The sequence below is a fragment of the Polaromonas sp. genome (genome assembly GCF_012927485.1).
In the GTDB taxonomy this organism is placed as follows: Bacteria; Pseudomonadota; Gammaproteobacteria; order Burkholderiales; family Burkholderiaceae_C; genus Polaromonas.
This window is the reverse complement of sequence record NZ_JABBPC010000028.1, coordinates 1-56133: the sequence shown is the minus strand read 5'-3', so window position 1 is coordinate 56133 and position 56133 is coordinate 1. Positions and strand designations below refer to the sequence as shown.

General features: G+C 57.2%; 61 protein-coding genes (1 of these 61 only partly in view). 28 read left to right on the top strand and 33 right to left on the bottom strand.

Features of this window, described 5'->3' with window-relative positions:
- Positions 1–186: the end of a molybdopterin-synthase adenylyltransferase MoeB gene (moeB, locus tag HHJ16_RS10590; protein ID WP_293642726.1), read on the top strand. The gene continues 564 nt to the left of window position 1, outside the view; only the last 186 of its 750 coding nucleotides appear in the window; its start codon lies beyond the left edge, outside the window; its stop codon occupies positions 184–186.
- A gap of 101 nt (positions 187–287) precedes the next feature.
- Here the strand turns inward: moeB and HHJ16_RS10585 are convergent, their stop codons facing one another.
- On the bottom strand, positions 288–2318 hold the full coding sequence (locus HHJ16_RS10585) for an AsmA family protein (RefSeq protein ID WP_293642724.1): 2031 nt from the start codon (positions 2316–2318) through the stop codon (positions 288–290).
- Between the two features lie 373 nt (positions 2319–2691).
- Between HHJ16_RS10585 and HHJ16_RS10580 the strand changes: the two genes are divergently transcribed.
- Positions 2692–3072, top strand: coding sequence for a response regulator (locus tag HHJ16_RS10580; protein ID WP_293642700.1), 381 nt, complete (start codon positions 2692–2694; stop codon positions 3070–3072).
- A gap of 2 nt (positions 3073–3074) precedes the next feature.
- Here the strand turns inward: HHJ16_RS10580 and HHJ16_RS10575 are convergent, their stop codons facing one another.
- Positions 3075–3707, bottom strand: coding sequence for a response regulator transcription factor (locus HHJ16_RS10575; RefSeq protein ID WP_293642698.1), 633 nt, complete (start codon positions 3705–3707; stop codon positions 3075–3077).
- 134 nt (positions 3708–3841) lie between these two features.
- On the opposite strand from HHJ16_RS10575, the gene HHJ16_RS10570 reads away from it, so the two are divergent.
- The 6 genes from HHJ16_RS10570 to HHJ16_RS10545 all read left to right on the top strand — a co-directional run bounded on the left by HHJ16_RS10570 (position 3842) and on the right by HHJ16_RS10545 (position 7814).
- Positions 3842–5182 carry a CHASE3 domain-containing protein gene (locus HHJ16_RS10570; protein ID WP_293642696.1) on the top strand — a complete coding sequence of 447 codons (1341 nt, stop codon included), beginning with the start codon at positions 3842–3844 and terminating at the stop codon, positions 5180–5182.
- A gap of 197 nt (positions 5183–5379) precedes the next feature.
- Positions 5380–5544: a DUF1328 domain-containing protein gene (locus HHJ16_RS10565; RefSeq protein WP_293642695.1), complete on the top strand. Its 165-nt coding sequence runs from the start codon at positions 5380–5382 to the stop codon at positions 5542–5544.
- Positions 5545–5626: 82 nt separating this feature from the next.
- Positions 5627–6025, top strand: a complete 399-nt coding sequence (locus HHJ16_RS10560) for a hypothetical protein (protein ID WP_293642694.1) — start codon at positions 5627–5629, stop codon at positions 6023–6025.
- An 86-nt stretch (positions 6026–6111) separates the two neighbouring features.
- Entirely contained in the window at positions 6112–6429 is a 318-nt protein-coding gene (locus HHJ16_RS10555; RefSeq protein WP_293642692.1) for a hypothetical protein, read from the top strand.
- 431 nt (positions 6430–6860) lie between these two features.
- Positions 6861–7406: a ferritin-like domain-containing protein gene (locus tag HHJ16_RS10550; RefSeq protein ID WP_293642690.1), complete on the top strand. Its 546-nt coding sequence runs from the start codon at positions 6861–6863 to the stop codon at positions 7404–7406.
- Positions 7407–7499: 93 nt separating this feature from the next.
- On the top strand, positions 7500–7814 hold the full coding sequence (locus tag HHJ16_RS10545; protein WP_293642688.1) for a BON domain-containing protein: 315 nt from the start codon (positions 7500–7502) through the stop codon (positions 7812–7814).
- 198 nt (positions 7815–8012) lie between these two features.
- Here HHJ16_RS10545 and HHJ16_RS10540 read toward each other — a convergent pair whose 3' ends face one another.
- From HHJ16_RS10540 to HHJ16_RS10455, 18 genes are all read right to left on the bottom strand, one after another.
- Positions 8013–8519: a BON domain-containing protein gene (locus HHJ16_RS10540; protein ID WP_293642686.1), complete on the bottom strand. Its 507-nt coding sequence runs from the start codon at positions 8517–8519 to the stop codon at positions 8013–8015.
- A 187-nt stretch (positions 8520–8706) separates the two neighbouring features.
- A complete protein-coding gene (locus HHJ16_RS10535) occupies positions 8707–9246 on the bottom strand; it encodes a thermonuclease family protein (protein ID WP_293642685.1) in 540 nt (179 codons plus the stop codon).
- Positions 9247–9327: 81 nt separating this feature from the next.
- Positions 9328–10134 (bottom strand): DUF429 domain-containing protein, encoded by an 807-nt coding sequence (locus HHJ16_RS10530; RefSeq protein ID WP_293642777.1) that lies wholly within the window; start codon positions 10132–10134, stop codon positions 9328–9330.
- 43 nt (positions 10135–10177) lie between these two features.
- The gene (locus tag HHJ16_RS10525) at positions 10178–11059 is read right to left on the bottom strand and encodes an EamA family transporter (protein WP_293642684.1); all 882 of its coding nucleotides are present in this window, start codon (positions 11057–11059) and stop codon (positions 10178–10180) included.
- Positions 11060–11133: 74 nt separating this feature from the next.
- Positions 11134–11556 carry a BLUF domain-containing protein gene (locus HHJ16_RS10520; protein WP_293642682.1) on the bottom strand — a complete coding sequence of 141 codons (423 nt, stop codon included), beginning with the start codon at positions 11554–11556 and terminating at the stop codon, positions 11134–11136.
- Between the two features lie 4 nt (positions 11557–11560).
- Positions 11561–12283: a GTP cyclohydrolase I gene (gene folE, locus HHJ16_RS10515; protein WP_293642680.1), complete on the bottom strand. Its 723-nt coding sequence runs from the start codon at positions 12281–12283 to the stop codon at positions 11561–11563.
- Between the two features lie 154 nt (positions 12284–12437).
- The gene (gene clsB, locus HHJ16_RS10510; RefSeq protein ID WP_293642678.1) at positions 12438–13691 is read right to left on the bottom strand and encodes a cardiolipin synthase ClsB; all 1254 of its coding nucleotides are present in this window, start codon (positions 13689–13691) and stop codon (positions 12438–12440) included.
- Positions 13692–13853: 162 nt separating this feature from the next.
- Positions 13854–14306: a dihydroneopterin triphosphate diphosphatase gene (nudB, locus tag HHJ16_RS10505; protein ID WP_293642676.1), complete on the bottom strand. Its 453-nt coding sequence runs from the start codon at positions 14304–14306 to the stop codon at positions 13854–13856.
- A gap of 36 nt (positions 14307–14342) precedes the next feature.
- Positions 14343–16160: an aspartate--tRNA ligase gene (gene aspS, locus HHJ16_RS10500; protein WP_293642675.1), complete on the bottom strand. Its 1818-nt coding sequence runs from the start codon at positions 16158–16160 to the stop codon at positions 14343–14345.
- A 52-nt stretch (positions 16161–16212) separates the two neighbouring features.
- Positions 16213–16842 carry a DUF502 domain-containing protein gene (locus HHJ16_RS10495; protein WP_293642674.1) on the bottom strand — a complete coding sequence of 210 codons (630 nt, stop codon included), beginning with the start codon at positions 16840–16842 and terminating at the stop codon, positions 16213–16215.
- 2 nt (positions 16843–16844) lie between these two features.
- Positions 16845–17216, bottom strand: a complete 372-nt coding sequence (locus HHJ16_RS10490) for an FmdB family zinc ribbon protein (protein WP_293642672.1) — start codon at positions 17214–17216, stop codon at positions 16845–16847.
- A gap of 138 nt (positions 17217–17354) precedes the next feature.
- Complete coding sequence (gene ubiB, locus HHJ16_RS10485; protein WP_293642671.1) at positions 17355–18908, bottom strand: ubiquinone biosynthesis regulatory protein kinase UbiB; 1554 nt, start codon at positions 18906–18908, stop codon at positions 17355–17357.
- The gene (locus tag HHJ16_RS10480) at positions 18905–19552 is read right to left on the bottom strand and encodes a hypothetical protein (RefSeq protein ID WP_293642670.1); all 648 of its coding nucleotides are present in this window, start codon (positions 19550–19552) and stop codon (positions 18905–18907) included. The genes ubiB and HHJ16_RS10480 overlap by 4 nt, the downstream gene beginning before the upstream one ends.
- Positions 19553–19659: 107 nt before the next feature.
- Positions 19660–20658 carry a TIM44-like domain-containing protein gene (locus tag HHJ16_RS10475; protein WP_293642668.1) on the bottom strand — a complete coding sequence of 333 codons (999 nt, stop codon included), beginning with the start codon at positions 20656–20658 and terminating at the stop codon, positions 19660–19662.
- Positions 20659–20719: 61 nt separating this feature from the next.
- Positions 20720–21451 (bottom strand): bifunctional demethylmenaquinone methyltransferase/2-methoxy-6-polyprenyl-1,4-benzoquinol methylase UbiE, encoded by a 732-nt coding sequence (gene ubiE, locus HHJ16_RS10470; RefSeq protein ID WP_293642666.1) that lies wholly within the window; start codon positions 21449–21451, stop codon positions 20720–20722.
- 151 nt (positions 21452–21602) lie between these two features.
- Positions 21603–22016, bottom strand: a complete 414-nt coding sequence (locus HHJ16_RS10465) for a DUF971 domain-containing protein (protein WP_293642664.1) — start codon at positions 22014–22016, stop codon at positions 21603–21605.
- 41 nt (positions 22017–22057) lie between these two features.
- Positions 22058–22489 (bottom strand): HIT family protein, encoded by a 432-nt coding sequence (locus tag HHJ16_RS10460; RefSeq protein WP_293642662.1) that lies wholly within the window; start codon positions 22487–22489, stop codon positions 22058–22060.
- Between the two features lie 4 nt (positions 22490–22493).
- Positions 22494–26393 (bottom strand): DUF3683 domain-containing protein, encoded by a 3900-nt coding sequence (locus HHJ16_RS10455; RefSeq protein WP_293642660.1) that lies wholly within the window; start codon positions 26391–26393, stop codon positions 22494–22496.
- Positions 26394–26592: 199 nt separating this feature from the next.
- Between HHJ16_RS10455 and ugpB the strand changes: the two genes are divergently transcribed.
- The 5 genes from ugpB (at position 26593) to ugpQ (ending at position 31616) form a co-directional block, all read left to right on the top strand.
- Positions 26593–27906, top strand: a complete 1314-nt coding sequence (ugpB, locus tag HHJ16_RS10450; RefSeq protein ID WP_293642658.1) for a sn-glycerol-3-phosphate ABC transporter substrate-binding protein UgpB — start codon at positions 26593–26595, stop codon at positions 27904–27906.
- A 109-nt stretch (positions 27907–28015) separates the two neighbouring features.
- The gene (gene ugpA, locus HHJ16_RS10445) at positions 28016–28897 is read left to right on the top strand and encodes a sn-glycerol-3-phosphate ABC transporter permease UgpA (protein ID WP_293642656.1); all 882 of its coding nucleotides are present in this window, start codon (positions 28016–28018) and stop codon (positions 28895–28897) included.
- 51 nt (positions 28898–28948) lie between these two features.
- Positions 28949–29800, top strand: coding sequence for a sn-glycerol-3-phosphate ABC transporter permease UgpE (gene ugpE, locus HHJ16_RS10440; RefSeq protein WP_293642655.1), 852 nt, complete (start codon positions 28949–28951; stop codon positions 29798–29800).
- Positions 29801–29813: 13 nt separating this feature from the next.
- Positions 29814–30833 (top strand): sn-glycerol-3-phosphate ABC transporter ATP-binding protein UgpC, encoded by a 1020-nt coding sequence (gene ugpC / locus HHJ16_RS10435; RefSeq protein ID WP_293642653.1) that lies wholly within the window; start codon positions 29814–29816, stop codon positions 30831–30833.
- 12 nt (positions 30834–30845) lie between these two features.
- On the top strand, positions 30846–31616 hold the full coding sequence (ugpQ, locus tag HHJ16_RS10430) for a glycerophosphodiester phosphodiesterase (protein WP_293642651.1): 771 nt from the start codon (positions 30846–30848) through the stop codon (positions 31614–31616).
- Positions 31617–31773: 157 nt separating this feature from the next.
- Here the strand turns inward: ugpQ and HHJ16_RS10425 are convergent, their stop codons facing one another.
- Entirely contained in the window at positions 31774–32064 is a 291-nt protein-coding gene (locus HHJ16_RS10425) for a hypothetical protein (protein WP_293642649.1), read from the bottom strand.
- Positions 32065–32181: 117 nt separating this feature from the next.
- Between HHJ16_RS10425 and hemA the strand changes: the two genes are divergently transcribed.
- From hemA to grxD, 4 genes are all read left to right on the top strand, one after another.
- On the top strand, positions 32182–33462 hold the full coding sequence (hemA, locus tag HHJ16_RS10420) for a glutamyl-tRNA reductase (RefSeq protein ID WP_293642647.1): 1281 nt from the start codon (positions 32182–32184) through the stop codon (positions 33460–33462).
- A 125-nt stretch (positions 33463–33587) separates the two neighbouring features.
- On the top strand, positions 33588–34706 hold the full coding sequence (gene prfA, locus HHJ16_RS10415; protein WP_293642645.1) for a peptide chain release factor 1: 1119 nt from the start codon (positions 33588–33590) through the stop codon (positions 34704–34706).
- A 56-nt stretch (positions 34707–34762) separates the two neighbouring features.
- Entirely contained in the window at positions 34763–35614 is an 852-nt protein-coding gene (gene prmC, locus HHJ16_RS10410; RefSeq protein WP_293642643.1) for a peptide chain release factor N(5)-glutamine methyltransferase, read from the top strand.
- A 182-nt stretch (positions 35615–35796) separates the two neighbouring features.
- Complete coding sequence (grxD, locus tag HHJ16_RS10405; protein WP_293642642.1) at positions 35797–36117, top strand: Grx4 family monothiol glutaredoxin; 321 nt, start codon at positions 35797–35799, stop codon at positions 36115–36117.
- 41 nt (positions 36118–36158) lie between these two features.
- On the opposite strand, the gene HHJ16_RS10400 is transcribed toward grxD, so the two are convergent.
- From HHJ16_RS10400 to HHJ16_RS10365, 8 genes are all read right to left on the bottom strand, one after another.
- Positions 36159–36428, bottom strand: coding sequence for a hypothetical protein (locus tag HHJ16_RS10400; protein WP_293642641.1), 270 nt, complete (start codon positions 36426–36428; stop codon positions 36159–36161).
- Between the two features lie 67 nt (positions 36429–36495).
- Positions 36496–36702, bottom strand: a complete 207-nt coding sequence (locus HHJ16_RS10395; RefSeq protein ID WP_293642640.1) for a DNA gyrase inhibitor YacG — start codon at positions 36700–36702, stop codon at positions 36496–36498.
- A gap of 45 nt (positions 36703–36747) precedes the next feature.
- Complete coding sequence (zapD, locus tag HHJ16_RS10390) at positions 36748–37503, bottom strand: cell division protein ZapD (RefSeq protein ID WP_293642639.1); 756 nt, start codon at positions 37501–37503, stop codon at positions 36748–36750.
- Positions 37504–37546: 43 nt separating this feature from the next.
- A complete protein-coding gene (coaE, locus tag HHJ16_RS10385; protein ID WP_293642637.1) occupies positions 37547–38158 on the bottom strand; it encodes a dephospho-CoA kinase in 612 nt (203 codons plus the stop codon).
- 4 nt (positions 38159–38162) lie between these two features.
- Positions 38163–39008 (bottom strand): A24 family peptidase, encoded by an 846-nt coding sequence (locus tag HHJ16_RS10380; protein ID WP_293642776.1) that lies wholly within the window; start codon positions 39006–39008, stop codon positions 38163–38165.
- A gap of 5 nt (positions 39009–39013) precedes the next feature.
- Positions 39014–40231 carry a type II secretion system F family protein gene (locus HHJ16_RS10375; RefSeq protein ID WP_293642636.1) on the bottom strand — a complete coding sequence of 406 codons (1218 nt, stop codon included), beginning with the start codon at positions 40229–40231 and terminating at the stop codon, positions 39014–39016.
- Positions 40232–40316: 85 nt separating this feature from the next.
- A complete protein-coding gene (gene pilB, locus HHJ16_RS10370; protein WP_293642635.1) occupies positions 40317–42050 on the bottom strand; it encodes a type IV-A pilus assembly ATPase PilB in 1734 nt (577 codons plus the stop codon).
- A 240-nt stretch (positions 42051–42290) separates the two neighbouring features.
- Positions 42291–42746: a type II secretion system protein N gene (locus tag HHJ16_RS10365; protein WP_293642634.1), complete on the bottom strand. Its 456-nt coding sequence runs from the start codon at positions 42744–42746 to the stop codon at positions 42291–42293.
- A 24-nt stretch (positions 42747–42770) separates the two neighbouring features.
- Here HHJ16_RS10365 and gspG point away from each other — a divergent pair, with 24 nt between their 5' ends.
- The 11 genes from gspG to gspF all read left to right on the top strand — a co-directional run bounded on the left by gspG (position 42771) and on the right by gspF (position 53253).
- A complete protein-coding gene (gene gspG / locus HHJ16_RS10360) occupies positions 42771–43232 on the top strand; it encodes a type II secretion system major pseudopilin GspG (protein WP_293642633.1) in 462 nt (153 codons plus the stop codon).
- 60 nt (positions 43233–43292) lie between these two features.
- On the top strand, positions 43293–43778 hold the full coding sequence (locus tag HHJ16_RS10355) for a prepilin-type N-terminal cleavage/methylation domain-containing protein (RefSeq protein WP_293642631.1): 486 nt from the start codon (positions 43293–43295) through the stop codon (positions 43776–43778).
- A 152-nt stretch (positions 43779–43930) separates the two neighbouring features.
- The gene (gene gspI, locus HHJ16_RS10350) at positions 43931–44293 is read left to right on the top strand and encodes a type II secretion system minor pseudopilin GspI (RefSeq protein WP_293642775.1); all 363 of its coding nucleotides are present in this window, start codon (positions 43931–43933) and stop codon (positions 44291–44293) included.
- On the top strand, positions 44293–44967 hold the full coding sequence (locus HHJ16_RS10345; RefSeq protein ID WP_293642629.1) for a prepilin-type N-terminal cleavage/methylation domain-containing protein: 675 nt from the start codon (positions 44293–44295) through the stop codon (positions 44965–44967). The genes gspI and HHJ16_RS10345 overlap by 1 nt, the downstream gene beginning before the upstream one ends.
- Positions 44964–45926: a type II secretion system minor pseudopilin GspK gene (gspK, locus tag HHJ16_RS10340; protein WP_293642627.1), complete on the top strand. Its 963-nt coding sequence runs from the start codon at positions 44964–44966 to the stop codon at positions 45924–45926. Before HHJ16_RS10345 ends, gspK begins: the two co-directional genes overlap by 4 nt.
- Positions 45927–45942: 16 nt before the next feature.
- Positions 45943–47190 carry a type II secretion system protein GspL gene (gspL, locus tag HHJ16_RS10335; protein ID WP_293642625.1) on the top strand — a complete coding sequence of 416 codons (1248 nt, stop codon included), beginning with the start codon at positions 45943–45945 and terminating at the stop codon, positions 47188–47190.
- Entirely contained in the window at positions 47187–47696 is a 510-nt protein-coding gene (gene gspM / locus HHJ16_RS10330; RefSeq protein WP_293642623.1) for a type II secretion system protein GspM, read from the top strand. The genes gspL and gspM overlap by 4 nt, the downstream gene beginning before the upstream one ends.
- Before the next feature lie 4 nt (positions 47697–47700).
- Positions 47701–48495, top strand: coding sequence for a type II secretion system protein N (gene gspN, locus HHJ16_RS10325; RefSeq protein ID WP_293642622.1), 795 nt, complete (start codon positions 47701–47703; stop codon positions 48493–48495).
- A 6-nt stretch (positions 48496–48501) separates the two neighbouring features.
- Positions 48502–50586, top strand: a complete 2085-nt coding sequence (gene gspD, locus HHJ16_RS10320; protein ID WP_293642621.1) for a type II secretion system secretin GspD — start codon at positions 48502–48504, stop codon at positions 50584–50586.
- 2 nt (positions 50587–50588) lie between these two features.
- Positions 50589–51998: an ATPase, T2SS/T4P/T4SS family gene (locus tag HHJ16_RS10315; RefSeq protein WP_293642620.1), complete on the top strand. Its 1410-nt coding sequence runs from the start codon at positions 50589–50591 to the stop codon at positions 51996–51998.
- 25 nt (positions 51999–52023) lie between these two features.
- On the top strand, positions 52024–53253 hold the full coding sequence (gspF, locus tag HHJ16_RS10310) for a type II secretion system inner membrane protein GspF (protein ID WP_293642619.1): 1230 nt from the start codon (positions 52024–52026) through the stop codon (positions 53251–53253).
- On the opposite strand, the gene HHJ16_RS10305 is transcribed toward gspF, so the two are convergent.
- From HHJ16_RS10305 to HHJ16_RS10290, 4 genes are all read right to left on the bottom strand, one after another.
- Positions 53254–53544, bottom strand: coding sequence for a hypothetical protein (locus HHJ16_RS10305; protein WP_293642618.1), 291 nt, complete (start codon positions 53542–53544; stop codon positions 53254–53256).
- A complete protein-coding gene (locus HHJ16_RS10300) occupies positions 53544–54290 on the bottom strand; it encodes a hypothetical protein (protein ID WP_293642617.1) in 747 nt (248 codons plus the stop codon). Before HHJ16_RS10300 ends, HHJ16_RS10305 begins: the two co-directional genes overlap by 1 nt.
- Positions 54262–55644 (bottom strand): N-acetylmuramidase domain-containing protein, encoded by a 1383-nt coding sequence (locus HHJ16_RS10295; RefSeq protein ID WP_293642615.1) that lies wholly within the window; start codon positions 55642–55644, stop codon positions 54262–54264. The genes HHJ16_RS10300 and HHJ16_RS10295 overlap by 29 nt, the downstream gene beginning before the upstream one ends.
- A partial coding sequence (locus HHJ16_RS10290; RefSeq protein WP_293642614.1) for a DUF2345 domain-containing protein occupies positions 55637–56133 on the bottom strand: 497 nt, incomplete at its 5' end. The genes HHJ16_RS10290 and HHJ16_RS10295, both read right to left, overlap by 8 nt.

Here is a 56133-nt window from a genome sequence, read left to right as displayed (position 1 = left end):
ATGGGCGTGTTTGCGCCGTTGGTCGGCATTGTGGGCACGGTGCAGGCTGCCGAGGCCCTGAAGCTCCTTTGTGAAATCGGGCGACCGCTAACCGGGCGACTATTGCTGCTGGATGGCCGAAGTATGGAATGGAACGAAATGAAAGTCTCGCGAAATGCAGCCTGCAAAGTGTGCGGCAGCCACTAGGCGGACGCTTCAATGCCGACTTGAACAAGCCGTCGCGTCCGCTACTTCACAAAAACCCTTGCGCCAGAAATAGGAAACGTGGCAACCGAGGTTGTCCCGAATCAGTTTTTCTTTACCGCCCGCATTTTGGCTCCGACATTTGACAACTCCGTCCTGGGCTTGGCGGCCTGCGCGAGTACCGCCTTGCAATCCGCATCCTTGCCTTGCCCTGTATCCACCGTCGCTGCCAGGGCCAGCAGGGGATTAATGGCCCCTAGCGCCAAGGCGATGCCCACCCGACCTGCAAGCGCCGCCTTATCGAACCCGGCTGACGGGGATCCAAAGGTGCCGCCAATGAGCAGAGGCGACCTTAAGCTCAGAATGCTTTGGTCCTTCGGTGCCGGATACAAAACAATATCCAGCGTCTCGTCGGCAAGGTTCACTGTGCCCCGGCCATTGATGACCGTCACGGTGGTATCCAGCACGATGGTCTTGCTGGTCATCAAGCCCTTGTTCACATCAAAGGCGGCCGCCGCGCAGAGCAGCGGCACGTTGCGGTCACCGCGCAGCCAAAACTTGATGATCTCCGCGCCATCGAGACCGATCAGTTCAAGCAGGAGATTGCTGATCTCGCCCCTGCCCATGAGAACCGCCACCTCCCCCGACGCGGACCCCAGCATTTGCGCAACAGAGTTGCCACGTCCCTTCAGGTCGAACTGCCCGCTCATTTTTCCGAAGCTGGTCTTGGTAGTCTCCACTCCAGGAAATAACTGATTCAACTGCACTCCGCGTACGTCCAGCCTGGTGGTGAATGCTGCCGGGACAACGTTGGAATCGACGTGAATGCTTCCAGCAACAGATCCGCCGGCGACGCCTAGCGAAACGGGTTCCAACTGCAACAGGCCTGAGGTCAACTTGACATGAACACTGCCTTTGTCCAGCGGTAGCACTTGCACATGCCTGATATCCGCCGCCAAATAGGTGACGTCAGCATTCATGGCCCGGAGTCTTGCCACATCCAGCACCGCAACCGGCAATACCTTCCGCGACGCCGCTGCGCTTCGCGGGGCCAGATCACGTTTCAAGGAGGATGCTTTGCCGGAAGAGGAGGAAGCCCGAACAGTTTTCGGCACGGATGACGAAGAAGGCGGTAAACCAATCATCGGCCCCAAATCTACGAAATCCAGCCGCTTTGACTGTATGTTGCCAGTTAACAAGGGAACCGCAGTCGATTGATCAAAACTGAGGGCGCCACTGAGATCGGAGTTACCGAGCACGCCCTGAATCTGGCTTGCATCCCATACCTTGCCGTGCTTGGCTAATTTGCCTCGAAGCTTGTAAGGTGGTGTGGAAGGCAGGACGACCCCGACCAGTTTGTACAATTCTTCCAGATTTCTTCCTTCCAGATCGAATGTCACGTCGATGCCTGCGAAATCTGCGAGATTGGCAACCGAGCCTTTGGCCTTCATGCTGGTTTTACCGGCTACGGCATTGACCTCGACCGGGAAAGCGGCTGCGGTGTTCTTGCCCAGCTGCAGCACGCCTCCCGTGCGTCCACTGGCAGTAAACGGGTCATTTCTCCATTTACCGTTTACCTTGTAGCTCAAAGGCAATTCGCCAGCCGACTCCCGGGCAAGGGAAAATTGGACGGTCATATCGGCACCTTGCGCCGCCGCCAAGTATTTCACAATCCCCTGATCCACCACCATAGACCCAATATCGGGGACCGCACTTTGGTCTGACGTGTTCCGTGATAGCGCCCATGTCCGCCTTCCGTCCGGCTCAATCTGCAGGCCTATTTCCGGTTCGGTCAGCGCAATTCGCGGTAACTCAACTTTCCCAAAAAGAAGAGGCAACACCTTGATGTCGAATTCGGCGGCGGTCGCCTTCAAAAGAAACGGCTCGCTGGCCCACTCGGGATTAGCCAGTTCCACACCGTCCGCCTGAACAGTAGTGGTTGCGCCCAAATGCACGACCAGATGTCGAGTAATTTCAAATCGTCGCCCCAGTTGCGCCGACACGTAGCGATTGATCGGTCTGCGCAAAGCGTCCCAGGGAAAGAAATAGAACACCAGCGCGTAAAGAACACCCAGTAGGGCCAGGCCCGCAAAGAGTTTCCGAAGAAAGGTCGATTGAAACAAGCTGTTTTTCATGCGTTAGAGTGGGCTTTACGCCCGTTTCAAAAAACGTAGGCTGGATTGCCCACGATGCAAAAAAGTATCGAGCGTGACCGGCCGGGCGTTCCGGCATCACCGGTCTTGACTATTAGGTGGAAATCTGTTGCAAACAATCGGCAAGCACCATGAAACGCTGTGGGCAGGTACCTACAGCGCTCCCCAGTCAAAACGTAGGAAACATCCTACATAGACAATCCAAGGTCGCTGTCACAATCAAGCTAACCTAAAAAAATCACGCAGAAAATATGACAGGTTCTCTTTTTTCGCAAAAGCTCAGCGCTCGCAGGTCCCACTTGAAAGCCTGTCGATATCTTTCGCAACCTATGCTGTTGCTACCAGGATCCAAGCAGTGCGACTAAAAACTTACATCGTGGAAGACAATCCCACCATTCGAGAAAATCTGATTGGCACGCTTGAAGAACTGGCCAACATCAATTCAGTAGGGACCGCAGACACCGAAAACGAAGGCAAGGAGTGGCTCACGGAAAATCCTAACGAATGGGATCTTGCAATTGTTGATTTATTCCTGAAGCAGGGCAGCGGGCTGGGTGTACTTGCGGCCTGCCGAGACCGCCCATCCCGGCAAAAGGTGGTGGTTCTCAGCAATTACGCCACAACCGACATTCGCCAGAGATGTGCCCAACTCGGAGTGGACGCCGTTTTCGACAAATCCAATGAAATTGACGATTTGGTGGACTATTGCATCCAGCAGCGCTTCCCCTCCGATTGAAATCAGTCGATCAGCTTATTCTTGAGGGCGTAGTAGGTAAGATCGCTATTGGAAGCGAGACTCATCTTCTCCATTACGCGGGTTCTGTAGGTACTCACCGTTTTCACACTCAGAGACAATGCTTTGGCAATATCGCCAGCCGTTTCCCCTTTTGCCAGTTTAAGAAAAACCTGAAACTCTCGTTCAGACAGCTGCTCATGTGCCGCCACGTCTTTCGGACGGTTCAATTGTTGTGCCAACAACTCCGCCACCGCCGGCGTAATGTAACGCTTGCCGAGCGAGATCACCCGAATGGCATCAACAATTTCCAACGGATCACACTCCTTGTTAAGGTAGCCGCTGGCGCCCTGACGAATCAGGTTGACCGCGTAGTGCTCTTCGGGGTATCCGCTGAGTATGAGGATGCCCACGTCGGGTGCTTTGGCACGGATCATGGCGAGCGCGTCGATCCCGCTCTGGCCAGGCATGGAGAGGTCCATGACGAGAATATCCAGTTCGACATTGCGAACCAGGTCAATCGCCTCGCGGCCACTAGCGGCTTCGCCGACAACACGCAAATCCACATGGTCGGAGAAAAACTGTTTAAGTCCCGATCGCACAATCGCATGGTCGTCCACAATTCCAATTTTAATCATGTCGCTGTCTTTCTATAAAACCGACTTAACGGGCAATGTAACGAACAAGATGGTCAGGTCTAGACATCTGCATTGATTTTCACTGTGCCTCATTATTAACGAGTTATTCACCGAAGTACTGAACGGAGCCTGCCGTGAAACTATTTGCCGTACCGAAAATGGCCATCAGCCTGCCGCTTGCAGTGCTGGCCGCCGCCATCCTCATTTTTATTAACGAGTCAACTTTTCAACAATCTACCGCTGCTGCGGCCAACATTGAAGAGGCACAACAAACCCGCGGAGCTATCAGTAAATTGGTACAAGAGATGCTGGATGCAGAAACCGGCCAACGCGGCTACCTCCTCACGGGTGACCCCCGCTATTTGGAGCCGTACAAAATAGCGACGTCGGATATCAGCCAGAACCTGAACGTCCTGAGCCGGCTCTTTACGCCCTACAAGGATCAGCTCGCCGAGTTCGGCGTCTTGTCACAACATGTCGCGCGCAAGCTGGCCGAGATGGACCTGAGCGTGCGCATGCGAAAACAAGGCAATGAGGACGCCTGGAAATTTGTCTTGACGACCGATGTCGGCAAGGAACAGATGGACGCGATTCGTGAGTATTCCACCAAGCTGGCTGCCAGCAGCATTAGTAAAATGGAACTGGGCCAAGTCCAGATCAAGAAGACATTGCAGCTGTCGCGCATCGGCATTGCAGTCGTGGCACTCGCCGGTCTGCTGGCCTTCTATATGTATTTGCTGCAAGCCGAGGCGCTGCTGGCTTCAGGCCAGCGCGAGCAGGAAACCCTGCAGCGGGAACGTGACTTGCTCGAATCCCAGGTACGGGAGCGGACAGCCGCCCTCGCCAAGCTGGCAACCCATTTACAAAACGTACGAGAAGATGAACGGGGCCATTTGGCACGCGAACTGCACGATGAATTGGGCGCACTTCTAACCGCTGCAAAACTGGATGTGGCGCGGCTGAAGTCCCGCCTGACCGGCAGCCTGCCAGAAGCCATAGAACGCCTGGAACATTTAACCAAGACACTGAACAGCGGCATCGCATTGGCGCGCCGTATTGTTGAAGATTTGCGACCTTCGTCCCTGTCCCACCTGGGCCTCTCGGCCTCGCTTGAAATTCTGGCTAGGGAATTTGAAGAACAATCCGGGCTGAGCATCGCCACCGACCTGGAGCCGGTCGAACTCGGTGGAGCAGCCCAGCTTACCGTCTACCGGCTGATACAGGAGTCGCTGACCAACATTGGGAAATACGCCAAAGCCAGCCAGGCAGAAATCAGCCTTCACGACTTCGAGGGGTATATCACGGTGGAAGTCAAGGACAACGGACAAGGCTTCAACCTGAACACTGTGGGGCCGACCAGCCATGGCCTTGCAGGCATGCGCCACCGTGTGGAGGCTGCAGGTGGCAATCTGACAGTGACGAGTGTGGAGGGAAGCGGCTCGCAGATTTTGGCCGTGCTTCCCAAGACCCTTTGAAAGTTTCGAATCTTTCTGTAATGCAGCAGCCTGTTCGCCGCGTAACAAACTGTCAGCCACCTCCTACAGCGCCGCCCCCTTCGTGCTGACAGGGGTACACGCTGACAGCCGATGAGGAAAAATCAATGCGCCCATTAAGCTCTTAGCAGGGACTTGAAAAGAATTACTACCGACACCGCTTACCCAAGGAAATTGAGATGTTGCACTACTCGGTCGTTTTTCTGGTGATTGCACTCGTTGCCGCTATATTCGGTTTTGGCGGCATCGCTGCCGGCGCTGTGGAAATTGCCAAGATTCTTTTCTTCATATTTGCCATCATGGCCATCGTGAGCTTCGTAATTAGTCTCCTCAGGAAGAACTGATACGTTTTCCAAAATCAAGTCGGATGTCAGTACTTACTTGAAAAATTCACGAAATTCCAAACTAGTTAGATAAGGACTCGAAATGAATACAGATATTGGTTCCCGAACTGCCCAAGAGAGCATGAGCGGCGTGCGCCATGCGTCCGACGAACTGCTTCAGGCTGCTGGCAACGCAGTGAATTCGACCCGCAGCTTCACTAATGGTGCGCTGGACAAGGCAGACGACAAGGTCCGAGGGCTCCGCAACAGTCTCGACCCGGTCGTTGACATTCTGGCAAGCCAAGCTCAAAAGTTAGCTCGTCATAGCCTCGATCTGGCTTCGGAAGCCAAAGAACGCGCCGAGCAATCGTTCCAACGCGCAGCCAGGGTGACCACGCGTTATGTATCGGATCAACCCTTGCGTTCAATACTGATTGCTGCGGCAGTTGGGGCGGCGGTGGCGTTACTAGTGTCCTCTTCCCGCAATCGCAACCGCTACTAATCTTCTGGGCCAACTGATCAAGACAACATCCCGAAATAATGCTTCATCCGCTTTTTTCAACCTTGGTACAAAGGCCGGATCTGGTCATGGACCATCTTTCGGCCTATGCCGCGTTGTTTCAGGAAGAAGCGAGTAATGCCGGTTCCGAGTTATTGGCACGCGCTGTGGCGTGGACCTTAGCCGTGCTGTCGGCGGTCGTGTTTCTGGGCTTGGCGGGAACGGCATTGATGCTTGGTCTACTTCAAAACCGATTTCACTGGGTGCTGGTGGTGGTACCAGGCATTGCGCTAGTGTTGCTCATCATCTCCTTTGTCAGGGCTAAAAAGCCGCTCCAGAGTGAACGCTTTCCCGAGTTGAAAGCACAAATCGACAGCGATGCGCGGGCTTTGCGCATGATTGCATGAAAGCGCTCTGTGATGCCCTCCATCCCAACACCCACACCGCAAGAGCGACTCGAAAGTAGCCGCAGGGCAATCGTGCGGCACATGACTCAAGACTTGCACGAGTTGGACGAAAACGAACGGCCACGTGACGCGCTGATAGGGACCTGGGACATTGTCAAGCACGCAGTAAGTGTTTGGTGGCACCGTCATCCGATACATATGGCCTGTGATCTTGCTCGGCCAGTTCTGGGAAAGTATGCAGACAAACAGCCAGTGAGACTTCTGCTTGTTGCCGCCGGTATCGGCGCCGCGGCTGCAATCCTCCGACCGTGGCGCCTGATATCCCTGGGCGGGGTGCTTTTGGCAACCCTAAAGTCATCTGAACTTTCCAGTGTTTTGCACTCGCTGCTCTCCACTTCCTCACACGATTCAAAAGAACCTTCGAAAACTCTATGAAAAACGCCACTACCAATTCCCCCAACGCGCTGGTCCTCGATGAGAAGGGTTTGGATGCAGCCCGCCAAAGCCTTGACGATGGTGCAATCACCCCCGCGTATGGGCCGCACAGGGACGCCATTATCAAGCTTCTCAATGACTCTTTAGCCACCGAACTGGTTTGCGTACTTCGGTACAAACGTCATCACTTCATGGCCACGGGCATGTCGTCTCCGAAGATTGCCGAGGAGTTTATGGTGCATGCCAACGAGGAGTCTGCGCACGCTGACCGTATTGCAAGGCGAATTGTGCAGTTGGGCGGAGAGCCCGATTTCTCGCCCAATAGCTTGCTGCAACGCAGTCATGCTGACTATGACGAATCGAACGACTTGCAAACCATGATTCGGGTCAATCTGATCGCTGAACGTATTGCCGTTGAAAGCTACCGCCAGATGATTGCTTTGATAGGCGACGAAGACCCGACCACGCGCCGCATGCTGATAGATATTCTTACGGACGAGGAAGAACACGCAGATGAGCTGAAAGATTGGCTGAAAAAATAACGATGGCGCAGGTCAATTGGCGTGGTGCCGCTGATTGACAGGCTTTGTAAACCTTGCACTCGTTCAATTAAACAGACTAAAGAGGAAAACAATATGAAATACGCTCGCGCAATTGCATTCGCTGCTCTGGCAGGCATCACCATCATCGGCAGCGGCTGCGCCGTGGGGCGTGGCCAGGAAACTGCTGGCTCCTATGTTGATGATGCGGCCATCACAACCTCCGTCAAAGCTAAATTCGTCGAGGACAAGACGGTTTCAGCAACCTCCATCAGCGTAGAAACTCTCAACGGTACCGTTCAGCTGTCCGGTTTCGCGAAGTCAAATGCTGAAAGAACCCAAGCTGAAAATATTGCCCGTGGCGTCAAGAACGTCAAGAACGTGCGCAACGACATCGTCGTTCGGCCTTAATCGCCTGTTAAGCCTCTGCATCCGTTGAGGCGACGTGAACCGGGCGGTCGATGTAATTTTCATCGGCTGCCTTTTTTATGCGTTGTTGACATTCAAGACGCTGCCAAAAAAATGGACTCTACGTTTTCAATCCCTGCGCGGACGCGCTATCTGACGGCTGCAAGAATCGGCCGCGTTGTGGAAGCGGCAATGAGGCAATCACCGCCCCACCACAATTAGTTTGTTGTCCACGGAGTTCACCCCCCGGACCGCTTTGCTAATAGTGCTGGCGTTCTCGCGGGCCGCTTCGGTGGGCGCAGAGCCGTTCAAGGTCACGGCACCATTCTTTGCATCCACCTTAATGTTCAGCGCGCGCAGGTCGGGGTCGCTAGCAAGTCCTGCCGACACAGCCGCAGTAACGGCCAGATCATCCAGTGCTCCCGCGCCTTGGCTTGAAATCTCTTTGGCTGAATGCTCGGCGTTCTGCGTGATGTCTTTCAGCGCCGCTTGCGCGTTGGCCAGGGTACTTTCGGATTCAGCTTTGGCTTCTGCAGCCGCCTGCCCGGTTTTAGCAATGGCCGCGTCGAGTTGCTGGCCCGCTGTTTTGTCGGCGTCTGACTTGCCACAGGCGCTCAGTGAAAAAACAAGCGCCAGCGCACTGGCTACGACCCAGTGTGTGTCGAGGCGCGGGCCGGTTGGTAAACGTTTAAACGATTGTTTTCTCATACTGGCTCCTGTTGGTAAGAACATGCGCGCCCTGAGAGAACCTACGGCCGAATAAACGGCGATTGCGCGGGCACGCATATTTACTGTAACCGGTGTGCCAACGGCGTTGGTCAGCATCCGCCGAAATACCGCAGGTAAATGCCAACAAAAACTATTTTCCCGGCGCCTGAAGCGAAAAAAAGAAAGGTTAAAAGTAGCAGCTTCCATGTTGCTTTCGGAAAATCCGTGGATTAACAGGTGGGGCTGCGGGAGACCGTGTGAATAGTCCGATCCCAGCCACTTCTGCATCGCGTTGCTGCAGGGCGTAGCGGCCTGAATGACCACGGTATCGGTAGGACCAAGCCAGTCCTTCCGCAACCATCCATTCGCCTTGATCTTCACCGTTTATAACAATCCTAGCCAGCAGACGACCGTAGATATCGCGACGTGTGCCGTGAACGGTGACGCGCTGGCCCAACGTCCGGCGCTTGAGCGCATCGCGGGCCTCTCTACCTCCGGCCTGGCAAATTTCAGGGGCATCAATGCCATCGATACGAATGCTGAGCGGCTTGCCGCCTCGCAAGGGTCGTACATGAACGGTATCTCCGTCGACCACGTAGGTCACTTCACCCCACCAGGAGGCCTGGGAACGGGCCACTGACCAAGTTGAAGCACAGCAGGCCAGCATTGCAACAAAAGCCAGCATGACCCGTGATTTTGTCGTGAAGATCAACGTCGTATGCTCCATTAACTTCTTAATTAATAGCCGCTTGTTGCGGATTCAATCGGGTGAGTCGCTTTTAAAAAAGGGCGGCTCAATAGGTCAAGGTCAAGCTGAGACAATCCAGCCCTCCAGCGGGTCCACGTGCGACGGCAAACCATACCGGGGCGGGCCCTGCTGTGCCGCCCAAGCTGCCTGCAAGAGACACAGCACGGCATCAAGACTGTCGCCGCTGGCGTCGTCAATAAGGGCATCGCGCTGGGCATGACTGACTTTCAAACGCACACCCAGCCGGGTATTCCCATGCTCCATCGCGGTAATCAGATCCTTGCGCGCAATCAGGCGCTCCGGCGTCTGCTTGGCCTTGTCGTCACTCTTGTAAGAGCGGTGGCCAAGAACCTCGCGCGCGAGCAGGCCAGGGTAGCCCTCCAATGCGATTCGGCGGCTGTCGCCAAGATGAAGGCAAGGGATGTGCACGCCAGCCGCCACCAAACGCGGCACACCGGCATGCAGCATGTACGCCACTGGCGGGTTAACCCACTTCATGGACGGACTGGAACCCGCCAGCCGGTCAGCGGCGCGGTGCGCAAACTTTTTCCCGGCTGGACGTGCATTGCAAAAAGCAGCGAAGGTATTGCGGATCTCGGCGCGGCTCAACCCCCCGTAGTAGCGAATCAGCTCAGGCCAATCCAGGGGCCAATCGAGACTCACCACCAATTCGCGCGGTAGGCCGAATGGAAAATCAAAAACTCCCGTCCACGCGCTCGATTGGAGCAACCACTGCTCAAATCCGTCCAACGATTCAACGCGTTCCAGGCCCGCCAGAAGGACGCGTTCCTTCGAAGATGAGCCTGAGGCGATCACGATGGGCTTGCGACGGCTGGGGCTGCTGGAAAAATCGCAACCAATCAACAGGTCTGAGGCTACAAGCGTCTTAATTTCCTACTCCTTCTTGCGCTCAACCCAAGGCCAACGCCATCACGCCGACCGCGATGCACAGCGCGCCGAGAAGCCGCAATTTCCGATCGCCCTCGCCAAGCAAATGCCCGCCTAACAAGGCCGCAAACAGCATCGATACCTCGCGCGCGGGCGCCACATGCGACAGCGGGGCGGTCTGCATCGCAAAGAGCACCAACACATAGCCGACGGGACTAATGATGCCCACCAATAAGGCATATTTCCATTGCCGGTTCCAAAGCGCGGCTGCGGTGGGCAGGTCGCGTAAAACAGTCGGCATCACAAAAGCCAGGCGTCCAAAATTTCCGATGTAATCGATAAGAATCGGTGACATAAGCAGGAGTTTGACCACGTAGCCATCGACGATCGTGTAGCCCGCAATGAACACACCGGTTAGCAGGCCGTAGCGCAACCCTTTGCGGACGCGCTCGCGCCGCGAAGGGTCATGCGAAGCGCGCCACAGTGCCGGTCCACCGGCGATTAGAAATACACCGCCAACAACGCCAGCGATGCCTGCAAGGCCCAGCACAGAAATGTGCTCGCCCAAAAAAAACACGGCAACCAGTGACGACAAGAGAGGACCGGAACCGCGCGCCAGTGGATAAACCACGGTGAGATCCGCCTTGCGATAGCCGCGCAGGAGGGTCACGTAGTACACGGTATGCAGCAACGCGCTGGCACACAGCATCACCCATTCGGTACGGCCCCAGCGTGGTAACTCGTCAGCCCCTACCCAAATGCCCACCGGCGCCCAGACCACCATCATGACCAGCCCGGTGAATGCCGCGAAGCGCGCATCTCCGCCGGCCTTCTTGGCGGCAATATTCCAGCTCGCGTGAATTAGCCCGGCGAGAAGAACCAGGGCAAGGGATTGAAAGGACACCTAGAAAACACGGCAATGCGAAGCTGACGGAGGCGACAGCGCGGTAGCAAGCGCAGCCGCTTTGTCGTGCAGTGTCAGACGCGGCCGATGATGGACGCCGTGGCCATCAACTCCTCCAGCAAAGCAAGAGACACCTTGCCTGAAGCCGAATATGGATCGAGCTCAGGCTTTTCCGAATACTTCAGAAGAATGGAATGGTTTAACTTGAGCAGGTTGACCTGACCCATGGTCCAGCCGCCGAACCGACGCTCGGAAATTTCTTCGTAGTCGAGCAGTACCACGTCTTTGTGGCGCGAATCTCTTTGAATGTGGCCGTACAGCTCACTGACGGCGATGCGTCCGCCTTCGATAGCCTGCAAGAAAATACCCGCACCATAGCAAAGAATGCCAGTAATCCCACAAGTCGGGTTGTACTGTCGTGACTGCGCCAAGATGGCATCAATGGCCGCAGGACTGGTGTCCATGGCGCGACTCGCATAAAGCAAACGTACCAACATCGGATTAGCCTTTCTGAGGAATTAACGCGAGGAATTCTCGTCGCAATGCTGAATTTTTAAGGAACACGCCGCGCATGACCGAGTTGATCATTTTGCTGTCCATGTCCTTGACGCCGCGCCACGACATGCAGAAATGACTCGCTTCCATCACGATGGCCAAGCCGTCTGGCTGGGTTTTTTCCATAATCAAATCAGCCAACTGCACCACGGCCTCTTCCTGAATCTGCGGCCGCCCCATCACCCACTCGGCCAGGCGCGCATATTTGGACAGGCCAATTACATTGGTGTGCTCGTTGGGCAGCACCCCAATCCATATTTTTCCAATCACCGGACAAAAATGGTGCGAACAGGCGCTGCGCACGGTGATAGGTCCGACGATCATCAGCTCGTTGAGATGCTCGGCATTTGGAAACTCAGTGATGTTGGGCGGCTGTACATAGCGCCCGTTGAACACCTCGTTCAGATACATTTTTGCCACACGGCGCGCGGTATTGTTGGTGTTATGGTCGCCGACGGTATCGATCACCAAGCTGTCGAGCACGCCCTGCATTTTGACTTCAACTTCGTCAAGCAGCTTTTCCAACTCGCCCGGCTCAATAAACTGGGCAATATTGTCGTTCGCATTGAAGCGCTTACGCGCTTTGGCAAGGCGCTCACGAATCTTGACTGAAACAGGGGTTCCTTCGTCTATCGCGTCTTGGGAAAGCGTGGTAATTTTCATAGGCATGGTAGATATTAACAGTCCACCAAAAAATAGTCTTGTCCCGAAGTTTACAAGGTTTTTAGCTCTGAAGCCTCTATAAGCAGTCATAAGTAGCTATTGTTTTAATAGCGCTAAAACTGTCTCACTTTGAAAACCGCTTTCGTGCCGTGTCGCCGGCTCAGTACCGTTGTCCCGTCACGAGCAGCGCCAGCCGCATCAGGACATAAGCAACCCAACCTTGAATACGCTGAACGAGCGGTCGCTGATAGTAAGCAGCGGGATCTATGCGCCGACCGTGACTGGTCATGGCTTCAGATAAACGCCTTCTCAAATCCTCGGCAAACGCCCTGTCCTCGACCACCACATTCGCCTCTCGAGCCAGCAACAAACTCAAAGGATCAAGGTTGGACGAGCCCACAGTCGCCCAATGCCCATCGACCACCGCTACTTTGGCATGGAGAAAACTCGCGGCATATTCGTAAATTTCGACCCCTGCCTCCAACAAGGCGCCGTACACAGGCCTGGCCGCGTGGTACTGCATGAAGTACTCGTACTTTCCTTGCAGCAGAAGGGTCACCCGCACACCGCGCCTCGCAGCCCTGATGAGCGCGCGACGCAGTTTTCCACCCGGCAAAAAATAGGCATTGGCGATGATGATCTCGTGGCGGGCCTTGCCGATCGCCTTGCGGTACGCGCGTTCGATGCTGGTGCGGTTCAGCAGGTTGTCGCGCAGGATCAGCGCTGCTTTGGGGCGGGGCGTTGTCGCGAAATGGCCGGTCTTGGAACTCGTCGGGACCGCGAGTTGCGCGGTGTCTGTGCGCCCACCGTATCCCGCCGCCTTGAAGGTTTCCCATGCGGTGTTCAAATGCCTCTGCCGCGCGCTGTAACCGGCTTGGACGCGCCACCAGAGTAGGACCATGGCATCGGCCGCATCGAGCGCGAGAGGCCCGGTAACGGCGACCGCAAAATCAAAGCGCGGGGACTGAAGCGCGCCATGCGTGGGATCATAGAAGTCGTCCAGCACATTGATGCCACCACAAAAAACCAGGCGTTGATCGACGACACAGAGCTTGCGATGCAGTCTGCGCCAGCGCTCTGGCACAAGCAGGCTGAGCGCACCCCACCCCGCCAAGCCAACACCAAGCGGTGAGTACACGCACCACTCGACACCCGATTCCGCAAATTTCTTCTGCCACTCGGCAGGCAAAAGAGGGGTGCCGATGCCGTCCACCAGCACCTGAACCGTCACCCCGCGCGCTGCAGCCCTGACCAACGCGTCGGCCACTTCCGCGCCGGCCTCATGAAAATCAAAAATATACGTTTCCAGCTGGATCCACTTTGCTGCGGCATCCAACGCTTTGATCAGCGCCGGAAAAAAAGCCTGCCCACCGTTGAGTAATTGCAGTGCCTCTGACGTCGGGGGTGGGAACATGGTGAAGGGGTTTTTAGCAATGTACCGGGTGAGTGGTTCTCAGCGCGTCAGGGAACGGGTGTTTTGTAAATTGAGTGTCTGATGGCTCCCTGGTTCGTGCGGGGAGCCTGCGGTGCATTGTGCATGCATGCCCGGTAAACAGCCGGTTGAAGTATGCCGCCATCACATTTGAGTCAACCACTGCGGCAGCAGCAGGATGGCTTCAGCGTTGGAAGGAGAAAAACAGCGATCCGCAGCTGCCCGGTAGGGCAGCCACTGCCAAGCCGTGTGCTCGCGCGGATTCAGTGTGACAGCGCGCACTTCAGGCAGCCGCAGACCAAACACATGCTCCGTGTTGTGCGTCACCCCCGCTGCATAACGATGGCGCCAGACCGGATAAATTTCATACACGTTGGAAAGGCCCCAATCGAGGCATTGGGACGATGACGCAACGATGCCTGTTTCCTCCATCACCTCCCGAAGCGCGGTCTGCAAGAATGGCTCGTCGGCCATATCTTTGGAGCCTGTGACGCTCTGCCAGAAACCCGGCTGGTCGGCACGCTCAATCAGCAAAACTTCCAACTGAGGCGTATGAATAACGACCAAAACCGACTCGGGAATCTTGAATCTTTTCAAAATCTTCCCCGGCCGTGTGTCCGCTGTATTTAACGACTAGACAGGCAACGGATTGCGCAGTCGGATATGAAGTTCGCGCAGTTGCTTTTCGTCCACCGGGCTAGGCGCATGGGTCAGCAGGCACTGTGCACGTTGTGTTTTCGGGAAAGCGATCACATCACGAATCGACTCGGCACCCGTCATCATCGTCACGATGCGGTCCAGACCGAATGCCAGACCACCGTGCGGCGGCGCACCATACTGCAGAGCGTCCAGCAAGAAGCCGAACTTCTCCTGGGCCTCCTCGGGACCAATCTTCAGGGCATCGAAGACCTTGCTCTGCACCTCGGCACGGTGAATACGGACTGAACCGCCACCCAGTTCCCACCCGTTGAGTACCATGTCGTAGGCTTTGGAAATGCAACGGCCCGGATCAGTATCCATCCAGTCCTCATGCCCATCCTTGGGGGCCGTGAATGGATGGTGCACGGCACTCCAGCGCTGGCCTTCTTCGTCAAACTCGAACATCGGAAAATCGACCACCCACAACGGCTTCCAGCACTTGGTGAACAAACCGGCTTTTTTGCCGAATTCGCTGTGGCCGACCTTGACGCGCAGGGCACCAATGCTGTCGTTGACCACCTTGCCTTTGTCGGCACCAAAGAAAATCAGATCACCGTTCCCGGCGCCGGTACGCTTGAGAATTTCGGCGATGGCCGCGTCGTGAATATTCTTGACGATGGGGCTCTGCAGACCTTCACGGCCTCGGCTCACATCGTTGACCTTGATCCAGGCCAAACCTTTAGCGCCATAGATCTTGACGAATTCGGTGTACCCGTCAATTTCACTGCGGCTCATCTCGGCCCCCCCCGGCACGCGCAGGGCCACCACGCGGCCCCCGAGGGTAGTGGCTGGCGTACTGAACACCTTGAAGTCAACGCCCACCATGACATCGGTCAGTTCGGTGAACTCAAGGTTTACACGCAGGTCGGGCTTGTCAGAGCCGAAACGATGCATGGCATCGGCATAAGTCATCACAGGGAACTCGCCCAAGTCGGTGTCCAGAACGGTCTTGAAGATGTTGACGATCATCCCCTGGAACAGGTCCCGGATTTCCTGCTCACCCATGAAAGACGTCTCGATATCAATCTGCGTAAATTCAGGCTGCCGGTCGGCACGCAGATCTTCGTCGCGGAAACACTTGGTAATCTGGTAATAACGATCAAAGCCGGCCACCATGAGCAGCTGTTTGAACAACTGGGGGCTCTGTGGAAGCGCAAAAAAGTGTCCTTCATTGACGCGGCTGGGCACCAGGTAGTCGCGCGCCCCTTCGGGGGTGCTTTTGGTCAACATGGGGGTCTCAATGTCGATAAACCCGTTGGCATCGAGAAACTTGCGCGTTTCCATCGCCACGCGGTAGCGCAACATCAAGTTGTTTTGCATGTACGGGCGACGCAGATCCAGAACGCGGTGCGTAAGCCGTGTCGTTTCAGACAGGTTGTCGTCATCCAGCTGGAACGGCGGCGTGACGCTGGGGTTGAGCACGATCAGTTCGTGACACAGCACTTCGACCTTACCGCTTTTCAGGTTGTCGTTGGTCGTGCCTTCGGGGCGCGCGCGCACCACGCCTTTGACCTGAACGCAAAACTCGTTGCGCACGCCTTCAGCAGTCGCGAACATGTCGGCGCGATCCGGATCACATACCACCTGCACATAGCCTTCGCGGTCACGCAAGTCGATGAAAATCACGCCGCCGTGATCGCGCCGACGGTTTACCCACCCGCAAAGGCTGACAGTTTGGCCCGTCAGACTCTCGGTCACCAGACCGCAATAATTTGTACGCATTTTAGAAACTTGTGTGTCCGCGATAGCCATAAAAAAAACTTTAACTTTCAGCGCCTCTCGCGCAGTTTTGCAGTTTCGCCGTCTATAGAGGGGGAGTCAGCGGTTGAGCAACAGGCCTTGCAGGAACGACAACGCCCATTGAAATCACGTAAGTCAGCGCCTGATCGACACTCATTTTCAATTCAATGCAGTCCGATTTTTTCAGCATCACGAAGTAGCCACCGGTTGGGTTCGGCGTCGTCGGAACATAGACACTCAGATAGTCGCCGTGCAAATGGTTAATCACATCCCCGCCGGGCACACCCGTCAGGAAACCAATTGTCCAGACGCCTTCACGCGGCCACTGCACCAGTAAAGCCTTGCGAAAGGCGTTGCCATTTTCTGAAAACAAGGTATCTGAGACCTGCTTCACGCTGGAATAAATGGACCGCACAATAGGAATACGGCGCAGCAGGGAATTGCCCCAGCCACCCAGCTTCTTGCCGAAGAAGTTGCTGGCGATGGCGCCCATCAGCAGCACAATCCCCAAGGTTAGCAACACGCCGAATCCAGGAATATGAAAACCCAGCAGCTTGTCGGGATGCCAGGCGGACGGAAGAATCAACAGCGTCTTGTCTAACGTTCCAACAATCCAGTCGAGCACACCCAGGGTAATACCCAAGGGCACCAGCACCAGGAGTCCGGCTAAAAGCCAACGGCGAATGGAGCTCATCACTAGGCTTTGGAAGAAGATTCGCCGTTTGCGGCCTTGCTGGCTGGCGCTACAGGTGCCGCCGCAGGGGTAGCAGCCACCGGAGTGCCAGCCGGAGTACTCGCTGCGCTGGCATCGGCGGCTTTGCCGTCCCCAGCCGCGGTGCCTGGCGGCTCGGAATCGGCGGACTTGGAGCTTTGCGCCCCGCTATTGCCACCGCGGAAATCGGTCACATACCAGCCCGAGCCCTTGAGCTGGAAGCCAGCTGCCGTGACCTGCTTTTTAAAGCTGGGCTTTCCGCACTGGGGGCAGACTGTCAAAGGCGCATCCGACATTTTTTGCAAGGTGTCCTTGGCATACCCACAGGACTCGCATTTATAGGCGTAGATTGGCATAGTGCTAGAGGTGATGTCTTGGAAGTTAAGGCACGCTACGGGCGAGGAGGTGCAAAGCCTTTAATTATAAGGGTTGCACCGCGGCCGCAGTGAATAGCCCTGACACCTCCGAAAGCGCGTGGCTTGACGCGGCTGCCCTCAGAAAACGCGAATCCTGAGCACGAATTGCATCGCGATCAAGCCCAGTACAAAGCCCAAGCCGCCATAAATCAGGCTTTGCAGGAGTTTGTTGGTCCGCTTTTGTTCGGCCAGCAGTTCGTTAAGCTCGCGGCGGTTCAGCCCGGGGACAGCTTTCAGATATTGCGACAGCAAACGTGGCAGGCCGGGCAGAAGTTTTGCGTAGGTCGGCGCCTCGGCTTTCAGCTGAGCCAGTAGCTTTTCAGGCCCCACCTGCTCCAGCATCCACCGTTCAAGAAATGGCTTTGCAGTGCTCCATAGGTCCAGGTCGGGATCAAGATCACGCCCCAAACCTTCGATGTTGAGAAGGGTTTTTTGCAGCAGCACCAACTGAGGCTGAATTTCTACCTGAAAACGGCGTGAGGTTTGAAACAGCCGCATCAACACCAGACCGAGCGAAAGTTCTTTCAGAGGGCGGTCGAAATAGGGCTCACAGCAGGCCCGTATAGCGGCCTCCAGTTCATCTACACGGGTCGTGGCAGGTACCCAGCCAGACTCAAGATGCAACTCGGCCACGCGTTTATAGTCGCGCTGGAAAAAAGCGCTGAAATTTTGCGCTAAATACTCTTTGTCCACTTCGGTGAGCGTACCCACAATCCCGAAATCGAGCGAAATATAGCGCCCGAATGTCTCAGGTGCCAAACTGATCTGAATATTGCCTGGGTGCATGTCCGCATGGAAAAAGCCATCACGAAAGACCTGAGTGAAGAAAATCGTGACACCGTCGCGTGCCAACTTCTTCATGTCCACCCCCGCATCGCGCAATCGCTGCGTCTGGCCTATGGGCACACCTTTCATGCGCTGCATCACCATGACATCCGGCATGCAGTAGTCCCAATACATCTCGGGAATCATCACGAGATTCAGGCTCTGCATATTGCGTCGCAGTTGCGCGGCATTGGAAGCCTCGCGCACTAAATCCAGCTCGTCATGAAGATATTTGTCGAACTCTGCCACCACTTCACGAGGCTTGAGTCGCTTGCCATCCGCCGATGCCCTTTCGGCCCAGCCAGCCATCATGTGCAACAGCGCCAGATCCTTTTCGATGGCAGGCTTCATGTTGGGCCGCAAAACCTTGACCGCCACTTCGCGGCCATCAGGCAGGGTGGCAAAGTGAACCTGGGCAATCGACGCGCTAGCGATGGGTGTCTGCTCAAAGGTCGCAAAGATGCGGTTTAAAGGCCTGCCAAACGCTTTTTCGATAATCGCAACCGCTACGGCGGATTCGAAAGGCGGCACCCGATCCTGCAGGCGTGCAAGTTCGTCAGCGATATCTGGGGGCAGCAAGTCGCGGCGGGTAGACATCACCTGCCCAAACTTGACGAAAATCGGGCCCAACCGTTCGAGCGCCTCTCGCAGGCGCTCCCCACGCGGCGCTTTCAGATTTCGTCCCACCGAGACAAGGCGAGTCAGCAATCGGACCCAGGGCCGTTCGAAGCTTGACAGGACCAATTCATCAAGACCGAACCGAAAAACAGTCCAGGCGATAAAACAGCCCCTGAAGAACCTGCTCATTCAGAACCCTTTGCGGTGGCGCCAGCCCCTCCGTCTTTAGCTTCGCTCACCGAAGGCACTGATTCACCTTGGGGCGATACGCCGCTGCGTTCCGGCCCGGGAGTCGGCGCTGTAGAAGAATAAGAGGCCGGCGGCTGAGGCGCTCGAGCCAGAAACTGTTTCAGGCCAACCATCAGCCGCCGACCCGTGTCGGCCAGCGCATGTGCTGGTGCATCGCCCACCAGGCGGGACAGATCTTCTTCTGCATCCCATCGGAGATTTTCGGCCAGCCATCCTACCTCGGCTGCCAGTTGAACATCTCCTTCGATTTTGACCGGGGGCGCCTTGCCAGCCAAAGCAGACTGCACCATCACCAGCGGCGACTCGGTGACCAACGACAGCAAAAGATCCGGTTTCGCGGAGGGTGGGGCTCGGTCAACGAGCCCGGCGGGGGTGACCACCAAATCCACCGCAAACAAACCCCATCGAACATGGACGACGCGACCCTTTTGCCGTAACAGCCGGTCTTGCGCCTGTTTTTCCTGCATCAGGACATGGTTCAAAAAAAGCACCAGTCGCTGCTGGCCTTCGTCAACCACCCAGGCGGGAGGCTGAAAACGACTGACGAGGGACTCTAAAAAAGGAAAAGGGGACGTGTTATTCATACGTCCCCGATTTTGCAGGATAAAAAGGCCTTTGCCTCAAGTGCCCTTCACTTACCCGTTAGTTCATGTTGCCGGCTATCCCGCATTAAATCGTTTTTGCATTCAAATTACTGCAATGCCTGTACGCCAGCAACCAGCCATCCCCCACCGCTGCGCGGCTTGGTCATGTTCCAGACTTCCCGGAAAGGGCTGGCGCCTGCAGACGCGTCTTCTCGGATCATGCCGGAGAACTCCACGCTGGCCATGTACACATCGTCAAGCTCCTCGATGCCGAGAAGCTTTGCATCAAGCATCACCACCTCGGTTTTATTGGCGACGCCGCCGGTATGCGATTCCCGATCGCCCAGTTGAGTCTTTATCTGCTGGAGCATGTCGTCCGTCATCATGGCGCGCAAATTCTGAATGTCCGAGCGATCCCAGGCGTCTTGCAGCGTCACGAAATTCAATTTGCACGCTTTAAGGAAACCTTCGGCATCAAAACCTGCCGGAACGCCCCAGGACTGGGACCCCAGCAGCGTCGACCCGATCATGGATCCAGCCTCAGGCGCACCGGCTTGAGGCCTGTTGGCATCAAAGGCCGTGCCGCTGCGCTCCCAGGGCCGCGCTGATGCGTCATTGCCGACGTTTCCGGGGTTGTAGCTTTTAGGAGCGGTGGCATTGGTGGGGCTACCGGCTCCCTGGAAAGCAAAGGGCGATTGCGAAGACGCGCCGCTTGAGGCGTTGCCCGCCCCACCCTTCAGCCGGCGCATCACGAAGCCAATCACCCCCATAACGACCACCGCCAGCAAGGCAAACATGATGATCTGACCGAGTGCTCCTCCCAAGCCCAATGACGATGCCAGCCACGCCAGGCCCAAGCCCGCTGCAAGACCGCCCAACATGGCGCCCCATGGTTTTCTCGGTGCCACAGGAGCCGGTGTTGCGGCCGGGGCCGCCGGCTTAACTGCAGAATTCGTATTGCTCGGGGCCGTTTGACGCTGTGTCACGTTGGACGACTGCCGGCCAAAGGACGTGCCACCGCCCATCCGCTTGGCGTCAGCCGCAGTTCCTGCCAAAGCCAGGGTTACGGCGAGCACCGCGGGAAGAATTACTGACCAAATTTTCATATAGTCTCCTTAATCACAACTTAATTACGCAGCGAGCGCAATTCAAGGCCTAAAAAACACTTCAACACTTGATTCCAACATGCAACGCCACCACACCGCCCGCCATGTTGTGATAGTCCACATGACCAAAGCCGCTTTTCCGCATAAGGGCTTTGAGTTCTTCTTGGCTGGGATGCATTCGAATGGACTCGGCCAGGTACTGGTAACTCGAATCATCATTGGCCACCAATTTTCCGAGCTTGGGCAATACCTTGAATGAATACCAGTCATAAATCTTTTCCAGCGGCTTGGCCACCTTAGAAAACTCCAAAACCAACAGTTTTCCGCCCGCCTTCAGCACCCGATTCATTTCAAGCAGGGCCGCCTCTTTATGTGTCATGTTGCGCAACCCGAATGCCACTGTCACCAAATCAAAACTGGCATCCGGAAACGGTAACCGTTCAGCGTCGCAAACCAATGTCGGCAGGCTTACACCGGCGTCCAGCAGTCGGTTGCGCCCTTCCCGGAGCATCGCTTCGTTAATGTCGGTGTGCACCACACGCCCGCTGGCTCCGACCTGGGGCGCGAACGCCAACGCCAAATCACCTGTCCCACCCGCAATATCAAGCACTTGCTGGCCCTCTTTGACGTTGGCCACCATCACGGTGTAAGCCTTCCAAGCTCGATGAAGACCCAGTGACATCAGGTCGTTCATTACGTCGTATTTGGGCGCTACGGAATCGAACACACTGCGGACGCGGCGTGCCTTGTCCTGCTCGTCCACCGATTCAAAGCCGAAATGGGTACTTGTCATAAATGGATACTAGAGGGCAAAGCCCGAATTGATCGTGACGACCCCTGGTGATCCAGGGTATTGCCAGATTTTATGCTGGAAAAACAACAGTAAATTGGGATCGGCAGCCCTGCTGTGAGGTCCTAGAAACGAGCCTTCATCACCCTCAATCTCAGTGATTGCCACAGGCATGACCGCTTGCATCGATCATGGGTGCATCGCGCTCGATGCCTGCGGCCTGCAAGCGCCGGTTGTAGTCGTCCCAAAGGCGGTTTTGTTCCGATCCGAGGTAATACAAGTAATCCCAGGAAAAGATCCCGCTTTCGTGACCATCCGAAAAAACCGGTTTAACCGCGTAATTACCAGTGGGTTCCAAATCGAGAATAGTCACTTCACGCTTGCCGGTTTGCAATACTTCTTGCCCCGGCCCGTGGCCCTGAACTTCTGCGGAAGGTGAGTAGACGCGCATCAATTCAAATGGAATACTGAATTTGGCGCCGTCGGAAAAAGCCATTTCGAGAACGTGGGACTGACTGTGAACCGTCAGTGCGGTGGGAGTCGGTGCCCCGGCTTGAAGACCTGCCATGTGGTATCTCTCTTTCTAAAAAAACAAACACGTCCGGCGCGTCAGTGCGCCATTTGTTGGCCGATCAATCGATTGACCTGCAAGCAACGTGACGCGATGGTCGATAACTTTTCGACCGCTGGCGGACGTTGCGGCGCGCTCCAGACCGACGAAGGAAAATGGCTGTCCCAATCGAAACGGGCAATCACGTGCCAATGCAGGTGCGGCACCGCGTTTCCGAAAGCAGCCAAGTTGATCTTGGTGGGCCGCAGCTCACTGATCAGGATCTGCTCGACCTCGACCACTGCACGCGTGCAAATATCGCGCTCAGCTGGCAAGAGATCAGAAAACTCCGCCACATGCCGGTTCCAGACCACGCGATAAAAAGCCGGAAAGCCCGCTTCGTCGGCTTGAATCACCCGCAAATGCTCGTTGCGAAAAACCATCAGACCTCCATCGGTTTCACACAATGGGCAAAGAGCAACCGTCTTCATTGCGCTACACCAGAACCCGTTCGATTCCGCCGTGGTTAGCCGCTTCCACGTAGTTTGGCAGCCACTCCTTGCCGAGTATCTGATTTGCCATTTCCACCACGATGTAGTCCGCTTCGAGCAAGCCATTTTTCATGTCGTTGCCATAGCGCAGCAAGCCTTGCAGGCAGCTCGGGCAACTGGTCAGGATCTTGACATTTTCCTTCTCGCCCAAAGCGCCCGAAGCCCGCAACTCGCTTTCGCCTTTTTGCAATTCTTCTTCTTTGCGAAAGCGAATCTGGGTTGAGATGTCGGGGCGCGTGACGCCCAGCGTGCCTGATTCTCCGCAGCACCGCTCGTTTTTGAGGACGTTATCGCCGAGCAGTGCCTTGACCGTTTTCATGGGTTCCTGAAGCTTCATCGGACTGTGGCAAGGATCGTGGTACAGGTAGCCCTTACCAGGCTGGTCGGTCCTGAGCGTAATGCTTTTTTCCAGCAAATACTCGTGAATATCGATGATGCGGCTACCCGGAAAAATCTTTCCGAACTCATACCCCTGCAGCTGGTCGTAGCAAGTGCCGCAGCTGACCACCACGGTCTTGATGTCCAGATAGTTGAGAGTGTTGGCCACCCGGTGGAACAGCACGCGGTTGTCGGTGATGATCTTTTCAGCCTTGTCGAACTGTCCGCTGCCGCGCTGCGGATAACCGCAACACAGGTAGCCGGGTGGCAACACGGTCTGGACACCCGCGTGCCACAGCATGGCTTGCGTCGCCAAACCGACTTGGGAAAAGAGCCGCTCGGAGCCGCAACCCGGAAAATAAAATACCGCTTCAGTCTCCGCTGTGGTTGTTTTCGGATTACGAATAATCGGAACGTAATCCTTGTCTTCAATGTCGAGAAGTGCCCGCGCCGTTTTCTTCGGCAGGCCTCCCGGCATTTTCTTGTTGATGAAGTGAATGATCTGCTCTTTGACCGCTGGCTTGCCGACGGATGCGGGCGGCTGAGCGGTCTGCTTGCGCGCCAGCCCGCGCAACAGGTTATTGGCCAGACGCTGGGCTTTGAAGCCCACATCGACCATGGCACTGCGCATGAATTTGATGGTTTGCGGATTGGTCGCATTGAGGAAAAACATGGCGGCGGCATTGCCCGGCCGGAAAGACTTCTGGCCCATCTTGCGCAACAAATTGCGCATGTTCATGGAGACGTCGCCAAAATCAATATCCACCGGACAAGGCGCCAGACACTTGTGGCATACCGTGCAATGGTCGGCCACATCTTCGAACTCTTCCCAGTGTTTGATGCTGATACCGCGCCGGGTTTGCTCTTCGTACAGGAAGGCCTCGATTAATAGCGATGTCGCCAGAATCTTGTTACGCGGGCTGTACAGCAAGTTGGCGCGCGGCACGTGCGTGGGGCACACCGGCTTGCATTTGCCGCAACGAAGGCAGTCCTTCACGCTGTCAGCGATCGCACCAATGTCAGATTGCTGCATGATCAACGACTCATGGCCCATCAGTCCGAAGCTGGGCGTGTAGGCATTGGTCAAATCCGCTTGAAGCGCCTCCCCATAAAGCGTCGTATGCTCATTATTCCGTAGCAGCTTGCCCTTATTGAAGCGCCCCTCTGGATCAACCCTCAGCTTGTACTCGGTGAACGGGCGGAGCTCTTCGTCGGTCAGGAATTCGAGCTTCGTGATGCCGATGCCGTGCTCGCCGGAAATCACGCCATCCAGAGAGCGGGCCAACGCCATGATGCGCGCAACCGCTTCGTGTGCGGTTTGCAGCATCTCATAGTCGTCGCTGTTGACCGGCAAGTTGGTGTGCACATTGCCGTCACCCGCATGCATGTGCAATGCGGCCCAGACGCGGCCCTTGAGTACGCGCTTATGAATAAGATTGCATTGCTCCAGAACAGGCAGAAACGCGCCGCCGCCAAAAATACCTTGAAGCCGGGCGCGTATCTGCGTTTTCCAACTGGCGCGCAAGGTATGGTCCTGCAGCTGTGGAAAATAAGTGCCCACGCCTTGCAGCCAGCCGGCCCAAAGGGTACGTACTTCGGCAATCATCGCGAGCGCCTGACCAACCCGATCTTCCAGCAACTCGGTTGAAGGGATGTCATTGGCGTCGTCGGATTTACCCAGCGCCAGGTGACCTTTGAGAAAAAAGGCTTCCAGTTCGTCACACAGTTTGATCTTGTTGCGCAGGCTCAACTCAATGTTGATCTGCTCAATACCGTCGGTGTACTCGGCCATACGCGGCAACGGGATCACCACATCTTCATTGATTTTGAAGGCATTCGTGTGTTTGGAGATGGCCGCGGTGCGCTTGCGATCCAGCCAGAACTTCTTGCGCGCTTCGGGACTGATGGCCACAAAACCTTCTCCGCTGCGTGAGTTGGCAATGCGCACAATTTCGCTGGTAGCGCGGGCGACAACGTCCGCGTCGTCGCCAGCGATATCGCCCACCAGCACCATCTTTGGCAACCCGCCACGTTTGGATTTGGTGGCATACCCGACGGCACGCAGGTAGCGGTCGTCCAGATGTTCGAGTCCCGCCAAAATGGCACCACCGCGCTTTTGCTCGGCGAACATGAAATCCTTGATTTCAACAATGCTGGGTACCGCGTCTTTGGCATGGCCAAAAAATTCCATGCAGACCGTGCGCGTGTGGGCAGGCATGCGGTGCACAATCCAGCGCGCGCTGGTGATCAGGCCATCGCAGCCTTCTTTCTGGATACCGGGCAGGCCACTCAAAAACTTGTCCGTCACGTCCTTGCCCAAGCCTTCCTTGCGGAAGGTTTTACCTGGAATATCCAGACGTTCGGAGCGAACCGGTGTTTTGCCATCGGCTTCAAAATACTGCAGCTCAAAACTCGCCATCTCAGTGTCGTGAATCTTGCCCAGGTTGTGCCCCACGCGCGTCACTTCGAGCCACTGGGCCTCGGGCGTCACCATGCGCCATGAGGCCAGGTTGTCCAGCGCAGTACCCCACAACACGGCCTTTTTACCGCCTGCATTCATGGCTATATTGCCGCCGATACAGGAGGCTTCGGCAGATGTCGGGTCCACGGCAAACACGAAACCGCCCCGTTCGGCGGCATCCGCGACGCGTTGAGTGACCACCCCGGCTTCGGTCCACACGGTGGCAACCTTTTGCGCAACGCCCGGCAGCGACACCATTTCCACCTCGGTCATAGCTTCGAGTTTTTCGGTGTTGATGACCGCTGATTTCCAGGTCAATGGAATCGCGCCGCCGGTATAGCCGGTACCTCCGCCGCGCGGAACAATCGTCAGACCCAGCTCTATGCAGGCCCGCACCAGACCGGCCATCTCGACTTCGGTATCGGGGGTCAGCACCACAAAAGGATATTCCACGCGCCAGTCGGTCGCGTCAGTGACATGCGATACGCGTGACAAGCCGTCGAATTTGACGTTGTCTTTGAGGGTCAACTTGCGTAGTTTTCGCGCTGTCTGGTGGCGAAGTTCGGCAATCTCCTCGAACGAATCTGAAAAACGGCTAACTGCGGCCCTGGCGGCCTCCAACAGTTCGCCCACAAGCGCATCGCGCTGCTGATCTGCATCGGGCGAGCGGCGCTTTTCAACCTCCGTGAGGCGGTGTTGCAAGGCCTCTACGAGCAATTTTCGGCGTTTCGGATTTTCCAGCAGATCATCCTGAAGATAAGGATTGCGCTGCACCACCCAGACATCGCCCAGCACCTCGTACAGCATGCGGGCTGAGCGGCCGGTACGTCGTTCGTCGCGCAGGCGGTTTAAGAGATCCCAAGCCCGAGAACCCAACAGACGAATAACCACTTCGCGATCAGAGAAGGAGGTGTAGTTGTAGGGAATCTCTCGGATCCGAACTTCGTCATGCTTTGCGTTGTCGGCAAAAACAGTTAATTCTTGAATAGTAGTAGGGGCATTCATTGTGAAAAGCCAGCCGCTTCAAACCCACGTCCGGGGCTGGTCCTTGATGTTACCGCAGCGCAGCATTCGCGGAAGAGACGCTTGAATGCCCTCATGGAAACCCCGCTTGTTTAAAAATTACCCTGTCGCTTAAATGGATCTGTCACAAACAGTTTTTAGACTGTCTGATCCACATAACGCGTCGCCTTCAGGAGTTTTCATGAAAAACGGTTTATCAACGCTCGCTTTCGCGGCTTGCGCCCTGTGCGCCCCGCTCGCCGGGCACGCGCAGACAGAAATTCAGTGGTGGCACGCAATGAACGGCCCGCTAGGCGAGTGGGTCAATGATCTGGCCAAAGACTTCAATGCCAGCCAAAAGGACTACAAAGTTGTACCCACCTTCAAAGGCAGCTACGACGAATCCATGACCGCTGCGATGGCGGCGTTTCGCTCCGGCAATGCGCCCGACATCCTTCAAGTCTATGAAGTGGGTACGGCAACCATGATGGCGGCCAAAGGCGCCATCAAACCGGTTGGCGAAGTGATGACCGAAGGCGGTGCGAAATTCGATACAAAAGCCTATATTCCCGCCGTTGCGGGCTACTACACCGCTCCAAACGGTCAGATGCTTAGCTTTCCGTTTAACAGTTCGACCACCATCTTCTATTACAACAAAGATGCCTTCAAGGCAGCCGGCCTGGATCCCGACAAGGCGCCTACCACCTGGCCCGAAGTCGTGCTGGCCGCCGCAAAGCTGAAAGCTGCAGGCCACAAATGCCCATTCACCACCAGCTGGATCAGCTGGACCCAGCTGGAGAGCTTCTCCACTTGGCACAACACGCTGTTTGCCACCCAAAATAACGGCTTCGGCGGACCCTCGGCAAGGCTGGCGTTCAACTCGCCCCTGCATGTGCGTCACTTTGAGAATTTGTCCAATATGGCCAAGCAAGGGCTGTTTGTCTATAAAGGCCGAGGCAATGCCGCTGACGTCTCCTTCCCCACCGGTGAATGCGCGATGATGACCGGCTCCTCAGGTCTGTATTCGCGCGTCGCCAAAGAAGCTAAATTTGCTTACGGCATCGCCCCGCTGCCCTATTACCCCGACGTGGCCGGCGCGCCGCAGAACACAGTCATAGGCGGCGCCAGCCTCTGGGTCATGGCCGGCAAGAAACCGGCCGAATACAAAGGGGTAGCGGCGTTCTTCAACTATCTCTCCAAGCCTGACGTGCAGTCGGCCAGTCACAAACGGACTGGCTACCTTCCCATTACCACCGCGGCTTTTGAGTTGACGGAGAAATCGGGCTTTTACAAGCAATTCCCAGGTACGGATGTTGCAGTGACCCAGATGATTCGAAAAACCACCGACAAGTCGCGTGGCGTGCGCCTGGGCAATTTCAACCAGATTCGGACCATCATCGATGAGGAAACCGAGCAGATATGGAGCGGCAAAAAGCAGCCTAAAGAGGCGCTCGATACTGCTATTCAGCGGGGGAACGAGCAGCTGGAGCGCTTTCAGAAAGCCAACAAGTCCTGAACCAACGCGCCTGCAGCGAATAGAGGCGTATCGCCAGCCGATCAACCCTTTCCCCACATTGCGCTTAAAAAAGGTGGCCTGAGAGGGTTGATTCAATTTGTAGGGACTTATGGAAAAACGCGTTCTTTTTCGCTCTGCCTGGTTGCCCTGGCTGCTGCTGGCGCCTCAACTGGCGGTCATCAGCATCTTTTTCTTCTGGCCGGCAGGGCAAGCGCTTATACAGTCGTTCCAATTGCAGGACGCCTTCGGCCTGTCCACGGAATGGGTGGGACTGGAGAACTTCAATAATTTGTTCCACGACGCAGCCTACCTGGAGTCGTTTAAAAAGACTGCGTTTTTCTCGCTGCTCGTGGCGGTGCTGGGCATCAGCCTCTCGCTGATATTGGCTGTTTTTGCTGACCGTATCGCCAAAGGAGCGCTTTTTTACAAAACCTTGTTGATCCTGCCTTATGCCGTCGCCCCGGCGGTAGCTGGCATATTGTGGATTTTTATGTTTTCCCCCACATTGGGGGTGGTGGCCTATGCGCTCCACAGCATCGGCATCGACTGGAACCACTTGCTCAACCCGAACCACGCGATGACGCTGATCGTGACGGCGGCTGTCTGGAAACAGATTTCGTATAACTTTCTATTTTTCCTGGCCGGGCTACAGTCCATTCCCAAATCGCTGATTGAAGCGGCGGCCATTGACGGTGCACGCCCGTGGCGCCGCTTCTGGACCATCCAATTCCCACTGCTATCGCCCACCACTTTTTTCCTGCTGGTCATCAATGTGGTGTACGCGTTTTTTGATACCTTTGCCATCATCGACGCCTCCACCCAAGGCGGTCCGGGACGCGATACGCTAATTCTGGTCTATAAGGTTTATCACGACGGATTCAAGAATGGCGACCTGGGCGGCTCGGCAGCGCAATCGGTGGTCCTGATGGCTATCGTGGTGGTTCTCACGGTGATCCAATTCCGCTACATTGAAAAAAAAGTGCAGTACTGATGTTGACTCTTTGTTCTGTTGCGGCTTCTCCACTCTTCAACAACTGCCGTCATGGTTGAACACCGCACCTCGTTGGGCGTGCTGGCGCACCTCGTGATGATTCTGGGCATAGCGATCGTGGCGTTTCCGCTTTACCTGGCTTTTGTGGCATCGACCCATACCGCCCAAGAGATCATCCACGCCCCGATGCCGCTACTGCCGGGTAGCCACCTCTGGGAAACTTACAAGACGGCGTTGTTGGGTGGTGGCGACGGCGCTGGCTCCACGGCACCCGTGGCCCGAATGATGTGGGTCAGCCTGGTCACGGCGTTGGTCATCACGTTCGGCAAAATTGCGATTTCGCTGCTGTCGGCCTTCGCGATTGTCTATTTCCGTTTTCCTTTCAAGGACTTCTTTTTCTGGTCGATCTTCGTGACCCTGATGCTGCCGGTGGAAGTACGGATCGGCCCCACCTACAAAGTGGTTTCGGATCTGGGAATGCTCAACAGCTATGCGGGCTTGACGATTCCGTTGATTGCGTCTGCCACCGCGACCTTCCTGTTCCGCCAGTTTTTTTTGACGGTGCCAGATGAACTGGTGGAAGCTGCGCGCATGGACGGCGCAGGCCCGATGCGCTTTTTCTGGGACATCTTGCTGCCGCTGTCAAAAACATCCATCGCTGCGCTGTTCGTGATCCAGTTTATTTACGGCTGGAACCAGTACCTCTGGCCTCTGCTGGCAACCACCAGCGAAGACATGTACCCCGTGGTCATTGGCATCAAGCGCATGATTGCCGGCGGCGATGCCGCCAACGAATGGAACGTGGTCATGGCCACCGCCATTCTGGCCATGTTGCCGCCCGCCCTGGTAGTGGTGCTGATGCAAAAATGGTTCGTCAAGGGTCTTGTGGATACTGAAAAATAAGCAACTAGCAACCATGGCATCGCTCTCACTCAAGAACATCATCAAGCGCTACGGCGTCGGCGCAAACGCGGTCCCCGTGTTGCACGGGATCACTGCGGAAATCGCTGACCACGAATTCATCGTCATCGTCGGGCCTTCGGGCTGCGGCAAATCCACTCTGCTGCGCATGATCGCGGGGCTCGAAGAAATCAGTGAAGGCCAAATCTCCATCGGAGGCAAAGTGGTCAACAACCTCGAGCCTTCCGAGCGCGACATTGCCATGGTGTTCCAGAACTACGCGCTGTATCCCCACATGAGCGTGTTTGACAACATGGCGTATGGCCTGAAGATTGCCAAGGTACCCAAAGCGGACATCAAGACACGCGTGGACAAGGCGGCCAAAATCCTCGAACTGGAGCTTCTGCTGGCGCGTAAGCCCCGGGCCCTGTCTGGTGGGCAACGCCAGCGGGTCGCCATGGGGCGTGCCATCGTCCGTCAGCCGCAGGTGTTCCTGTTTGACGAACCGTTATCGAACCTGGATGCCAAGCTTCGCGTGCAAACACGACTCGAGATCCAAAAACTGCACCGTGAACTCGGCATTACCTCCCTGTTCGTCACGCACGACCAGGTCGAGGCCATGACGCTGGCGCAGCGCATGATTGTCATGAATGCTGGACGCATGGAGCAATTTGGTACGCCCGAAGCCGTTTACCACCGGCCCGCCACCACCTTTGTAGCCAGTTTTATGGGCTCGCCGCCGATGAACTTGATCAAGCAAGGGCCCAATGCCGATTTCGGCGGTCCGCCGGGGGCCATCCTGGGGATCCGCCCCGAGCACCTGCAGATCGGACCTACTGGCTGGGCCGTGCGAATCGAGACCCTTGAAATGCTGGGGGCCGAACGGCTGCTGTATTGCCGCATGGGCGACGAGTTCCTGATTGTGCGGACCGACGAAAGTCTGTCCTCCGCGCCCGCCATCGGATCGACCCTTTACGTCACGCCACGCAGCGACCGCTTGCACTGGTTTGATGCCACCACGGGCCACCGCCTCTAAATTCATCTTCCCATGAAAATCACCACTGACAACTGGCCCTATCCGTTCTGGATCGCCCACCGGGGCGCTGGAAAGCTCGCGCCCGAGAACACACTGGCGGCTTTTCGGCTGGGGGCGCAGCACGGTTACCGCATGGTTGAATGCGATGCCAAGCTCAGTGCCGACGGCGTGCCTTTCCTGCTGCATGACGACACCCTTGCGCGGACGACGAATGCGCAGACGCAGTTGACGGCGAACGCCAGCGCGGTGGCGGGCGACCATATTTGGGCGGAGCTGTCGCAACTTGACGCCGGCGGCTGGCACTCACCCACCTATGCGGGCGAGCCGCTGCTCACCCTGTCGAACGCAGCACGCTTTTGCCGCGCCAACGACCTTGCCTTGAACATCGAAATCAAGCCCACCCCCGGCACTGAGCGCCCTACGGGTGAGGCAGTGGCCGCTGAAGCGGCACGCCTGTGGCAGGATGCAAGCATTCCGCCGCTTCTCACCTCGTTTTCGCCTGACGCGTTGAAGGGTGCACAGGCAGGTGCCCCCGATCTGCCACGCGGCCTGCTGTTGGACACGCTGTGGACCGGCTGGCTGGAAACCGCCCTCGCGTTGGGCTGTGTGGTCGTGGTCTGCCACCATGCGCTGTGGGACGTCCCTAGCATTACGCTGGCCCACGGGGCGGGGTTTCGATGCCTGAGTTACACCGTCAACGACGAATCTGTTGCCCAACGCCTGAAGGACTTTGGCATCGACGGCCTCATCACGGACCGGGTGGACCTGTTCGTCCCGACTTAAAAAGTCGCCTCCGAGGCAGAAAGCAAACACTTTTTCGCTGAGCTGCGGTCCAGTTTATTGCTACGGTCAGCGACTTCGGCGAACACCGACCGTGCACCCGTTTCCTTTGATCCAGATCAACCATTCAGCGCAGGCCCCCCTGGTACGCGGTGGCCCGTTACCGCTTCCAGCCGCCCAGCTGCCACCACTGACTGATCGCCATGGCCACGCTCAATCCCACATACGTCACCATCTTGCCGTCGTGTCCCAGCAGCACCAGGCCAGCCACCAAAACCAGCACGCCTACTGCAAAATTGATAGCTACTTGTAACCACATGGAGAGCACAGGCGTCTTTTTTGATCTAAGAAATCCGAAAAATAAACGTGAAAATACGACCAACAGAAAAGCAGCCAGTGCGGCAGGCGCCACGAAATTGAGGAGGTGGTTGGTCAGTAGATAAGCGGTCATGGCAGCAGTTCAAAGTCTACGGGAATACCCGTCAAAATTACCGGTAAAGAGGCGTTCGAAAAGGATTGATTGAGGTCAAGCGCCCCTTTTTACCGCCATCAATTTTATAATCAACAAATGTCAGTCTGGGCCCTTGGGCTAAACCATCACACCGCACCGCTCGATTTGCGCGGGCGATTCGCCTTCGCCATGGACCAGATTGAGCCCACGTTGCGCCGCTTGCGCGCCTCTTTGGCGCACCAGCCAGAGGCGACCCTGCTTTCGACCTGCAATCGCACGGAGATTTACTGCACGGGCGGCCCGAGCGATCTGAACCACACAATGGAGTGGTTGGCCCACAACGGTGGCGTCTCCCCGGCGCTGCTTCGTTCGCACGCCTATACCTTGCAGGGTGACCAGGCCGCTCGCCACGCGTTTCGCGTCGCCAGCGGGCTTGATTCCATGGTGCTGGGCGAGCCGCAGATTTTGGGTCAGATGAAAGACGCGGTGCGCGCTGCCGAAGAAGCCGGTGCCATGGGCTCCACGCTGCACCAGCTCTTCCAACGCTCTTTCGCCGTGGCCAAGGAAGTGCGCACTAGCACCGAGATTGGCGCACACAGTATCAGCATGGCGGCCGCCTCCGTGCGGCTGGCGGGTCAGTTATTTGAAGACTTGAGCGACATCAAGGTGCTGTTTGTGGGGGCCGGAGAAATGATTGATTTGGCAGCCACCCACTTTGCGGCCAAAAATCCGAAAAGCATGGTGATTGCCAACCGTACCCTGGAGCGGGGTGAAAAGCTCGCCAACCGTTTCGGTGCCGAGGTGATGCGCCTGGCGGATTTACCCAGTCGTCTGCACGAATTTGATGCCGTGATCAGCTGCACCGCAAGTACCCTGCCGATCATCGGCTTGGGTGCGGTAGAGCGCGCGGTAAAACTGCGCAAACACCGTCCTATGTTCATGGTCGATCTGGCAGTGCCGCGGGACATTGAACCCGAAGTCAAGGCGCTTCCTGATATTTACCTTTACACCCTGGATGATCTGGCCCAGGTCGTGCAAACCGGCAAGGACAGCCGGCAGTCAGCCGTCGCGCAAGCCGAGGTCATCATCGATGCGGGGGTACAAAACTTCATGCACTGGCTGGACCAGCGTCACACGGTCCCCCTTATCCAGCAGCTGAACGCACAGGCCGACAGCTGGCGCGCGGCCGAGATTGTCAGGGCGAAAAAGCTGCTGGCCAAAGGCGAGCCGATTGACGTGGTGCTTGAGGCGCTAACACGCGGCCTGACCCACAAAATGATGCATGGCGCGCTGGCAGAACTCCACAGCGGCGACGCCGAAAGCCGCGAAGCCACGGCAAACACCGTGTCTAAACTATTTTTGCGCGGCCACCTGCCCAAAGAACACAAAGAGCGTTAGCGCCGAGATGGCTGATCAGCCGCCGCAGTCACCTGCGATGGTACGGCGGCGTTGATGGTTCCCCCTCCGATGCGCATTCTCTGTCTTTTGTCTTTGTGGCGTCCTTCCTCGGCTCCTGATATCCCATGAAACCATTTCTTCGCCAAACTCTGGACCGTCAGCTGCTGCGACTGCACGAGCTGGACGCCCTCCTCTCGGCCGCCGACGTGGTGAGCAACCTGACGCGCTTTCGCACGCTTACCAAAGAACACGCCGACGCCAGCGTCCTGGCCGAGCAATACAACCGGCTTACCAGCCGCGAGGCCGACTTGGCCAGCGCTCAAAGCATGCTGCTAGAAGCCAAGTCCGACCTTGAGATGACCGAGCTGGCGGAAGAAGAAATCACCGCTGCCAAAGGCGATATCGCGCAGCTTGACGAAGCCCTGCAGCTGATGCTGATTCCTAAAGACCCGGATGACGCACGGGCGGCATTCATCGAAATCCGAGCCGGCACGGGCGGCGACGAATCAGCCCTTTTTGCCGGCGATCTGTTCCGGATGTACACCCGATTTGCAGAGCGCAACCGCTGGCAGACGGAGGTCATCAGTGAATCGGCGAGCGAACTCGGTGGCTACAAAGAAGTGGTGCTCCGCATCGATGGCGCAACCGATGCGCAGGGCGTGGGCGTGTACGGAAAGCTTCGTTTTGAGTCGGGTGGCCACCGCGTGCAGCGCGTGCCGGTGACCGAAACCCAAGGCCGCATTCATACCAGTGCCTGTACCGTGGCCGTGCTGCCGGAACCCGACGAAGCGGTAGCCATTCAGATCAACCCGGCCGACCTTCGCATCGACACCTACCGCGCCAGCGGCGCGGGCGGGCAACACATCAATAAAACCGATTCAGCCGTTCGCATCACGCACATCCCGACCGGCATCGTTGCCGAATGCCAGGACGACCGCAGCCAGCACCGCAACAAGGCCAAGGCGATGCAGGTGCTTTCAGCCCGCATCGTGGAAAAAGACCGCTCGGAACAGGCGGCCAAAGACGCAGCGATGCGTAAAGGTCTGATCGGCAGCGGCGACCGCAGCGACCGCATCCGCACTTACAACTTTCCGCAGGGACGGCTGACCGACCACCGCATCAACCTGACACTGTACAAACTGCTCGCCATCATGGAAGGCGACCTGGAGGACGTGGTGACAGCGCTTCAGGTGGCGCGAGGTGCCGAGCTTTTGGCCGAGCTGGAAAGCGCTTCACCCGGGTGATTATTTGCATGTCGGGCAATGATCTGTACCTTTTATAGCCGCATCAAGGTAATTCAGTGAACGAAACCACGTGCAAGCAGGCCCTGGCCACCGCCCAGGCCTTGGGGCTGGAGCGGCTGGACGCTCAGTTGCTGCTGCTGCACGCGCTGGGCAAACCCGGAAACGCGAGGGCCTGGCTGATTGCACACGATACCGACGAGTTGACTGAAGAAGTCGCCCTGCGCTTCCGGGCGCTCAGCTTGCGTCGAGCTAACGGGGAGCCACTGGCCTACATCGTCGGCTCCAAAGAATTTTTTGGACTTGCGCTGAAGGTTGACGCTCGCGTGCTCGTTCCTCGTCCGGATACCGAAACGCTGGTGCAGTGGTCGCTAGACTTGCTGCAGACGCCTGACCTGTCGCCGATGCCGCATATTCTTGACTTGGGAACCGGCAGCGGAGCCATCGCGCTGGCCATTGCCCACAGCCTCGAAGCGGCCGGCCGTCAAGCGCGAGTGGTCGCAGTCGATGCGAGCGTTGACGCATTGGCGGTTGCCGGCGAAAACGCCCGACGGCTGGAACTGAATTTGCAACTCATTGAAAGCAATTGGCTAGAAGCTGTCGGCGGACGCTTCCACCTGATTGCAAGTAATCCCCCCTACATTGCAAGCGCCGATCCGCACTTGGCGGCATTGGCACACGAGCCCTGGAAGGCACTGGCGTCGGGCGTTGATGGGCTGGATGACCTTCGCCGGATAGTGCAGCAGTCTCCCGCGCACCTGCACCCCGGCGGCTGGTTGTTGCTTGAACACGGTTACGACCAAGCGGTTGAGGTGCGCTCTCTGCTGGCACAGCGCGGTTTTTTGCAGGTTCAAAGCCGACTGGATTTGGCCGGTGTCGAGCGCTGCTCGGGCGGTCAATGGGCGGGTTGAATCGAAATAGAGATTAACTAAAAAATCAAGGCAGTCCGACAACCCTATCCAACGTCCGTCGCCGAACGGCAGGATAATGGGCTTATTGAATTCTGGAACGCCCTTCCAGATAGTTACTCAGCCCGGCCGAAAAGCCTGTTTTTCTATGGCCTCCCAAGGCCACACCTCTAAAGGATTTCACCATGAGCGATACCCAACAACGCATTGACCAAATCGTCAAATCCAGCGACGTTGTCCTGTTTATGAAGGGCACGGCTCAATTCCCGATGTGCGGTTTTTCAGGTCGTGCGATTCAGGTCCTGAAGGCCTGTGGAGTGAACAAGCCTGCCACTGTGAACGTGCTGGAAGACGAAGAAGTCCGTAACGGCATCAAGGAGTACAGCAACTGGCCGACTATTCCCCAGCTGTATGTCAAAGGGGAATTTGTTGGCGGCTCCGACATCATGATGGAAATGTATGAGAGTGGTGAACTTCAGCAAGTGTTGGGCACACCCGCAGCCTGAAGCTTCAGCGCCCCGCCCAGGCATTTTTTCAACTGGCTTAATTAACGCGTGTAGCCTTCGCAGGTACCTGCATTCACGCGGCCCTTGCATTCTCTTTTAAGGCGCAGGCTCCGTTGTTGCGGCGTTTCTTCGGAACCGGGCATGAATTTGATCTTGGTGCCATGGCGATTGGGCGTCGTTTTGCCACCCTTCTTCATCTTTGTTTTTACTGGCGTGTCTGCAGCACTAATTGACTGCGCGTAAGTACTTCCCGCCAGGACCGCGACAACCAACAGCAACACCGACGCGGGCTTGAATGAGAACTTTGTCATTTTTATCTGTCTCCGCTGAATGCAATTGCACACCGCTTGCTTCTTCGCCTAACAGTGATCTGAAACGTTATTGCAATTTGGGATCGAGGCCGGTGTCGTCATCGGTGGGTGTTTCTGCCGGCAAACGGAAACCTTCGCTTGCCCAAGTCCCAAAATCGATGCGTTTGCAGCGTTCGCTGCAAAAAGGGCGAAATGGATTACTGGGCCCGTACACACTTTCACCGCCGCAATTGGGGCACACCACCAGCTTGACAGACGAGGGGGGTTTATTCATCTCGGACATGACTTCAAGCAGCGCTCCACAGAACAAACATTCGGGTCAGGAGCAGAGCGTCAATTCGAAAGTCGAATCATCAGTGCTCGCGTGCAGCCGGTCATCGCTTTCGAGACGCATCAGGCGCACCGAGACCATCAGGCGGTTGCCACTGATTTCGGGAATCAGACCCAATGCCGGGTCGATGCGCAAACGCAGCAACTGGAAGGTACGTCCTTGAGGAAGCGCCTGCTGGTATTGCCCGGAGGGCACCATCACTTTCTGGGGGGCACCGGAATCACGTAGGAGCCTCAAGAGCAGCCTGATGGAGTCAGCCAGCGGAACCAGCGGCGCGATCCAGCGTTGCAGGTCTTGCTGGCGGGTGATGGGACGCAGGTGCTGCCAAGCATAGTAGGCTGGTAAATCAAACTCGCAAGTCCCTCCCGGAATGCCGACACGGCTGCGAATGCTCATCAGCCAGTCGTTTTCAGTCAATGACTGCCCCACCTTGCCCGGAAAATTGTTCACCGCAGCAAAACACCCTTCCAGCTGGCTGGTGACTTCGCCCAGAACGGCCTCGGAAATGGCCGGGTTGCCGCGGTAGCCATTCAGGACATGTTTCTGCTTCTCGAGGTCCTTGAGCACATCGGTTTTTAAGTCCGCCCGAGCGCCGACGTCCATGATCTCAAAAATAGTCGTGATAGCGTAGTGATGATCGGTTGGACTCTCCCGCTCAACCAGTTCGCCCAGTCGGTGGAACAGGTGTTCGAGTCGCAAATAAGTGCGTATGCGTTCGTTGAAGGGGTACTCGTAAAGGATCACAGTGCTATTTTCGTCAGCTTCATTGAAGAGGGTTGTTGGCGCATCATAGCCCGAAGCGGGCGGCCAGCTGGCGCACCATCAGGTCGAGGGCCTGAAGGGATAAACCGTCGTTATAAATGCACATATCGGCGGCCGCCAGCCTTTGCTCCCGGCTGGATTGTGCCGCCATTATTTTTTCGACTACGTCCAGCGCCAAGCCATTGCGCGCCATGACCCGGGCGACCTGGGTGGCTTCGCAGCAGTCGACTACCAGCACCCGGTCCACCTGCTGCCGCCAGCGCCTGGATTCCACCAGCAAAGGAATATCAAAGACGATGCAGTTACTGCCCGTTTTCACCGCCTGTTGAGATTGCCGCGCGATTTCCAGACTTACCAACGGGTGAACGATGGCCTCCAGTTGGCGTTTGGCAGCGGGATCATTGAAGACCAGCTGCCGCAGCTTGTCACGGTCGATCACGCCATCGGCCATGATGACATGATCGCCGAACTGGCTGGCGATTGCAGACACCGCCGCACCACCCGGCGCCGTGATCTGCCGGGAAATAACGTCAGCATCCACCAAAGTTGCGCCAGTAGCAACCAGCATGCGGGCCACTGTGCTTTTGCCGCTGCCTATGCCGCCCGTCAGTCCAAGACGTCGAATTGCTCGGCCCATAAGATCACAAGCCGATAAATTGCAAAATGGATTGGGGCCCAAAAAACAGGGCGGTAAATCCTGCCGCCGCCAGGAACGGACCAAACGGCACGTAACCACCCTCGCGCAAGCCACTGGAGAACTTCATCGCGATACCGATCAACGCACCGATCACAGAGGCCATCAAAATCATCGGGACTAATGCGGTCCAGCCAAACCATGCACCCAATGCGCCGAAAAGTTTGAAGTCCCCATAGCCCATGCCTTCTTTGCCAGTCACCAACTTGAACGCCCAGTACACCCCCCACAAGGAAAGATAGCCCCCAACCGTACCCCAAAGGGCGGTATACAAGTTCACACCCGGGTTCCATTGCAACGCAGCAACGATCAATCCAGCCCATAGCAGAGGCAAGGTAATGTCGTCCGGCAACAACGTCGTGTCCCAATCAATCAAGGCCAGCACTAGCAGCGCCGCAGAAAATCCGCACCACGCCAGCGCGATAGGCGACCAGCCCCAGCGCCAAACGCAGAAGAAAAACAGGCCACCAGTCACCGCTTCCACAACGGGATAGCGCACGCCATAAGCTATCCCGCACGCCGAGCATTTACCTCGCAAAAAAAGGTAGCTAAAAACGGGAATGTTTTCATACCAGTGGAGGACGTGACCACAGGCGGAGCAACGCGAACGCGGCCCCAAAAGATTGAATACCTTGATCGGCTCCAGCGTTTTCCCAGCCAGCTCGGCACATTCTTCGGCCCACTGCCGCTCCATCATCTTCGGCAAGCGGTAAACAACAACGTTGAGAAAGCTCCCGATCAGCAAGCCCAAAATGCCGGCCAGCAGCGCATAGAATTCCGCCGCCTGACCTATCCCCCTCAAACGACTTGCCCCAACTTGAAGATGGGTAGGTACATGGAAACCACGATACCGCCAATAATCGTGCCCAGAAACACAATGATGATGGGCTCCATCAAACTGGACAGACCTGCAACCATTTCATCGACTTCCGCTTCATAAAAATCCGCGGCCTTGCCCAGCATGTGGTCCACCGAACCGGACTCCTCACCAATAGCGCACATCTGCAGCACCATGGAGGGAAATAAATTGGCATTGCTCATTGCAGCGGTCAGGCTGGTACCTGTCGACACCTCCTGCTGGATTTTGACCGTAGCGTCGGCGTACAGTGAGTTGCCAGATGCGCCGCCCACAGAGTCCAAGGCTTCAACCAGCGGCACGCCCGCGGCGAACATGGTGGACAGGGTACGCGTCCAGCGCGCAATCACTGACTTTTCAATCAATGCACCAAAGACAGGCATCTTGAGCAAAAGCCGGTCCATCACCTTTTGCATTTTTTCACTGCGTCGCCACGCCTGCATGAAAAAATAGAAACCACCGCCAATACCCCCAAAAATCAACCACCAATAAGCCACAAAAAACTCGCTGATCGCAATTACGACCAGAGTCGGCGCCGGCAAATCTGCCCCAAAAGAAGAGAACACTTCTTTAAATGCAGGTATCACAAAAATCATGATTACTGCGACCACCACAAAGGCCACTACCACCACCGAAATGGGGTACATCAGGGCCGACTTGATTTTTGATTTGATCGCTTCGGTCTTTTCCATGTAAACCGCGAGGCGATCCAGCAGGGATTCCAAAATACCGGCAGCCTCGCCAGCCTCTACCAGATTACAGTACAAGGCATTGAAATACAGCGGATATTTTCGAAATGCGGCACTCAACGACGTCCCCGTTTCGACGTCGGTCCGCACGTCATTGAGCAGTTTGGTCACACTGGCATTGGGATTGCCGCGACCCACGATGTCAAATGATTGCAGTAGCGGCACGCCAGCCTTCATCATGGTGGCCAACTGTCGGGTAAAGATGGCGATGTCTCTTGGTTTGATCGACCTGCCAGAGCGCATGCGGCGCTTTTTTATCTTGGTGGACGACACCCCCTGTCGACGCAAGGAAGCCTTGACCTGATTCTCGCCCGCGGCTCGAATCTCGCCGCGAACCTGTTTGCCTCCTCTGTCTTTACCTTCCCACTCGAAAACAAATTCCTTGACGCCTTTGGATGCTGCAATTGCCATGATGCCTTCTCGTTATATGGATCGTCTTCAGATCAGCTCAGCGCTAAGGTCACACTTCAAAGTCCCAACTTCCAAACCTGTCGAGTTAAACATTGGTGCAGCCCAAAACCTCTTCCAGCGAGGTCATTCCGAGTTTAACTTTATACAAACCGGATTGACGCAAGTTTCTAACGCCTTCGGATTCTGCTTGTGCGGCGATCTCCAAGGCACTGCCGTCGCGAAGAACAATTCTTTGAATCTCTTCGGAAATCGGCATTACCTGGTAAATGCCGACGCGGCCTTTATAGCCATTGGTACACATGGAGCAACCCACCGGACGGTAAGGTGTCCAGGATCCGTCCACGTCTTCTTCTTTGAACCCTGCTTCCAGCAGCGTCTCGCGCGGAATATCGGCAGGCGTTTTGCACACGGGGCAGAGCCGCCGAGCCAGTCGCTGGGCGGTAATCAAAATCACGCTGGACGCGATATTGAAAGGCGCGATACCCATATTCCGCATGCGGGTCAGCGTCGACGGCGCATCGTTGGTGTGCAGCGTGGACAACACCAAGTGGCCCGTTTGTGCGGCCTTGATTGCAATGTCTGCCGTTTCAATGTCGCGAATCTCGCCGACCATGATGATGTCCGGATCCTGACGCAGAAACGCCCTGAGTGCGACGGAAAAAGTCATTCCCGCCTTCTCATTCATGCTGACCTGATTGACGCCCGGCAAAGTAATTTCCGCGGGGTCTTCTGCGGTGGCGATATTAACGCCCGGCTTATTCAAGATATTCAGGCAGGTATACAGCGATACCGTTTTTCCCGAGCCCGTGGGTCCGGTCACCAACACCATTCCATAAGGCCGCTGAATAGCCGCCAGCAAACGTTCTTTTTCAACTGCCTCGTAACCCAATGCCTCAATGCCCAATTTGGCACTGCTCGGATCCAGAATACGAATGACAATTTTTTCGCCAAACATCGTAGGCAAGGTGCTGACGCGAAAATCAATCACGCGATCAGGACCGATCTTGAGTTTCATCTTACCGTCTTGCGGCACCCGTTTTTCAGAGATGTCCAACTTGGAGATCACTTTGATGCGAGCTGCCAGCTTTTCCTTGATGGCCACCGGCGGCGATGCGATTTCCCGCAATTCGCCATCAATACGAAAACGAACACGGTAGCTATGCTCGAACGGCTCAAAGTGCAGATCTGATGCCCGCATGTTGAAGGCGTCAATCAACATTTTTTGCAGAAATTTGACGACCGGTGCGTCTTCTACTTCCGAAACACCGGCATTGCTGTCTTCCGCTGCCGCCGTATCTACCGCCTCATCGAATTCGAAGTCGTCGCCAATAATACTTTCCATGGCCTCGGCGGCCGTGGCGGTGGTCACTTCCACCAATTTGGACAACTTGTCGTATTCGGCAATCACCCAGTCCACGCCCATCTGGGTATAAAACTTGATTTTTTCCGCCGCTTCCTGATCTGACGGATCTGCCGTCGCGACAATCAAGCGGTTGCCACGCTTGCTGAGGACAACAATACGATAAGTTAGGCAAATTTTGTTGTCCAGCAGACCTTTTGGCAGACGTTGAGCGTCGATAGCATCCAGGTCCAGCAGCGGCGCGGCAAAGGCGGTGGACATGGTGTGCGCCAGATCAAACGCGGACACGGCACCGGAGCCGGTCAGCTCAGCGATAAAACTGGTCCGCCCGATTTGCGCTTTCCGAAAAATGTCCTCAGCAGCCTGTTGGCCCAACTTACCGGCGACTACCAATGCGCGGCCCAAGCCGGGCAGAGCCATGGAAGGCGGTTGATTGATAGCAGTGTAGGTAGCAGCCATGGTTCCCTAGGTTTTAATCAGACAAGCATCATCGCTTATAGATTACAAGGTGTAAATCAAAATGCTTACACCTTGGCGCCCAGCTTTGGAGTGGCGCGAAAAATTCCACATTAAAACAAAAATTATCGCAATATGGAAAAATTGGGGTGGCACACTACTCAACCTGTCCGATATTTCAGGGCGCTAGTTCCTAAGCGGATGATCTCCCAAGCTATCTGTCCATTAGCTTGTGTACGCAAATTACTTGGTGGGCGGCGGCAAATCCAGGGTGACCTCCGCGGGTGCGTCCAAGCTGACCGCCAGCACCGCGCGGCGACCTGCCACCGACTGCAGAAACAGCCCTCCGTCCACACGGGTTCCGACGCGAACCGGCTTGGCCGCTTTGCCATCTACAGAAATCAGGGCGGCGCCGCCGCGGGAGCGATCTGCCACTACCCCGGCCAATACGTAGCGGCTTGCAGCAGCCGGTGCATCGCCTCGCGCCAAAGTCGCCGATGCCAAGCCGCCCCCCAAAGCACGGGCCACCGCTTGAGGGTCGACTGGCGGCGCGCCAACCAAAGCCACTGGCAGGGCAGCGGGATGTGTCGTGGCGCCCCCCCCTTTCAATCCCCAGTACACGACGCTGACGGCCATGAGTGCGGACATGAAAAATGTCACGACCCTAATCGACCATAGGCTGTAGGCGTTTGTCTGCATGGCTGGATTATCATTGATGCGACCATGAATATACGACCTTCTTTCCCCATGCCCGACCTGCGCCCACTCCGGCGCCGCCTAGCAGCCGGTTTCACCCTGATCGAGCTGATGGTGGTGCTCGTAATCATTGGCGTGCTGGCTGCGTTGATCGTGCCAAACGTTTTGGAGCGTGCCGACGATGCGCGCGTCACCGCAGCCAAAACCGACGTGAACAACCTGATGCAGGCGCTGAAGCTTTACAAGCTCGACAACCAGCGCTATCCCACGGCTGGGCAGGGTTTGCAATCCCTGATTGCCAAACCAACCAGCGGTCCGATTCCCTCCAACTGGAAACCCTATCTGGACAAACTGCCCAATGATCCCTGGGGCCGTCCCTATCAATACCTGAACCCAGGCGTCAAGGGCGAAATCGATGTCCTGTCGTTCGGTGCGGACGGGCTGCCGGGTGGTGAGGGGAAAAATGCGGATATCGGCAGTTGGGACTGATGGAATAGTCTCCATGCTTGCCACTGCGTGGGCTGTGCTTCTTCCTGATGGACCGCACCTATGAAGCCGGTTTTTCGCTGGGTCGGCGGGTCGGTGCTGCCCAAGCCGCTGCGCGCGGGTGGCTTTACGTTGCTGGAGCTACTGATTGTCGTGGCCATCATGGCGTTGGCAACAGCCGGTGTCGGGCTCGCGATGCGCGACTCATCGTCCACTCAACTGGAGCGCGAAGCACAGCGGCTGGCGGCATTGCTGGAGTCAGGACGCGCGCAATCGCGAATGAGCGCAAACCCGGTGCGCTGGCGGGTCACGGCAACGGGGTTTTCATTTGATGGGCTGGTAAATGTCACGCTGCCGTCGAACTGGCTGGGCAACGACGTGCAGGTAACCAGCCCCACGCCCGTGTTACTGGGCCCGGAGCCCATCATCGCGCCGCAGCAAATCCGGCTTGTGTCAACCGCTGAACCCGGGCACAGTCTGACCGTGGCCACCGACGGTGTCAGGCCCTTCTCCGTGCTAGTCAACCCAACCACGATTGAGGCGCCATGAGCACCGCCCGACCGGCCCAAAAAATATCAATAAGCCAGGGTATGGCGTCTGGACTTGCTGACCCGCTTCAGCAAAATTCGACTGCCGACGCAAGCGAAGCGCTACGCGCGCTGAGGCCTTCAAAGCCTCGATCACTTTACAAGGCGACCCGCTTGCGGTCCTTACGGACGCGGGGCTTCACCTTGGTAGAAGTGCTGGTGGCACTGGGGATCGTCGCGGTGGCGCTTGCCGCAGGAGTGCGGGCAACGGCCGCGCTGACCCGCAATGCCGAGCGTCAATCTGACCTTCTCTTAGCGCAGATGTGCGCAGAAAACGCGCTGATCAATATCCGCTTGTCGCGGCAGATGCCTGCAGTCGGGGACAACACCACGTCCTGCGAGCAAGCAGGCCGCAGCTTTGGCGTGAGCCTGTCGGTGCAGCCGACGCCCAACCCTAATTTTTTGCGCGTTGAAGCCCTGGTACTGGATAACAATGTGCGGATTCTTGGGCTGTCCACGATAGTCGGGAGATTCTGATGAAGGCTCGCGCCCGCGGTTTCACACTGATTGAGCTGCTTGTGGCTATCGGCGTGATGGCGCTGATGGCGGTTTTAAGCTGGCGCGGCCTGGATGGCATGACGCGAGCCCAGGCGCAATTGCAGCAACGCGCCGACGGAGTACTGACGCTCCAGGCCGGGCTGGCGCAATGGGCCGCAGACCTGGACGCATTGGTGCAGTTACCTCAAACACCCGCGCTGGACTGGGACGGACGGGGTTTGCGCATCACCCGCCGCAGCACCACAGCCCCAGACAGCGGACTCCTGGTAGTGGCGTGGGCACGTCGCAACGTAGACGGCACTGGCCAATGGCTGCGCTGGCAGTCATTGCCGGTGCAAACCCGTGGTGACCTGCAGGCGGCTTGGGCCAAGGCCGCCCAATGGGCACAAAACCCGGGCGAGGATGACAAAAAATACGAAGTTCGAATCACGGCGCTCGAACAGTGGCAAATTTTCTATTTTCGCCGCGACGCGTGGACCAACCCGCTGTCCAGTGATGGCGCACCTTCACCGAACGGAAGCAAACCCGCTGCAGCGGATCTGATGCTGCCCGATGGAGTGCGACTGGTGCTGACACTGCCGCCCGGCGAGGCCATCAGCGGCACCCTCACGCGCGACTGGGCGCGGCCTGCTTTCGGGGTGGCAAAATCTTGAAAATCAAGCAGGCTGGCGCGGCGCTTTTAACCGCGATGCTGACCGTGGCGCTGGTAGCCAGTCTGGCGTCGGCGGCGCTTTGGCAACAGTGGCGAAGCCTGGAAGTGGAAGCGGCCGAACGGTCGCGCGTGCAGGCGCTCTGGGTGCTCACCGGGGCACTGGATTGGGCGCGCCTGATTCTGCGCGAGGGGGGTCGCTCGGGCGGGGCCAATTATTTGGGCGAACCTTGGGCCATACCACTCGCGGAAGCTAGGCTGTCCACCTTTCTTGCCGCGGACAAAAGCAGCACTTCGGACAACGCAGACGCCATGCCACAGGCTTTTTTATCGGGTCAGATCAGCGATTTGCAGGCGCGGCTGAACGTGTTTAACCTGGTCGACAGTGGCAAGGTATCCGAACCCGCCCTGCGCGCTTTTGGCAGGCTGTTTGAGCTACTGGGCCTGCCACCCGGCGAACTCACCGCGATGGCTGAGAATTTGCGTCTTGCGCTGGACACCAGCGTTGACAAGGGCTCCGTCCCACTGGCACCTCTCTTACCGCAGCGGGTGGACCAACTGGTTTGGCTCGGTCTGTCGCAACGCAGCCTGGAGCTGCTCCGCCCCCATATCACGCTACTACCCGTACGCACCCCGGTGAACCTCAATACTGCCAGCGCCACAGTCCTTTCTGCCAGCATTCCCCTGCTGGACATGGCGCAGGCCCAGCGATTGGTGAGCACCCGCCAGGCCAATCACTTTCGCACCTTGGCGGATGCAGCCAAAGTGGTGGGCGGTGCCGCAGATCGACTGAATGAAACACAGCACAGCGTGAACTCGCATTTTTTTGAAGTGCGCGGGCGGCTTAGGCAGGACCAGGGCGTGGTAGAGGAGCACTCGGTGCTACAGCGTGACGGGCTGGATGTGAAAACCCTGTGGCGCGATCATGGTAGCCCGGCGCCCCAGGACAGCCCTCTACAATGACGACCAAAATCCACCCATGGCCACTCTAATCGTCACCCTTCCCCTGGCGCTTCCCACAGCAGCCACGCCCTGCGAAGGGGTACTGACCGAGGACGGGCGTACTGTTCTGCGCCACGTTGAGGCGCCGCTGGCTTTATTGCCCGTCCCTTCCGGCGTGGAAATCGTGGCCGTGGTGCCAGCTCGCCGGCTATCCTGGCACCGGTTGGAATTGCCTCGTGGCACGCTCGACAGAGGTTTCTTCCAAGAAGGCAACGCGCCACGGTTGCGGGCTGTGCTCGACGGCTTGCTGGAAGACCGCCTGCTGGACGAACCCTCGCACCTGCATTTCGCGATCGAGCCGCAAGCCAAGGCAGGTGGCCCGGTATGGGTGGCCGCGTGTGACCGGGCTTGGTTGCACGCCTGGCTCGCTGCGCTGGAACAGGCGGGGCGGCCGGTCGCACGCATCGTGCCTGAGATAGCCCCACTGGCTGAAGCCTCCCTGGGCGCCGCTTCGCTGCACATAACGGGTACCCCTGAAAACGCCCAACTGGTCATGGCGGGGCTGGACGGCGTCACGTTACTGCCCCTGTCGGCTGCCACCGCGGCACTCGTCGCCTGGCCAGACAGTGAAGAGTCTCTGGTTGAGCTAGTAGCCGAACCAGGCGTAGCCGACCTGGCCGAACAATATTTCGCACGGTCCATCACTTTACGGACGCGCCCGCAGCGCGCGGTGGAGTCGGCACAGTCGGCTTGGGACCTGGCCCAGTTCGATCTGCTTTACACCCGTCGTGCGCGCACCCGCAAACGGCTGTCCGCGCTCACTGCTACCCTTCTGCGAGCGCCGCGTTGGCGCGCGGCGCGCTGGGCCGCCCTGGGGTTGGTAGTTGTCAATCTGGTAGGCCTGCAAGCCTGGGCCTGGAAAGAACAATCCGCGCTGGCGGGCAAACGCGCAGCCATTCGAGACATCCTTACGGAAACCTTCCCCGAGGTGCGCGTAGTCGTGGACGCCCCGTTGCAAATGGCCCGTTCGCTGGCCGACTTGCAACGACTCAGTGGCACTGCATCGTCTTCCGACATGGAAACCATGTTGGTAAGATTTCAAGCGGCAGCGCCCACGGGGAAAACCCCGTCGGCGATTGACTTCGTAGCCGGAGAACTTCGCCTCAAAGGACTAAATCCGACGACGGTTGGGATGGCCAATGTTTCTGCCAAACTGCGGACCGAAGGGTATAGCGCCCGTTTTGAGGGCGACAGCCTTCTCTTGAAACAGGAGATCCACCCATGAGTCTGACCAACGCATTTCAGTCGTTGCAGCCGTTGCAGGCGCGCTGGTCTCAGCTCGCGGTCCGCGAAAGAAATCTGCTTGGACTGGCGGCCGCGCTGGTGCTGGCTACCCTCCTGTGGCAGCTCGGTGTGGCGCCGGCACTGGCTACGCTGCGCACGGCCGATGCGCAGGCAACAGCGCTCGACGCGCAGTTCCAGCACCTGCAAACGTTGCAATTGCAGGCTAGAGGCTTGCAAAAGCAGCCCGTGCTCAGCTACGACGATGCGATGCGCGCGCTGACCATCGCCACGAAACAGACGCTCGGCACCACCGCCCAGCTGAGCATGGCCGGGGAGCGTGCCACCGTAACCTTGCAAGGCGCGTCTGCCGACGCCTTGGCGCAATGGCTGGTGCAGGCCCGATTGAATGCCCGGGCAGTCCCCACGGAAGCCCGGCTAGTGCGCGCCGCTAGCGTGGAGGGTGCCGCGTGGAACGGTACGTTGGTAATGAGCCTGCCCACGCGCTAAGACCATGAAGCGCACCCCGTCACTCCTCGCCACTGCCCCTTGGGCCTGGGCCTGGGCCGGTGCGCTGGCCGGGCTTGTGGTGGCCACTGTGGCGTTTGCCCCCGCACGCTGGCTGGCAGCAGCGCTATACCAGGCGAGCGGCGAGCGGGTACAGCTACTCGATCCCCGAGGCAGCGTCTGGCAGGGCTCGGCGCAGCTGGTGCTCTCCGGCGGTGAGGGCAGTCGCGCCGCTATGGCCTTACCCGGTAAGGTCGTCTGGCGTTTAGCAACGGCATGGAACGGCGTGGTGGCGCATGTCACCGCCGACTGCTGCACCCAGCAGGCGCTGCAACTCCGAGCCACGCCGGCTGGCTGGGGCGGCATGCGGCTGACGCTATCAAACGGCCAGTCCCAGTGGCCCGCGAGCCTGCTGGTCGGGTTGGGTACGCCTTGGAACACCGTGCAGCCGGAAGGACAACTCGTGGCCTCCACGGAGGACTTTTACGCGGAATGGATTGAAGGGCGATTAAATTTGTCGGGCCGTGTGCAGCTGGATGCCACACAGATTTCCTCCCGCCTTTCGACCCTGCAGCCGATGGGCAGTTACCGACTTACACTGCGGGGAGGCGCCACGCCGACCCTTCGACTCGATACCCTTGAAGGCAGCCTGCAGCTCACTGGCGAGGGCCGATGGGTCGGGCAGCGCTTGCGGTTTGAAGGGGTTGCCAGTGCGGCACCCGAGCGAGTGGATGCCCTTTCGAATCTTCTGAATATCATTGGACGACGCAACGGCGCACGCGCCATCATTAAAGTGGGTTGAAGCCGTATGAAACATCCGATCTCCAAACACCGACAGGCAGCTATTATTTCAATAGCTTCCTACACTCTACTGGCTTGCGCGACCAGTCTTTTCTATTCAAATTTACAAGCTCAGACTGTCACCAGTGCAGCGAAACGCGGCGAGCCCGTCACCCTGAACTTTGTCAACGCCGATATCGAGGCCGTGGCGCGCACCATGGCCACCCTCACCGGGCGGAACGTGGTTGTCGATCCGCGCGTTAAAGGCACGATCACACTCACGACCGAACGCCCGGTAACCCCCGCTGTCGCTTACAGCCAATTTCTGGCCACGCTGCGTCTGCAGGGCTTCACCGCCGTGAACGCAGCCGGATTGGACAAAATCGTCCCAGAAGCTGATGCCAAGCTGCAAAGCGGCCCGGTCTTTACTGGTCAGGCAGCGGCCGGCGGACAGATCGCGACCACGATCTTCAAACTCAACTTTGAAAACGCCAACAATCTGTTGCCGATCCTGCGTCCGCTGATCAGCCCTAACAACACGATCAACGTCAACCCTGGCAATAACACGCTGGTGATCACCGATTACGCCGACAACCTCAATCGCCTTGGACGCATTATTGCCGCGCTGGACGTGGCCAACGCGACCGATGTGGAAGTAATTCCGGTCCGGAACGTGTCAGTCACAGACATGGCCCCGATGGTTATGCGACTGCTCGACAGCCCCCCTAGCGGCGCGACGGCAACTACAGAAGCCAGCTACAAGACGACCGTCATCGCCGAGCCCAGAAGCAACTCGTTGATCGTGCGCGCGGCCAACGCGGGACGAATGGCGCTGGTGAAATCGCTGGCGCGCAGCCTGGACCAACCGTTGCTGAATGGTCCTAACGGAGACGCTGGGAATATCTATGTGGTGTACCTGAAAAACGCCGACGCGACCAAGCTCGCCACCGTCTTGCGAGCCGCCATGGCCGGCACGCCGGCATCCAGTTCCCCAGGCCCGTCGTCAGGGCAGGGTCAAGGGCCGATCCCCGTCAACCTTTCCAGCGCGCCTAATAGCGCCGCGTTGCCGGTGACCCCGAGCCCATCACCCTCTACGGGGGGGGGGATTCAAGCCGACCCGATGACGAACTCCCTCATCATTACAGCGTCCGAGCCACAGTACCGGCAACTGCGCGCCGTCATCGAAAAGCTCGACGCCAGGCGTGCCCAAGTCTATGTAGAAAGCCTGATTGTCGAAGTCAACACGCAGAAGGCGGCTGAGTTCGGTATTCAATGGCAGGGGCCCATTGGACGCTCTGGCGACTCCCTCATCGGGCTACTCGGCACCAACTTTGGCACCGGAGGCAAGAATATCCTGCAGTTGGCCACGCAGGCAGGCACTGGCAGCGTGGTGCCCGGAAAAGGGGTCAACATCGGCGCGGTGCAGCGCAATAACGGGGTGTATTTCCTGGGTTTTCTGGCCAATTTTCTGGAGACGTCTGGCGCTGGCAACGTCCTTTCCACTCCCAACCTGCTCACGCTGGACAACGAAGAGGCGAAGATCGTGATTGGTCAGAACGTTCCGTTCGTGACAGGGCAGTTCACCAACACGGGTGGCGGATCGAACAACGGCAGCGTCAACCCCTTTCAGACGATTGAGCGCAAGGACGTGGGTCTGACTTTACGGGTCAAGCCCCAAATCAGCGAAAACGGCACGGTCAAAATGTCCATCTTCCAAGAAGTCTCCAGCGTCGACCAGACGTCTGTCGGCGCAGCCAGCGGACTGATCACCAACAAGCGCTCGATCGAATCCAATGTACTGGTAGAAGACGGCGCGGTGGTGGTGCTCGGGGGATTGCTCCAAGACGATTACGCGGGCAATCAGGAGAAAGTACCAGGACTGGGCGATGTGCCTTGGCTGGGCAACTTGTTCAAGTCCGAGAGCCGCAGTCGCAAGAAGACCAACCTGATGGTGTTTCTGCGACCGGTGGTGGTACGTGACGGGGCCGCCACCAACGCCTTGTCGCTAGACCGTTACGACCTTATGCGCACCACTCAGCAGCGAGCCCAGCCGGTGCCTAGCAGTTTGGTGCCGATCAACGAAGGCCCGGTGTTGCCTGCTTCCGAAAATTAACCATGCACCAGCCCGCGCAGTATCCCCTGCCTTACGCGTTTGCACGGAGCCAGCAGCTGCTGGTGGAAGACTATGGTGGCGAACTTACCTTGTGGCTGCACAGCCTGGATGCGGCCGGGACCGTCGGCGGAGTGAGCGAGGTCATGCGGAAATTCGAGGTGCAGCAAGTGAAAATCGAGGCGCCTGAACTGCTTCAGCAGCGCATCAGCGCGGCGTACGCCCAGAGTGAATCGAGCGCCGCTACCGTGATCAGTGAAGTGGAGAGCGACGTCGACCTCTCGCGCATGATGCAGGCACTGCCGGCCATCGAGGATTTACTCGAAACTTCCGACGATGCCCCGATCATCCGTATGCTGAACGCTTTGCTCACCCAGGCGGCACGAGACGGGGCCAGCGACATCCACATTGAGCCTTACGAGCGCCACTCCAGCGTACGCTTTAGGGTAGACGGTTCGCTGCGCGACGTGGTGCAGCCTAACCGCGCACTTCACGCCGCCCTGATCTCGCGCCTGAAAATCATGGCTGAACTCGACATTGCCGAGAAACGGCTACCGCAAGATGGGCGCATCTCCTTACGCATCGGCACACGCGCGGTGGATGTGAGGGTCAGCACTTTGCCCAGTGCTCACGGCGAACGCGCCGTGCTGCGTCTGCTGGACAAGAGCGGCGACCGGCTCAACCTGGAGGCTGTGGGCATGCAGGGTGAAGTGCTGGCCCGTTTCGAGCATTTAGTCGCGCAGCCGCACGGCATCATTTTGGTGACTGGACCCACCGGGTCGGGCAAAAGCACAACGCTGTATGCCTCGCTGGAGCGACTAGACACCCGCCGCCAAAACATCATGACAGTAGAGGACCCGATTGAATACGAGCTGGCGGGCGTGGGCCAGACCCAGGTCAATCCCAAAATTGACTTGACCTTTGCAAAAGCCCTGCGCGCGATCTTGCGTCAGGATCCCGACGTGATCATGATCGGCGAGATCCGGGACTTCGAGACGGCACAAATCGCCATTCAGGCCTCACTGACTGGCCACTTGGTACTGGCTACTTTGCACACCAACGATGCAGCGAGCGCAGTCACCCGCCTGACCGACATGGGCATCGAACCATTTTTACTAAGCTCGTCGCTGCTCGGCGTGCTGGCCCAAAGGCTGGTGCGCAAGCTCTGCACGCGTTGCAACGGTGCGGGCTGCCAGGTGTGCGGACAAACGGGCTACCAGGGCCGCACGGGGGTATTTGAGCTCCTGGCCACCAACGACGCTATCCGTGCGCAAATTCATCACCAGGCGTCCGAAGCCGACCTTCGCACCGCCGCGCTGCAAAACGGCATGACGCTGATGCGGGATGACGGTGAGCGTTTGGTGCAAAACGGCATCACATCACGTGAAGAGCTGGTGCGGGTAACCCGGGACTGACGCAACGGCCCCGTTGACATAACCTATGCCTGCCTATTCATTTGAAGCGCTGACCGCCGACGGGGTGACCCGCAAGGGAATCATCGAGGCTGACACCGCGCGGGCCGCGCGTGGCTTGCTCCGGGCGCAGGCGCTGGTGCCCCTGGTCGTGGCACCTTTGGGCACAGGCGTGCCCAACTCGCAGGGGTCTAGCGGGGGTCTACCTTTGTGGAGCCGACGCGTATTCAACAGCACGGCACTCGCCATCTGGACGCGCCAGATCGCCGGGCTGGTGTCTGCGGGTCTGCCACTGGAGCGAGCGCTTACGGCCTTGTCCGACGAAGCAGACAACGAACCCCAGCGCAACCTGGTCGCAGCGCTGCGGGCAGAGGTCAACGGCGGGGCGACCTTTGGCACAGCGCTGTCGCAACATCCGCGTGAATTCTCAACCATCTACTGCGCCGTGGTGGGTGCGGGCGAACACAGCGGCAATCTGGGTCTGGTGCTGGAGCGGCTGGCTGACGACCTGGAACAGCGCCAGGAACTCAAAGCCCAATTAGTCGGTGCCGCACTTTACCCCGCCATCGTGACGCTGGTGGCCATTGCCATCGTGATGTTTTTGCTCGGGTATGTCGTCCCACAGGTGGCCCAGGTATTTGCGGGAAGCAAACGAGCGCTGCCATTGCTGACTGTGATCATGCTGGGGATTGGCAGCTTTGTGCGGACCCAGGGCTGGCTGATGCTTTTGGTTATTATTTCAGTGGCTCTCGCCGCACGCATTGCTTGGGCTAGTGCCTCATTTCGCGAAAGATTTGATGCCGCGTGGCTGAATTTACCCCTGCTGGGGAAACTCGCGCGGGGCTACAACGCCGCGCGCTTTGCCGGCACACTCGCCATGTTGGCCGCTGCGGGTGTACCCATTCTCAAAGCGCTGCAGGCGGCCGCAGAAACCTTGTCCAACCGGGCCATGCGTACCGATGCGCTGGACGCACTGGTAATGGTGCGCGAGGGTGCGCCGCTGGCTGTGGCGCTGGCACAAAAAAAACGTTTTCCCGGACTTCTGGGTATGTTTGCGCGTTTGGGCGAACAAACCGGTCAGCTGCCTCCAATGCTCGATCGCGCCGCGCGTCAGCTTAGCACCGAGGTGCAGCGCCGTGCCCTGCAACTGGCCACCTTACTGGAGCCGCTCCTTATTGTGGCGATGGGCGTCGTCGTGATGTTGATCGTACTGGCGGTGCTGCTACCGATCATCCAGCTGAATCAACTCGCAAGATAACTACAGAGTTGCTGCCAAGGCTTGCCACAAAAGAAAACGGCTGGTCGGGATGAGAGGAGTCGGACCTCCGGCCTTCACGTCCGGAATGTCATCGGTCTGCCCATCACCGTTGAAATCGCCCGACTCCAACGCAATGGGAACGGAGCCACGCTCAATGGATGGTTTAACTTCTGCAGGCAATGGTGGAACGTTATGCCATTCCGTTGAAAGAGCGGCCGTGCAACTCATACCGAAAACCATAAATATGGCTTGCAGGCACCATTTCAAAACTGGCAATTGATAAACCGTCATCACTTACCGCGCCGTACTACCGCGCAGGCTTTCAAGGCCTTTTTGGCATCTGGAATAGTTTCAATGCGGTTGGGATTTCTCAAGCAAGTGTCATCCTGCTCGACTTCAATTTTTCCGTCAACGGCTTTGACACGAAACAGTATCGTCATGCGCCTCCAGCCTGAACCGATCTCGCTGACCTTGCTGGCCGCTTTCTGATTGATCGGAAAGTACCGCACCGTCACCAGCAACTCGTTGCGCACCTTGTTGTAGACCCCCATCGCAGGCATGGCGTTGACAAAGTACTCATAGGGCTCGTTGATTTTGAACTGGTAGGTGCCGACAGGGTTAAAGCTGCCATTAAAAAAGAGCAGATGGCTTTTGTGGGTATAGTTCTGCCCCTCTTTGCATTTGTAGTCATGTCCACCCAGTGCGGTGCACACCTCATCCGGCCTGCTCTTTGACATGAACATCGCACCCTCAATGTAGTAGGTGACCTCATCGATATACAAGCGAAATGCAGGTTCGAAGATGGGTTCACCGAAAGGCGGGCTGACAACAGCATTAAGCTTGTTGGTGACGATCATCCCTTCGGTCTCTAGTAATTCAAGTTCAAGTTCAATATCGGTTACACCCGTTTGAGGATGCCAATCGTTGGACAGGCGAACGGTGGCATGAGCCGCCATTTGCCACAGGCAGATCATTACCACCAAGGTGGCGGCAAAGCTAGATTTAAGCTTACGCTTTAGGTTGGCTGTATTGTTCATAGGCGTGTTGAATTTGAGTGTCGTAATGATATTTTTTGTAGCCAGGCCCGTTGTAGTTAAACGCAATGGCTTGCCAGTTCTTGGTTTTAACGGCATCCCAAAGCGATACCTCTTTGCCCAGCGCATGGTTACGGCGATCTTTCCAGGGCCGGGGTTTTCTCTGAATAAAGCCGGCTAATAATTTGATCTGTCCAAGCTCTGAAGCGCACATGGTGGCCACGAATCTATTCAAATCGGCTGCGCCACAAGTCGCATAATTCGCACCCATGATCTGGAACTTGCCCCAAGAGCAGGATTTCAACGCCGCATCGGCATCGAGCTGATAGGCATTGATCAACCGCAGGTACGAGCTGGCAAAGTCGCTGTAAATATCGCTGACCACCACTTTGCGATCATGCATTTCTTTGTTATCGCTTCCAAGCTTTCCTTGCTGTTGATAACCCGTGGGCCAGGAGATATCCGGATGCTGTGCGTCAAACTTGCGCCCCGTCAACTGGCTGAAATAATGCCGCTCAAACATGATGGCTGGAATTTGCGCGCCATCTATTTTGTTAAGTCGCCAGAAGGACGAGCGCTTGCCACTTTCGACCTTGGCAATGGCCTTGAGAACAGCAGCATCGCAATCAATCCCGTTGGCGGCAAGATTCCAATCTGCTTCAGTAATGTCACCACCCTTGTAATTCGCAAAATACTTCAGCAATGCCCTGGGAATCTCCACCCCAATTTGAATGACGGATTGGCCTTGCGGTGCCTTGGCCTTTCTGGTTTTAACGGCCTTATTATTCTTGGATGCAGCCCCAGCGGCAGGCTTGGGAAGAGGCGGCTGAAAGGCTGACGAATTTGTCGCTAATGGCGGCCTATTCCCTACCCCTACGAGTGCAATGGGGGCGCCGTGTGGGTGTGCTTGGGTTTGCCCTTTGATAACAATTGAGCCGCTAACGAGCGTGATCATCTTGTGTCCGCACCCGGACACGGTACTGGTGAGTCGCTGCCATTCTTGCTCGGCATTCTGTATCCACACTTCAAACACTGATTGAGCGTTGTGGGTGAGTTGTCGCGGGGCAAGGCCGGCACTGCCGGTCGTCTGCTTAACGACCTTGCCATCAAATCGCAGTTGATAGGGCAAGTTCACAATGGGTTGGCGCAAGGCGTCCAAAAACAGCACGCTGACCCCAAAAGCGGATGCATCGGAGAGAAAAAGCGTTTGTCCGACCGCTAACTGATTGGGATTTTCCAAGTGATTAAACCGCCGTAGTTCGGCTACGCTATGACCACTGAGCTCGGCGATGGCGGACAAAGTGTCGCCGTGCTTGACGCGATATGGATCAGATAGGCTGGTATCAGTGTTACTCATCTTGATCCTCCGGAATACTATCGACGCTTGCGGTGTCGAGCGTTTGTTCTATGACCTCTTCAATACGCCACGAGGTATCTGTGGAAATCCAGTAATTCACATCAACCGGTTGCTTGGTGACGGCTCCAGACGAATACCCGTCGCTTGACGAGCGATCAAGCGTTGCAATCTGCTCAGCGCCAGCACGAACGACCGTTGACTGGCCCAGCGTGAAGGGCAACCATTCTGACGGCACTTCGGTGAAGTCGAGCGCTTGGCTGTAAACCGTCTCTAGCGGTGTTACGGGCAAGGACCGAATGACTAGCCCGCTCGGCAATGCCGGCAAACTTGCCGCCCCACTCGCCCCATCTCCAAAGCTATGCCCACTGCCCTTGACCGAGAAGGTGCCCGGACAGGCGAAGGTGATGTCGGCGCCGTCCAGCGTGATGCTGGTCTGGCCGGCCTTGAGCACGATCTGTGTCCTGGCATTAATGCGGATGGCGTCGCTGA

Coding starts and splice junctions, on each gene's coding strand:
- HHJ16_RS10585 (WP_293642724.1), bottom strand. CDS start 2,318: ATGAAAAACAGCTTGTTTCAATCGACCTTTCTTCGGAAACTCTTTGCG.
- HHJ16_RS10575 (WP_293642698.1), bottom strand. CDS start 3,707: ATGATTAAAATTGGAATTGTGGACGACCATGCGATTGTGCGATCGGGA.
- HHJ16_RS10565 (WP_293642695.1), top strand. CDS start 5,380: ATGTTGCACTACTCGGTCGTTTTTCTGGTGATTGCACTCGTTGCCGCT.
- HHJ16_RS10560 (WP_293642694.1), top strand. CDS start 5,627: ATGAATACAGATATTGGTTCCCGAACTGCCCAAGAGAGCATGAGCGGC.
- HHJ16_RS10555 (WP_293642692.1), top strand. CDS start 6,112: ATGGACCATCTTTCGGCCTATGCCGCGTTGTTTCAGGAAGAAGCGAGT.
- HHJ16_RS10550 (WP_293642690.1), top strand. CDS start 6,861: ATGAAAAACGCCACTACCAATTCCCCCAACGCGCTGGTCCTCGATGAG.
- HHJ16_RS10545 (WP_293642688.1), top strand. CDS start 7,500: ATGAAATACGCTCGCGCAATTGCATTCGCTGCTCTGGCAGGCATCACC.
- HHJ16_RS10540 (WP_293642686.1), bottom strand. CDS start 8,519: ATGAGAAAACAATCGTTTAAACGTTTACCAACCGGCCCGCGCCTCGAC.
- HHJ16_RS10535 (WP_293642685.1), bottom strand. CDS start 9,246: ATGGAGCATACGACGTTGATCTTCACGACAAAATCACGGGTCATGCTG.
- HHJ16_RS10520 (WP_293642682.1), bottom strand. CDS start 11,556: ATGTTGGTACGTTTGCTTTATGCGAGTCGCGCCATGGACACCAGTCCT.
- folE (WP_293642680.1), bottom strand. CDS start 12,283: ATGCCTATGAAAATTACCACGCTTTCCCAAGACGCGATAGACGAAGGA.
- clsB (WP_293642678.1), bottom strand. CDS start 13,691: ATGTTCCCACCCCCGACGTCAGAGGCACTGCAATTACTCAACGGTGGG.
- aspS (WP_293642675.1), bottom strand. CDS start 16,160: ATGGCTATCGCGGACACACAAGTTTCTAAAATGCGTACAAATTATTGC.
- HHJ16_RS10495 (WP_293642674.1), bottom strand. CDS start 16,842: ATGAGCTCCATTCGCCGTTGGCTTTTAGCCGGACTCCTGGTGCTGGTG.
- HHJ16_RS10490 (WP_293642672.1), bottom strand. CDS start 17,216: ATGCCAATCTACGCCTATAAATGCGAGTCCTGTGGGTATGCCAAGGAC.
- ubiB (WP_293642671.1), bottom strand. CDS start 18,908: ATGAGCAGGTTCTTCAGGGGCTGTTTTATCGCCTGGACTGTTTTTCGG.
- HHJ16_RS10480 (WP_293642670.1), bottom strand. CDS start 19,552: ATGAATAACACGTCCCCTTTTCCTTTTTTAGAGTCCCTCGTCAGTCGT.
- HHJ16_RS10475 (WP_293642668.1), bottom strand. CDS start 20,658: ATGAAAATTTGGTCAGTAATTCTTCCCGCGGTGCTCGCCGTAACCCTG.
- ubiE (WP_293642666.1), bottom strand. CDS start 21,451: ATGACAAGTACCCATTTCGGCTTTGAATCGGTGGACGAGCAGGACAAG.
- HHJ16_RS10465 (WP_293642664.1), bottom strand. CDS start 22,016: ATGGCAGGTCTTCAAGCCGGGGCACCGACTCCCACCGCACTGACGGTT.
- HHJ16_RS10460 (WP_293642662.1), bottom strand. CDS start 22,489: ATGAAGACGGTTGCTCTTTGCCCATTGTGTGAAACCGATGGAGGTCTG.
- HHJ16_RS10455 (WP_293642660.1), bottom strand. CDS start 26,393: ATGAATGCCCCTACTACTATTCAAGAATTAACTGTTTTTGCCGACAAC.
- ugpB (WP_293642658.1), top strand. CDS start 26,593: ATGAAAAACGGTTTATCAACGCTCGCTTTCGCGGCTTGCGCCCTGTGC.
- ugpA (WP_293642656.1), top strand. CDS start 28,016: ATGGAAAAACGCGTTCTTTTTCGCTCTGCCTGGTTGCCCTGGCTGCTG.
- ugpE (WP_293642655.1), top strand. CDS start 28,949: ATGGTTGAACACCGCACCTCGTTGGGCGTGCTGGCGCACCTCGTGATG.
- ugpC (WP_293642653.1), top strand. CDS start 29,814: ATGGCATCGCTCTCACTCAAGAACATCATCAAGCGCTACGGCGTCGGC.
- ugpQ (WP_293642651.1), top strand. CDS start 30,846: ATGAAAATCACCACTGACAACTGGCCCTATCCGTTCTGGATCGCCCAC.
- HHJ16_RS10425 (WP_293642649.1), bottom strand. CDS start 32,064: ATGACCGCTTATCTACTGACCAACCACCTCCTCAATTTCGTGGCGCCT.
- hemA (WP_293642647.1), top strand. CDS start 32,182: ATGTCAGTCTGGGCCCTTGGGCTAAACCATCACACCGCACCGCTCGAT.
- prfA (WP_293642645.1), top strand. CDS start 33,588: ATGAAACCATTTCTTCGCCAAACTCTGGACCGTCAGCTGCTGCGACTG.
- grxD (WP_293642642.1), top strand. CDS start 35,797: ATGAGCGATACCCAACAACGCATTGACCAAATCGTCAAATCCAGCGAC.
- HHJ16_RS10400 (WP_293642641.1), bottom strand. CDS start 36,428: ATGACAAAGTTCTCATTCAAGCCCGCGTCGGTGTTGCTGTTGGTTGTC.
- HHJ16_RS10395 (WP_293642640.1), bottom strand. CDS start 36,702: ATGAATAAACCCCCCTCGTCTGTCAAGCTGGTGGTGTGCCCCAATTGC.
- coaE (WP_293642637.1), bottom strand. CDS start 38,158: ATGGGCCGAGCAATTCGACGTCTTGGACTGACGGGCGGCATAGGCAGC.
- HHJ16_RS10375 (WP_293642636.1), bottom strand. CDS start 40,231: ATGGCAATTGCAGCATCCAAAGGCGTCAAGGAATTTGTTTTCGAGTGG.
- pilB (WP_293642635.1), bottom strand. CDS start 42,050: ATGGCTGCTACCTACACTGCTATCAATCAACCGCCTTCCATGGCTCTG.
- HHJ16_RS10365 (WP_293642634.1), bottom strand. CDS start 42,746: ATGCAGACAAACGCCTACAGCCTATGGTCGATTAGGGTCGTGACATTT.
- gspG (WP_293642633.1), top strand. CDS start 42,771: ATGAATATACGACCTTCTTTCCCCATGCCCGACCTGCGCCCACTCCGG.
- HHJ16_RS10355 (WP_293642631.1), top strand. CDS start 43,293: ATGAAGCCGGTTTTTCGCTGGGTCGGCGGGTCGGTGCTGCCCAAGCCG.
- HHJ16_RS10345 (WP_293642629.1), top strand. CDS start 44,293: ATGAAGGCTCGCGCCCGCGGTTTCACACTGATTGAGCTGCTTGTGGCT.
- gspL (WP_293642625.1), top strand. CDS start 45,943: ATGGCCACTCTAATCGTCACCCTTCCCCTGGCGCTTCCCACAGCAGCC.
- gspM (WP_293642623.1), top strand. CDS start 47,187: ATGAGTCTGACCAACGCATTTCAGTCGTTGCAGCCGTTGCAGGCGCGC.
- gspN (WP_293642622.1), top strand. CDS start 47,701: ATGAAGCGCACCCCGTCACTCCTCGCCACTGCCCCTTGGGCCTGGGCC.
- gspD (WP_293642621.1), top strand. CDS start 48,502: ATGAAACATCCGATCTCCAAACACCGACAGGCAGCTATTATTTCAATA.
- HHJ16_RS10315 (WP_293642620.1), top strand. CDS start 50,589: ATGCACCAGCCCGCGCAGTATCCCCTGCCTTACGCGTTTGCACGGAGC.
- gspF (WP_293642619.1), top strand. CDS start 52,024: ATGCCTGCCTATTCATTTGAAGCGCTGACCGCCGACGGGGTGACCCGC.
- HHJ16_RS10305 (WP_293642618.1), bottom strand. CDS start 53,544: ATGACGGTTTATCAATTGCCAGTTTTGAAATGGTGCCTGCAAGCCATA.
- HHJ16_RS10300 (WP_293642617.1), bottom strand. CDS start 54,290: ATGAACAATACAGCCAACCTAAAGCGTAAGCTTAAATCTAGCTTTGCC.
- HHJ16_RS10295 (WP_293642615.1), bottom strand. CDS start 55,644: ATGAGTAACACTGATACCAGCCTATCTGATCCATATCGCGTCAAGCAC.